The organism is Micromonospora halotolerans (assembly GCF_032108445.1).
GTDB lineage: Bacteria > Actinomycetota > Actinomycetes > Mycobacteriales > Micromonosporaceae > Micromonospora > Micromonospora halotolerans.
Map to the genome: position 1 here is coordinate 4,126,599 of NZ_CP134876.1, position 55,467 is coordinate 4,182,065.

Here is a 55,467-nt window from a genome sequence, read left to right on the forward strand (position 1 = left end):
CAGACACCTCGCCCTGGTGGAGCGGAACTGGCTGCCCTGCCTGTTCGCCCCCGAGCCGGGCGACGTCTACCTCACCAGCGAAGCCGACGCGGAGGCCAGCTTCACGCTCGACCCGGGCGAGACGGTGGACGGGGTGGCCGACGTCTACCGGGCCGCCTGCGCCCGGTCCCGGGCCGTCGCCGCCCGGTTCGACCTCGACCACGTGGTGCCGCACCCGCAGCTCGGTGAGGTGTCGCTGCGCTGGGTGCTCGTGCACCTCATCGAGGAGACGGCCCGGCACGCCGGGCACGCCGACATCCTGCGCGAGCTGACCGACGGCGAGACCGGGGCGATCTGACCGGGCTCAGTCCCGGGGCAGCAGGCCGGCCGGATACTCCATGCCGTCGTGGGTGCAGGCGGCCGCCGCCACCCGGGCGGCGTAGCGGGCCGCGTCGAGCGGGGTGGCGCCGCGCAGCCGGGCCGCGATGAGGCCGGCGGCGAACGCGTCGCCCGCGCCGTTGGTGTCGACCACGGCCGCCGGCGGGGTGGTCGCCGGCACGTGCGCCGGCGGCGCGTCCGGACCGTGCAGGGTGGCGCCGGCCGCGCCGCCGGTCACCAGCACCGTCCGCGGCGCCAGCCCGGCCGCCGCCTTCCGGGCCCGCTCGCCCAGCCGGACGTCGCTGACGAAGACCAGGTCGGCCGCGTCGGCGAAGGGCCGGTGGTAGTCGTTCTCGCCGTCCCAGTCGTGCAGGTCGGTGGAGAGGGACACCCCGGCGCCGAGGGCGGCCCGCAGGGCCGGCAGCGCGTCCCGGGCCCAGTCCATGATCGACACGTGCACGTGCGCCGCTTCGCGCACCAGCCCGGCCAGCTCCGCCTCGGCGAACGGCGCCGGGCCGGACCACGGGCGCGGGTCGTAGAGCGACATCCGCCGGCCGGCCGGGTCGACCATGTTCACCGAGCGGCGGGTGCCGGCCGGGGCGTCGGCCAGCACGGCGCGTACCGAGGTGCGGGCCAGCGCGGCCCGGACCACGTCGCCGGCCGGGTCGGCGCCGAGCACGTCGACCAGGGCCACCCGCAGGCCGAGCGCGTGCGCGGCCAGCGCCACCCCGGCCCCGGTGTTCCCGACCCGCAACTCGATCGGGGGCACCGCCAGCGAGTCGGCGGCCGGCAGCGGCAGGGCGGGCACCTGGGCGCGGATGTCCACGCCCAACCCGCCGATCACGAGCAGATCGACCATGGCGGCGACAGTAGTCCGCGCCGGCCGCCTATCCTGGCCCCGGGCGTCGTCGAGGGGGAGTGCGTGCTGGTCATCCACGGGTTGTGGCTGTCCGGGAGCGGGCTCGCCGTCTGGGCCGAGGACAGCGGCCGCCCGGCCCGCGCGCCCCGCCGGCCGGGCCGCGCCCCGCGCGAGCGGCCGCACCCGTTCGCCGCCGACCACGCCACCCTGGCCGCCGCGCTCGGCGACCCGCCGGGCGCGCCGGCCTCCGTGCTGCTCGACCTGCCCACCCGGGCCGGCTCGCCGCTGGACTCGCCCGAGCTGGTCCGGACCGCCGCCGGGGAACCGGTCCGCGGCCCGGTCACCCGCGCCGGCTGGCGGGTCCCCGCCCTGGTGTACGCGCCGGACGCCGCGTTCGCCCGGCTCCGGGCGCTGGATCCGGGGGAGGCGGTGGCCGGGGCGAGCCTGCGCCACCTGGCCGAGCTGGCCGACTTCGCCGCGGACCTGGTCACCCGCGGCCGCGTCCTGCCGGGACTCACCGACACCGACCTGGCCCCGGTCGCCAGCCGAACCGGACCGGCCGCGGAAGCTGACCCGGTGGCACCCGCCAACCCGGCCGGTCTGACCACCCCTCTCGACGGACGCCGACGGGGCCTGCGCGTGGTCGACGATTCGGACGTGGTGACCGTGTCGGCCGTCTGGCGGCCGCTGCTCACCGGCACGGACGCGGCGTGGGCCCGCTCGCTGGCCCTCGCCCTGCCCCCGGCGGCCCGCGCCGCCCGCGAATGGCACCTCGTCGCCCCGGATTCGGGTGCACCTGTGGTCGTCGGGGCGACAACAGACGCACCCACAGCGGCGGGCAGCGCCGAATCCGGGGAGCTGGTGGCCGAGGCGCTGGACGCGCTGGTCGACGCGGCCGCCCGGGCCGCTCTCGACGGCACCCGCCTGCCCCGGGGTATGCGCCCGGGCGGTCCGGTGCCGGCCTGGCTGGCCGCGCTCACCGGCCCGGAGCGTGCCTTCGCCGCCGAGCCAGCCGCCCTGGACACCCTCCGCGCCGAGCTGGACGCCTGGCAGCGCGACGCCGCCGGCGGCCCGGTGCGCGCCGCGTTCCGCCTGGTCGAGCCGGCTGCGGACCCGGTGGCCGAGCTGGTCGAGGGCGGCGCCTGGCGGGTCGAGTTCGGCCTGCACCCGACCGACGAGCCGGGGCTGGTGGTCGACGCCGCGCACATCTGGCAGCGGCCGGCGCCCGCGCTCGCCGCCCGTGGCGTCGACCCGCAGGAGACCCTGCTGGCCGAGCTGGGCCGGGCCAGCCGGCTCTGGCCGGAGCTGGACACCGCGCTGCGCACCGCCACCCCGGAGGGGATGGAGCTGGACGCCGACGGCGCGCACCGGTTCCTCCGGGAGGGGGCGCCCGTGCTGCACGCGGCGGGCTTCGGGGTGCTGCTGCCGTCCTGGTGGCGGCGCTCCTCCTCCCGCCTCGGGGCGCGGCTGCGGGCGCGCAGCCGGACCGCGCCCGGCACGGTCGCCGTCGCGGCCGGCGGGCTCGGCATGGATGCCCTGGTCGACTACCGCTGGGAGGTGGCCCTCGGTGACCAGCCGCTGACCGCCGAGGAGTTGGCCTCGCTGGCGGAGCTGAAGTCGCCGCTGGTGCGGCTGCGCGGCCGCTGGGTCGAGCTGGACCCGCAGCGGCTCGAAGCCGGGCTGCGGCTGCTCCGCTCCTCGGGCGAGCTGACCGTGGCCGACCTGCTGCGGATGGGGCTGGCCGGGGCCGACCGGCCCGGCGAGCTGCCGGTGCTGGAGGTGGCCGCGGACGGCGCGCTGGGCGAGCTGCTGGCCGGGGAGGCGGAGCGTCGGCTCACCCCGGCCGACCCGCCGCCCGGGTTCGTCGGGACGCTGCGCCCGTACCAGCGGCGGGGACTCGCCTGGCTGGCCTTCCTCCAGTCCCTCGGTCTGGGCGGGATCCTGGCCGACGACATGGGGCTGGGCAAGACCGTCCAGCTGCTCGCGCTGCTCGCCGGTGACCCGCCGGCGGCCGGGCCCACGCTGCTGGTCTGTCCGATGTCGCTGGTCGGCAACTGGCAGCGGGAGGCGGCGAAGTTCGCCCCGGACCTGCGGGTCCACGTGCACCACGGCGCCGAACGGGTGCGGGGCGAGGCGTTCGCCGCCACCGTGCACGCCGCCGACCTGGTGCTGACCACCTACTCGGTGGCCGCGCGGGATGCGTACGAGCTGACCGGGATCGACTGGCACCGGGTGGTGGTGGACGAGGCGCAGGCGATCAAGAACGCCTCCACCCGGCAGGCCGAGGCGGTGCGGTCGCTGCCCGCGCGGCACCGGGTCGCGGTCACCGGCACGCCGGTGGAGAACCGGCTCGCCGACCTCTGGTCGATCATGCAGTTCGCCAACCCGGGCCTGCTCGGGCCGGCCGCCACCTTCAAGAAGAAGTTCGCCGAGCCGATCGAGCGGCACGGCGACGCCGAGGTGGCCGAGCGGCTGCGCCGGATCACCGGCCCGTTCGTGCTGCGCCGGCTCAAGACCGACCAGTCGATCATCACGGACCTGCCGGAGAAGCTGGAGATGGAGGTGCTCTGCAACCTCACTGCCGAGCAGGCCGCGCTCTACCGGGCCGTCGTCGACGACATGATGGCGAAGATCGAGTCCAGCGACGGCATCGAACGGCGCGGGCTGGTGCTGGCCACCATGACCCGGCTCAAGCAGGTCTGCAACCACCCGGCCCAGATGCTTCACGACGGCTCCGCCCTGCCCGGCCGCTCCGGCAAGCTGGAACGGCTGGAGGAGATCGTCGACGAGGTCCTCGCGGCGGGGGAGAGGGCCCTGCTCTTCACCCAGTACGCCGAGTTCGGCGGGATGCTGCGCGGCCACCTGTCGGCGCGTACCGGGCGGGAGGTGCTGCTCCTGCACGGCGGAGTGGGCAAGGCCGAACGGGACGCCATGGTGACCCGCTTCCAGTCCCCGGCCGGCCCGCCGCTCTTCGTGCTCTCCCTCAAGGCCGGCGGCACCGGGCTCACCCTGACCGCGGCGAACCACGTGGTGCATGTGGACCGCTGGTGGAACCCGGCCGTCGAGGACCAGGCGACCGACCGGGCGTTCCGCATCGGCCAGCGCCGCCGGGTGCAGGTCCGCAAGTTCGTCTGCGCCGGCACGGTCGAGGAGAAGGTGGCCGCGATGATCGCCGACAAGCGGAGCCTGGCCCGGCGGGTGGTGGGCAGCGGTGAACAGTGGGTCACCGAGCTGTCCACCGACACCCTGCGGGAGCTGTTCGCGCTGGAGTCCGGGGCGGTGGTCGAGTGACCACACCGGACGGAGGATCGCGTTTCGCCGAGTTCGGCCCGCCCCGGCGGGTGGAGGGCGGGCTGAAGGCGCGCAGCACCAAGGGCGCGATCGGGCGTTCCTGGTGGTCCCGCCGCTTCCTGGAGGTGCTGGAGTCCTTCGCGCTCGGCACCCGGCTCACCCGGGGCCGGGCGTACGCGCGCCGGGGGCAGGTGCTCCGGCTCGACGTCGCGCCGGGGCTGGTCACCGCCGCCGTGCAGGGGTCCCGGCCGGATCCCTACCCGGTGCGGATCGGGCTGGCCGCGTACCCGGACGGGGTGTGGGAGCGGATCGAGGCGGAGCTGGCCGGGCAGGCGTTCTTCAGCGCCCGGCTGCTCGCCGGTGATCTGCCGGCCGAACTGGAGGAGTTGTTCACCGCGACGGGCGCGCCGCTCTTCCCGGCCACGGTCGGCGAGCTGGACCAGCACTGCGGTTGCCCCGACTTCGCGGTGCCGTGCAAGCACCTCGCGGCGACCTTCTACCTGCTCGCGGAGGCGTTCGACGCCGACCCGTTCCAGCTCCTGCACTGGCGCGGGCGGTCCCGGGGCGCGCTGCTCGACCGGCTGCGTACGCTGCGCGGCGCCGCCGACCCCGGCGGCGCGCCGGCCGCCCCGGCGGTGGCCCCGGACGGGCCGGTCGTGCCGGCGGACGCGGACTCCGGGCCGGCGCGCCCCGTGGCCGGTGCGGGACGGGTGCTGGCGGGGCTGCCAACCGTCCCGCCGGACGACGAGGTCGACCGGTTCTGGGTGTCCCCGGTGGCGCTGCCGGACCGGCCGCCCACCCTGGCCACCGGACCGGAGCTGCTGCTGCGTCAGCTCGGCCCGCCGGGGGCCGCGATCGGCGGCCCGGGCCTCGTGGAGCGGCTCCGCCGGGCGTACCGGGAGTTCGGCCGTGGTGAGGCCGGGTCGGACGACCCGGGCTGACCGTCACCGGCGGCGCCGCCGTCATAGCCAGCGTCGGCGGAACCGCCACATGAGGCACGCGTTGGCGAGCAGCACCACGGCGCAGATCGCGCCGGCCATTCGCCCGGCCAGTACGGTCATCGCCGGCAGCGAGGCCCACAGCACGATCGTCAACAGCATCAGGTACCGGCCTCGGCGGCCCCGGGCCCGGTGGTCGAGCCGGGCGAAGAACTGCGGGTCACTCTCCCGCAGTTGGCGGGTGATCTGTTCGAACCTGCGCTGATCCTCTTTGCTGAGCATGGCGGTGCCTTCCCCTCACGGCTTCAGCGGTTCGGCGGCATACCCGGAACGGAGGCGGGTCACGCGCTGCTCCCACCGCTACTTTCGGCCGGGCCGGACAGGTCTGCACGCACCGGTCGGACACCTCAGCGCGGGCTTATCCGTACCTTAAGTTTCCCTCAGCGGTTGAACGCCACCAGCAGCGTCGCGAGGGGCGAAAACGTCACGTCCGGGCGGGGACCGCCCGGGTCGGCCCTGCTCCGGGGGCCGCCGGGCATCGACGGTCGCCCCGGCCGCCCGCCGGCCGGCCTGAGCACCGTCTTAAGTGCCCTCGCGGCCGCCGTCGGCGCGCCTTGAGCGCCCGGAGACGCGTGGTTACTTTCCCGTAGCAACTCCTCCGGCAACCGTCGCCGCCCCTCCGCCCACCCCCGGGTGGCAGGCGTGCCGGCGCTCGAAGAAAACGGGAAGCTACATGGCCGACCTGAACGTGCCACCGCGTCGACCTCGGGACGATCGCGGTTGGGACGGATACCAGCACCCCCATCCGGACGGGTACCGCGACAACGCCATGCCGTACGCCGGTCCCGGCGGTTACACCACTCCCGCGGCGCCCGCGTCCGGCCCGCAGTGGGTCGGGCCCGACGGCTTCGCCGGCGGCCACCCCCAGCCGTCCGGCGGGTACGCCCCGCCGCCCGCACCGGGACTGCCCAACCTGGACGACGACGACGAGCCGCGCCCCGGCCGACGGCGAGCCCTCGCCGTGCTCGGTGGCGCCGCGGTGGTCGCCGGTGGCGCGGCCCTCCTGTCGCCGCAGGTCCGGGGCCTGTTCTCGGACGACCCGGTGGCCGGCGACGCGACCGGAACCGTGGTCACCGACGGCACCGCCGCCCGCCCGAGCGGCCAGCAGCCCAGCACGGTGCGCACCTACACCGAGCAGAACGAGAGCTACATGGGCTCCCGGGCCGGCGCGGCGCTCAAGCGCAACGCGCCCGCCGGCGGCCGGGTCTTCGCCAGCCCGGCGGCCGCCGCGGCGGCGACCGAGGTGACCGTCAAGACGGTGCTCGCCAAGGACCCGATCCGCCACCTGGCCAGCCGGACCACGTTCGGCCCGACGCCGAAGGTGCTCGCGGACATCAAGCGGCTCGGCATCGACGACTGGCTGCGCCAGCAACTCCAGCCGGAGAAGATCGCGCCCACGAAGGCCGAGCTGAAGCTGGCCGAGCTGCCCACCCTCAAGCTGACCCCGACCCAGCTGCGGGACCAGCGGGACCAGCTCAACGAGCGGGGCGCCCAGCCGGAGCGGGAGACGGTCGACGCCACCATCGCCCGGCAGATCTGGTCGGACCGCCAGCTCTTCGAGGTGATGGTCGACTTCTGGAACGACTTCCTGCACGTGGCGGCCGACTTCGACGGCGGCGAGATCTACCGCAACTCCTTCGACCAGGACGTCATCCGCAAGCACGCGCTGGGCAGCTACCCGGAGATGCTGGTGGCCGCCAACAAGCACCCGGCGCTGCTCATCTACCTGAACCAGACCGACTCGCGCAAGGACGCGGTCAACGAGAACCTGGCCCGGGAGAACCTGGAGCTCTACTCGGTCGGCGTCGACGGCGGCTACACCGAGAAGGACGTCCGCCAGGCCGCCATGCTGCAGACCGGACGGGGTGTCGCCGACGGCAGGTACCGGTTCTTCCCGGAGCGGCACTACGTCGGCAAGGTGAAGATCCTCGGGTTCAGCCACGCGAACAACTCGACCGACCCGAAGGTCGCCGACAAGGTGATCGACCAGTACATCACCTACATCGCGATGCACCAGTCGACCGCCCGGTACGTGGCGAGCAGCCTCGCCACCCGGTTCGTCTCGGACACCCCGCCGAAGTCCCTCGTGGACCGGCTGGCCAAGGCGTACACGACGAACAAGGGGCAGATCCGGCCGGTGCTTGCCACGCTGTTCAGCTCGTCGGAGTTCTGGGCCTCGGTCGGGCAGAAGGTCCGCCGCCCGATGGAGTACCTGGTCGCCACCTACCGGTCGCTGGGCGTGGGCCCGGAGGCGTCGGCGGGCTTCGAGGGCGACAAGCGGCGTACCCCGTTCGCCCAGGGGCTGCGGCAGATCCAGGACAAGCTGCGCGAGCTCGGCCAGTACCCGATGGGCAAGCCCACCCCGGACGGCTACGCCGACGTCTACGTGGCCTGGACCTCCGCGGGCACCATGGTCGACGGCTGGAACGAGGCCGGCGACCTGATCGGCGCCTACCGCAAGCAGTTCACCTACGTCCGGCCCGAGAAGCTGGTGGCGAAGCCGCCGTCGACCGCCGGGGCGTACGTGGACGCGCTGGCCCAGCGGCTGGTGCACCAGAAGCTGAGCGCCAAGGAGAAGGCCCTCGTGCTCGCTGTCGCCGGGGTGTCGGCGGGCACCAAGGTCGACGCCACCTTCAACGGGGCCATCGCCGCGGTCGCGCGGACGATCCTCGCGTCCCCCCAGCACCACCTCCGGTGAGGCATTCGATGGAGATGACCGTGAACCCGTACCCCCTGCACCCCGAATGCCCCGACCTGCGGCGGCTGGCCGACAACCCGGCCGAGGCGCTGCTGCGCGCGGAGGCCGACATCGTCGCGGCCGAGAACGCCGCCGAGGCGGACCGGTACCGCCGGCTGGAGGAGCTGGAGGAGGCCCAGCAGGACGGCCGGGGCGTCACCCGGCGTACCTTCGTCGCGGGCGCCGCGGCGACCGCGACCGCCCTGGCCACCGCCCAGTTCGTCACGACCTCGGCGTCCTTCGCGGCGACGAAGACCGGCACCCTGATCCACGTCTTCCTCTACGGCGGGCTGGACGGGCTGAGCCTGGTCGCCCCGGCCGACGACCCGGTGCTCGGCAAGGTCCGCCCCGACCTGCTGCTCGGCAACGACTCGCTGGCCCTCGGCCGCGGCTTCAAGCTGACCAGCGCGTTCGCCCCGTTGGAGAAGTGGCTGAAGGCCGGTCAGCTCGGCTTCGTGCCGGCGGTCTCCGACCCGCGGCTGTCCCGCAGCCACTTCCAGGCCGCCGACGCCTGCAACCTGGGCGGCCTGCCCGGTGAGACCGGCGGCCGGGGCTGGCTGGACAGCCTGGTCGACACCCTCGGCAAGGGCACCGCGTTCCGCAGCGTCGGCATCGGCAGCACCCTGCCCCGCTCGCTGGTCGGCGTGAACGGCGCGATCTCCCTCAACAATGTCGGGGAGCTGCGGCTCAACGGCGACGACAAGTACCGCGCGGCGACCGAGAAGGCGATCCGCGGTTTGTTCACCGGGATCAACCACCCGGTGGAGGAGGCGGTCATCGAGGGCATGGGCGCGCTGGCCACCGCGCAGAAGCTGGCCGCGAAGCCGTACGCGGCCGCCGCCGGGGTGAAGTACGAGGGCGTCGGGTACGCGTTCCAGCAGCTCGCCCAGCTCATCAAGGGCGGGGCGAACGTCCGGGTGGCGACGGTCGGCATGGGCGGCTACGACACCCACGAGAACCAGGGGACCCGCGAGGGCGGCCAGCTCTGGCGCCGGCTCAACGAGCTGGCCAACGCGATGGCGGCGTTCTTCACCGACCTCGGTGACCGGGCCGCCGACGTGACGGTCATGGTGTCCAGCGAGTTCGGCCGGCGGGTCGCCTCGAACAGTGGCGGCACCGACCACGGGCACGGCGGGGTGGTCACCATCCTGTCCGGGCGCAAGCTCGCCGGCTCGCTCCTGGGCACTTGGAACGGGTTGAACGATCTCGACAGCGGAGACGTACCCGAGTACAACAACATGTTCAACGTCTACGGTTCGGTCGCGCAGGGACGGTTCGGACTGACGACCGCGCAGGTGGACAAGGTCTTCCCCCGGCAGAAGTACACCCCCGTGAAGCTGTACGCGTGACGTATCAGGACACCTTCGCCGCCGGCCGCCGCAGCGGGGCATCCGCCCCGTACGGCGGCCGTCCGGCTGCTCCCGTACCCCCGGGTCGGCCGCGTCGCGGGCCCGGTGGACGGCGGGCGCTGGCCGCCGCCTTCTGGCTCGGCCTGGTGGCCGCGGTCCTGCCCTGGTGGCTCGCCACCCCGCCCGGCTCGCTGGCCGACACCACGCACGTGCTCACCGCGGCCGGCCGGATCACCGGCCTGGTCGCCGGCTACCTGCTGCTGGTCCAAGTGCTGATGATGAGCCGGCTCGGGATCCTGGAGCGCTGGCTGGGCGGCGAGCGGCTGTCCCGGGTGCACCGGGACCTCGGCGCCACCCTGCTGGTGGCGGTCCTCGCCCACCTGGCGCTGCTGGTGGTCGGGTACGCCCGGCTGGAACGCAACTCGATCCTCGGCCAGGTCGGCGCCCTGCTGACCCACTACGAGGACATGGTCTCCGCCTTCGTGGCGACCGGCATCATGGTGGCGGTCGGGCTCACCGCGGTCCGCGGCGTCCGCCGGCGGATGCCCTACGAGCTCTGGTACCACCTGCACCTGACCAGCTACCTCGCCCTGCTGCTCGGCTACGGCCACCAGTTCAGCAACGGCGCCCAGCTCTACGAGCCGGGCCCGGTGCGCACGGGCTGGATCGCCGCGTACCTGCTGGTGGTGGCCGCGCTGGTGTGGGGGCGGCTGGTCGCCCCGCTGCGCTTCAACCTGCGGCACCGGCTGCGGGTCGCCGACGTGGTGGCGGAGAGCCCGGACACCGTCTCGATCTACCTGACCGGGCACCGGCTCAACCAGATCGACCTGCTCGGCGGCCAGTACTTCCGCTGGCGCTTCCTGAACCCCGGCGGCTGGTGGCAGTCGCACCCGTTCTCGCTCTCCGCGGCGGGCAACGGCCGCTGGCTGCGGCTCACCGTGAAGGTCGTCGGCCGGCACACCGCCGACCTGCGGGATCTCACCCCGGGCACCCGGGTCTGGGCGGAGGGCCCGTCCGGCACCTTCACGGCGGCGCACCGCACCCGCGAACGCGCCCTGCTGATCGCCGGCGGCAGCGGCATCGGTCCGCTGCGGGCCATGCTGGAGGAGCTGCCGCCCGGGGCGGCGCTCATCTACCGCGCCCGCACCCCGGCCGACGTGCTGCTGCACAACGAGCTGGACTGGCTCGCCCAGGCGCGGCACACCTCGGTCTGGTACGTGGTCGGCTCCCGCGACGACCCCGGCCCCCGTCAGGTGATGAGTCCCGAGGGGCTGCGCCGGCTGGTGCCCGACCTGACCCGGCGCGACGTCTACCTGTGCGGCCCGGGTGGCCTGGTCGAGGAGGCGGTCCGGGCGCTGCGCCGGGCCGGCGTGCCGCGCCGGCAGATCCACCTCGCCACCTTCGAGCTGTAGAGAGGCCCCGCCCATGCGTCGCGCGCTCCTCGCGATCACCGGCCTGGCCGCCGGCACCACCGCGCTGGTGGTGCTCAAGGGCGCCCCGGGCACCGGCCAGGCCGCCCAGGACCGGCCGGTCGCCGCCGCCCCCGTCGCCCCCGGCGGCGCGGCGGCCCCCGAGCCGACCCCGGGTGCCACCACCCCCTCCGCCCGGCCGAGCGCGTCGGCGAAGCCCACCGCGAAGCCCGGCGCCAGCCGCACCCCGGCCGCCCGGGGCGGCACGACGGCCCGGGCCACCACCGCCGCGCCGCGGACCACCACCAAGGCGCCGACGGTCACCACCCGCACGGTGACCGGCCCGACGGTCGCCTACCGCTACGGCTCCCTGCGGGTGCAGATCACCCTGAGCGGCAGCCGGATCGTCGACGCCACCGGCCTCGACATGCCGGTCGGCGGTCAGGAGGGCCTGCGCGCCGACGACGTGCAGGCCCGCTACAGCGGCAGCTCGGGCGAGGTGGTCGCCAAGCAGAGCGCCAACCTGAACACCGTCTCGGGGGCCACCTACACGAGCACCGCCTACAAACAGTCGCTCCAGGCCGCGCTGGACAAGGCCTGAGCGTGGGGGCCGCCGCGGTCCGGCCGGGCCTGCGCCGGGTCGAACAGATCATGGGTACGGCGATCAGCCTCGACCTGGCCGACGACCTGCCCGCCGCGACTCTGCACGAGCTGGCCGAGGGCGCCTTCGCCTGGCTGCGCGAGGTGGACGCGCGGTTCAGCACCTACCGGGCGGACAGCGAGGTGTGCCGCCTGGACCGGGGCGAGCTGCCGCCGGCCGAGGCGTCGGCCGACCTGCGGGCGGTGCTGGAGCGCTGCGCCGACCTGTGGACCGGCACCGACGGCTTCTTCGACGCGTACGCCACCGGGCGGCTGGACCCGTCGGGCTACGTCAAGGGCTGGGCGGCGCAGGTGGCCTCGGACCGGCTGGTCGAGGCCGGTGCCCCGAACCACTGCGTGAACGCCGGCGGCGACGTCCGGGTCCGCGGCAACCCGGTCACCGGCGGCCCGTGGCACATCGGCGTCCGGCATCCCTGGGACCCGGCCGCCACCTGCCTCGTGCTGACCGGCACCGACCTGGCGGTCGCCACCTCCGGCGTCTACGAGCGCGGCCACCACGTCGTCGACCCGCGCCGGGGCGCCCCGGCCGTGGGCCTGCGCTCGGTCACCGTGGTGGGCCCCGACCTCGGCGTCGCCGACGCCTACGCCACCGCCGCCGTGGCCATGGGCGAGTCCGGCATCGGCTGGCTGGACCGCCTGCCCGCGCCCTGGCGGCACGCGGTGGTGACGGACGACGGCCGCCTCCGGCATTCGCGCGGCCTCCCGTCGAGCGCCTGACGCCGCGGGACGCGGGTCAGCGGAGCGGGCGGTGCGTGGTGGCGGGGCGGGAGCCGCGCGGGCGTGAGCCCCGGGGCCGGGTGCCCCACGGACGGGTGAAGGCCCAGCGGTACGGGCGACGCCGGTGCGGCGGTGGCTCGGTGCCGCCGCTGTGGCGGGCCGCGTCGTCCTCGGACATCTTCCACCCCCGCTCCGGCGCTTCTGCGCCTCTGCAGGCACAACGAGTGCGACGCCGGTGAGGTCGCTGCCCGGGAGGCGCCGGTCAGCAGCCGCGCCGGGGGAGGGGGAGCTGGCCGGGGAGCAGCTCGGGGGTCAGCGTGATCCCGGCCGCCCGTAACGCCGCGATCAACGCGTTCTGCACCAGGTACGAGTCGGGCAGCCGCCAGCGTGCCTGCTCGGGGGCGACCGCCCAGCGGACCGTCCCCTCGGGCAGCCGGGTCGGCGGGGCCGGGATCCACGACCCGGGACCGTGCCGGACCACGTGGAAACAGTGGTCCAGTTCCGGGCGCAGCGGGTCGCCGGGGCGCACCAGGAACATCCAGCGGCCGGTGGGGGTGACCAGCACCGGCCCGCGTACGCCGAAGCCGGCCGGATGGGTGGCGACCGTGTCGAGCACCCGCCGGCCCAGGTGGGCCGCCACCTCCAGCACGTCGAACGCGCGCCCGGTGGGCAGCAGCACCCCGTGCGGGCGGCTGCGCCACCAGGTGGCCACCCGGGCCGGGTCGGCGCTCGCGGCGTGCTCCCAGTTCTCCAGGGCAGGGTGGCAGCCGACCGTGGGGCAGCCGGCCCGGCCGCAGACGAAGCGGCTGTTCGCCAGGCAGGCGCCGGGGGTCACCGGCCAGCCGTGCGCGGCGTACCGGACGGCGACCCGGCGCAGCCGGACCCGTTCCAGCGGCGACAGGTGAGCCACGCGCGGTCCGACATTCCCCCACATGTGTCCCATCCCCTCTCGCCCGCCCGGAACTGTCCACACACCACACGTTGAACGCCGTCACTGCCGTAACCCACGCTCGTTGATCTGACGAACGGCTGATGCAACTTGCACGAAAACTACGAGAACTGGCTGTACGGCCGACGTACAGACTGTGCGACCAGCGAAAACCTGAGTACCGACGGACCGTTGCGAGGGTCGACCGGGGGAGATCAGCCGGACGCGGGCAGGGGGAGGGATGGGGAGATGGACGAGCTACCCATAGGCCGGCGGGTCGCGTACTGGCGGAGCCGGCGCAAGATGTCCCAACAGGTCTTCGCCGACCGGCTCGGCAAGTCCAAGAGCTGGGTGGACAAGGTGGAGCGCGGCGTCCGGCGGCTGGACAAGTTCTCCGTGCTCTACGAGATCGCCGACATCCTCCAGGTCGACGTGCAACTGCTCCTCGGCAAGGACCCGGAGCGGCGAATCGACGCCCTCAACTGCATCGACCAGGTCGAGGTCGAGGAGATCCGCGCCGCGCTGGAGCGCTACGACTCGATGAGCGCGTACTTCGACGCGGCGCCCTACCCGCCGCCGCTGACCGACATGCGCAAGGCGGTCAACCACGCCTGGCTCACCTACCAGTACGGCCGCTACGGCATGCTCACCCGGGCCCTGCCCAAGCTGCTCCGCGACGCCCAGGCCGCCGACGCCGGTTACGGCGGCGACCAGGCCCGGGAGGCCGCCCACCTGCTCGGGCAGGTCTACCAGATCGCCTCCTCGGTGCTGCGCAAGCTCGGCGAGTGCGACCTGTCCTGGCTGGCCGCCGACCGCTCGATGGCGGTCGCCCAGCGGGCCGACGACCCCCTGCTCGCCGGCATCGCCACCACCCGGGTCTGCAACGCCCTCGTCGCGATGGGCCGCCCTCGCCCCGCGCTCGAACTCAACGTGCGGATCGCCAACCGGCTGGCCCCCGGCGGCGAGAACGACGTCCGGCCGGAACGCCTCTCGGTCTACGGGATGCTGCTGCTCCAGGGCGCCATGGCCGCCGCCCGCATCGGCGACTCGGCGACCGTCGACGACCTGCTGACCGGGGCGGCCGAGGCGGCCACCCTGCTCGGCGGGGACCACAACCACTACTGGACCTCGTTCGGCCCCACCAACCTGGAGCTGCACCGGGCCGCCGCCGCCGTCGAGCTGGGCGACGGCGGCCGGGCGGTGGAGACCCACCACCGGCTGGCCGAGCCCGCGTTCAACGCGCTGCTGCCCGAGCGGCGCGCGCACCACCTGCTGGACATCGCCCGCGGCTTCGCCCAGATCGGCGACGTCGCCAACGCCGGGGACATGCTGCTCCGCGGCGACCGGCTCGCGCCCTCCGAGATCCGCTGCCGGCCCATCGCCCACGAGGTGATGTCGGACGTGCTCCGTCGCACACGGGGTACGCCGCCTTCGCCGATCGCGGAGTTGGCTGTGCATATGGGAGTCGGAGTATGAGCGCGGGTCGGGCCGGATGAGCGGTCCGCACACCAGCAACGGGCACCGTCGGGTGCTCTATGTCATCGCCTGCGGTTCGCCGTTGGCCCGTCACGTCGGCCGGCTGGTCGACCTCGCCCAGCACGACGGCTGGCAGGTCTGCGTGGTGACCACGCCGGACGGCGCGAAGTTCGTCGACCGGACGGCGTTGGCCCGGCAGACCGGTCACCCCGTCCGCACCCACTACAAGAATCCGGGCGACCCGGACGTGCTGCCCCCGGCGGACGCCATGCTGGTCTGCCCGGCGACGGTCAACACCGTCAACAAGTGGGCGGTCGGCATCGCCGACACCCTCGCCCTCGGCCTGCTGGTGGAGGGGCAGGGGATGGGGGTGCCGATCGCGGCCGTGCCCTACACCAACGTGGCGATGGCCGCGCACCCCGCTTTCCGGGCCAGCCTGGCCCGGCTGCGCGAGTGGGGGATCCGGGTGGTCTTCGGCGACCACGTGGTGCCGTTGCACCCGCCGGGCACCGGTGAGCGGCACCTGGACGCCTTCCCGTGGGCAGTCGGCCTGGCCGCCCTGCGCGCCGCGCCACGCCCGGCCGCCCCGGTCGGCTGAGGTGCAAGCAGGGGCCCCTTGTTAACGCATTCCGTTGTACAGGGGGCCCCTCCTAACCGCCATCGGGCATGTCGGCCTCCCGACGCCGGTAAGCTGGCCGGCCGTGAGCACAACCGGATCGCCGCCCACGGTCGCCGACGTGGTGGCCGCGCTCGACCGGCGTTACCCGCCCACCTGGGCCGAGGAGTGGGACCGGGTCGGGCTGGTGCTCGGTGAGCCCGAAACCCGGGTCCGGCGGGTCGCCTGCGTGGTCGACGTGGTCCCGGAGACGGTGGCCGAGGCGCTCGCGGCCGGGGCCGACATGATCGTCGCGCACCACCCGCTGCTGCTGCGCGGCGTCTCGTCGGTGGCCGCCACCACGTACAAGGGGCGGATCGTGCACCGGCTGATCAAGGCCGACGTGGCGCTGTACGTCGCCCACACCAACGCCGACGTGGCCGACCCCGGGGTGTCCGACGCCCTGGCCGCCCGGTTCGGGCTGACCGGGCTGCGCCCGCTGCACCCGCCCCGCCCGGGCTCGCCCGCCGCCGGCCCCGGCCGGGGCATCGGCCGGATCGGCGAGCTGCCCACCCCGCTCACCCTGGCCGAGCTGACCCGGCACGCCGCCGCCGTGCTCCCCGTCACCGCCTGGGGAGTTCGCGCCGCCGGGGATCCCGGGCGTATGGTTCGTACCCTCGCCGTCAGCGGCGGCTCGGGGGACAGCTTCCTCGCCGAGGCGACCGCGGCCGGGGTGGACGCGTTCCTCACCGCCGACCTGCGCCACCATCCCGCCGGTGAGCACCTCGCCGCCGGCGGCCCGGCCCTGCTGGACGCCGCCCACTGGGCGACCGAGCGACCCTGGCTGGACGACCTGGCCGCCCACCTGCGGGACGAGCTGGGCGTCGAGACCACGGTGTCCGACCTGGACACCGACCCGTGGACCGTGCACGCCGCCGCACCCCGACCGGACGACAAGGAGCCCCGACCGTGAAGGCTGACCCGAAGGTGCAGCGCCGCCTGCTCGACCTGCAGGCGATCGACACCACGCTCGCCCAGCTCGCCCACCGCCGCCGGACGCTGCCGGAGTTGGCCGAGCTGGAGGCCCTGGCGCGCGAACTCTCCGCGCTGGAGGACGAGCGGGTCCGCGCCCAGGTGGCCGTGAACGACCTGGACCGGGACATCGCCCGGCTGGAGAAGGACGTCGACCAGGTCCGGGCCCGCAAGACCAAGGACGAGAACCGCCTCGCCGCGGGCACCGGCCCAGCCCGCGAGCTGGAGGCGCTCCAGCACGAGCTGGCCTCGCTCAACCGCCGGCAGAGCGACCTGGAGGACGCCGAGCTGGAGCTGATGGAGCAGCGCGAGACCGCGCAGGGCGTGCTGGACGGCGTCGAGCGGCGGATCGCCGAGGCCCGGGACCGGCGTGTCGCCGCCGAGCAGCGCCGCGACGACAGCCTCGCCGAGATCGCCAAGGAGGAGGAGTTCAAGCGCGGCGCCCGCCAGCCGCTGGCCGGCGACCTGCCCGCCGACCTGGTCGCCCTCTACGACAAGATCCGCACGGACACCGGCCTCGGCGCGGCGCTGCTCACCGGCGCCCGCTGCGGGGGCTGCCGGCTGGAGCTCTCCGGCGCCGACCTGGCCCGGATCCGCAAGGCCGACCCGGACGACGTGGTCCGCTGCGAGGAGTGCCGGCGGATCATGGTCCGGACCAACGAGTCCGGGCTGTAGCCGTCGTGGCGGTGCGCGCGGTCGTGATCGAGGCCGACGGCGGGTCCCGGGGCAATCCGGGGCCGGCCGGCTACGGCGCGGTGGTCCGGGACCCGGCGACCGGCGAGGTGCTGGCCGAGCGGGCCGAGGCGATCGGCACGGCCACCAACAACGTGGCCGAGTACCGAGGCCTGATCGCCGGGCTGGAGGCCGCCGCCGAGCTGGGCGCGGCCGAGGTGGAGGCCCGGATGGACTCCAAGCTGGTGGTCGAGCAGATGTGCGGCCGCTGGCAGATCAAGAACCCCGGGCTGCGGCCGCTCGCCGCGCAGGCCGCCGGGCTGGTCGGCCGCTTCGCCAGCGTGCGGTTCAGCTGGGTGCCCCGGGAGCGCAACAAGCACGCCGACGCCCTGGCGAATGCGGCGATGGACGCGGCGGCCGGCCTGGCCCCGAGCCGGCCCGTGGAGGCGCCGCGCGAGGCCGCCGCCCCCGACCCGGCGGTCCGCGAGGTGGCCGCCCGGGCGGCGACCGCCCGGGCCACCGGCACCGACCCGGCCACCACGCCGGCCTCCTGGGAGCCGCGCCCGACCGAGGAGGCCACCCGGCTGATCCTGGTCCGGCACGGCGAGACCGAGCGGACCGTGCAGAAGCGCTACTCGGGGCGCGGCGACGTGCCGCTGACCGACCGGGGCCGGGCCCAGGCCCGGGCCACGGCCGCCCGGGTGGCCGCCCTCGCGCCGTCGGTCGCGGCCGTGGTCAGCTCGCCGCTCGCGCGGTGCGTGGCCACCGCCGAGGCGGTCGCCGCGCTGGTCGGCAACCCGCCGGTACGCCCCGACGACGACCTCATCGAGTGCGACTTCGGGGTCTGGGAGGGCTGCACCTTCGCCGAGGTGCGCGAGGGCTGGGCCGGGGAACTGGACGCCTGGCTGGCCTCCACCAGCATCGCCCCGCCGGAGGGTGAGTCGTTCGTGGCGGTCGCCGAGCGGACCGGCCGGGCCGTCGACCGGCTCCGGAGGGCGTACCCGGGGGAGACCGTCGTGGTGGTCTCCCACGTCTCGCCGATCAAGCTGGTGCTGCGCGACGCCCTCGCGGCCGGCGACGCCTTCCTGCACCGGCTCTACCTGGACACCGCGGGGATCTCGGTGCTCGACCTCTACCCGGACGGCGGCGTCGCGGTCCGCTCGGTCAACGACACCTCCCACCTCGCCGACGTCTGATTTCTCCCGGCGCCGCCCGGCCGCCCGCGCCTACGGCGACTCCGGCTCGGCGCGTCCGGCGGCGCGCCGCGACCTGGAGCCGCCGGCCGTTCGGCGCACGCGGGCGGCCGCTCGGCGCATCGCCGTCCTCCGGGAGAACGTGACCGCGTTCACAGGGTCGTAGCCTCCGGCCGTCACATGGCTAGTTACGAGTTCCCGGAGGTGTGTCACATGGCAGCACCAGAACCGGAGGCGCCGACAACGGCGCGATCCAGGGCGAAGGACCACAGCCCCTGGAACTGGTTGCTCTTCATACCGATCGTGGTGCCGCTCATCCCGGCCTTCTTCAACGCCGACTCGCCCCGGCTGTTCGGCTTCCCGCGTTTCTACTGGCTGCAACTGGCCTGGATCATCCTCGGCGTGGCCACCACGACGCTGGTCTACCAGATGACGAAGAAGCGGGGTGACCGCTGATGTGGCGCGATCACCTCACCGAGATCATCGTCTTCAGCTTCCTCTTCCTGCTGGTCAGCGCCATGGGTTTCGTGGCGGCCCGGTGGCGGGCGCCGCGCGACATGGCCCACCTGGACGAGTGGGGCCTGGGCGGGCGCAGCTTCGGCGGCTGGATCACCTGGTTCCTGGTCGGCGGTGACCTCTACACCGCCTACACCTTCGTGGCGGTGCCGGCGCTGATCTTCGGGGCCGGGGCGGCGGGCTTCTTCGCCGTGCCGTACACGATCGTCATCTACCCGATGGTGTTCCTGGTGCTCTGCCGGCTCTGGTCGGTCTCGCACCGACACGGCTTCGTCACCCCGGCGGACTTCGTCCGCAACCGGTTCGACTCGCCGATCCTCGCGCTGCTGATCGCGATCACCGGCATCGTGGCGACCATGCCGTACATCGCCCTGCAGCTGGTCGGCATCGAGGCGGTGCTCAAGACGATGGGCGTGACCGGGGACAGCGCGCTGGCCCGGCACCTGCCGATCATCATCGCCTTCGCCATCCTGGCGGCCTACACCTACCAGTCCGGGCTACGCGCGCCGGCGCTGATCGCCTTCGTCAAGGACTCGCTGATCTACATCGTGATCCTGGTGGCGGTCGTCTACCTGCCGTACAAGCTGGGCGGCTGGGGCGACATCTTCGACGCGGCCGACGCGAAGTTCAAGGCGTCACCCGCGCCGGGGGACGGCATCCTGCTCAACGCCAACAACCAGCTCCAGTACGTCACGCTGGCGTTCGGCTCGGCGCTGGCGCTGTTCCTCTACCCGCACAGCATCACCGGCGTGCTGGCCAGCCGGAACCGCGACGTGATCAAGCGGAACATGTCCGCGCTGCCGGCGTACAGCCTGCTGCTCGGGTTGATCGCGCTGCTCGGCTACATGGCCATCGCGGCGGGCGTGAAGCCGCTGCCCGGCGCCAAGGCCGGCAGCGTCGACGGCAACACGGTGGTGCCGCTGCTCTTCGACAGCCAGTTCCCGGACTGGTTCGCGGGCGTGGCGTACGCGGCCATCGGCATCGGCGCGCTGGTGCCGGCGGCGATCATGTCGATCGCGGCGGCGAACCTGTTCACCCGCAACATCTACAAGGAGTACCTGAAGCGGGACGCCAGCCCAGCGCAGGAGGCCAACGTCTCGAAGATCACCTCGCTGGTGGTGAAGGTCGGCGCGGTGGCCTGCATCGTCTTCCTCGACCCGCAGTTCTCCATCGACCTTCAGCTCATCGGCGGCGTGATCATCCTCCAGACGCTGCCGGCGGTGGCGCTGGGCCTCTACACCCGCTGGTTCCACCGGGGCGCGCTGATCGCCGGCTGGGTGGCCGGCATGGGGCTCGGCATGTGGATGCTCTACCAGATCGGGAACCCGACGACCGGGAAGAAGCACTTCGCCGGCTCGGCCTTCCCGCTCTCCGAGTTCGGCTTCGACACCACGAAGACGATCTACGTGGGCATCGTGGCGGTGCTGGTCAACCTGGCGGTGGCCGCGCTGCTCACGCTGGTGCTGCGGGCCGCGAAGGTGGCCGACGGGGTGGACGCCACCACTCCGGACGACTACTTCGCCGACGAGGGCGACCCGCGGGTCACCCCCGGTCCGGACCGCGACGCGGACGCCGCCCGGGAGCCCGTGGCCTGAGTGAAAGGAGGGGCCCCCTGTTAACGCCTCGCGTTGTACAGGGGGCCCCTCCTAACAGCCCGGACGGCGGTGTCAGCGGCGGCGTGTGCGCGATTCGAGGGCCTCGTTGAGCCGGTGCAGCAGGTCCGCGAGGTTCTCCCGGTCGTCGGGGGACCAGGCGGCCAGGATGTCGCCGTAGAGCCGGGTGCGGGCGGCCCGCACCGCGGCCATCCGCTGGAGGCCGGCCGGGGTGGGTGAGATCACCGTGCCGCGCCCGTCGGCTGGATCCGGGGCACGCGCGATCAGCCCGTCCCGCTGCATGGCCGAGACCTGGCGGGTGACCGTGGAGCCGTCCAGGTTCAGCTTGGCGGCCAGCGCGGAGACGTTCTGCGGGCCGGCGCCGGCCAGGTGCCGCAGGATCACGTACGCCGCCCGGTCCAGCACCCGGTGCTCGGCCGTGCCGGTGGCCCGCCGGGTCGCCTCACCGAGCCGCATGAGCAGTGCGACCTCGGTCTCGATCCGCCCGAGTGTGGCATCTTCCGCGTTGGCGTCGTCCCTCATAGCTGTATGATACAACTGATTTACCTGTAAGATACAGCTATCTGTCTGGAGGCGCGGAGTGGATCGGCGATCCGAACCCAACCGCAGTGCCATCTACGCCACCACCCTGGTGGCGTTCCTCGCCATCGCCGGCATCGCCGTGGTGGACCCGATCCTGCCCGCCATCGGCGAGGCGATCGGGGTCACCGCCTGGCAGGTCGAACTGCTCTTCACCGCGTACATCGCGGTGATGGCGGTGGGCATGATCCCGGCGACCCTCGCCAGCGGGAAGTTCGGCTTCAAGCCGGTGCTGATCACCGGCGTCTCGGTGGTCGGTGTGGCCGCCATCCTCGCGTCGTTCAGCAACGACATCGTGCAGCTCTCCGTGCTGCGCGGCGTGTGGGGCCTGGGCAACGCCATGTTCTTCGCCACCGCCATGGTGGTGCTGGTCAACCTGGCCAACGACCGGGAGTGGGTCGTCGGCCTCTTCGAGACCGCGCTCGGCCTCGGCTTCGCCGTCGGCCCGCTGATCGGCGGCCTGCTCGGCGAGGTGAGCTGGCGGCTGCCGTTCTTCGTCTGCGGCGTGTTCATGGTGCTGGCCCTGGCCGTGGCCTCGCGCAAGCTCCGCGAACCGGCCAACAAGCAGGCCCCCGTACGCCTCGGCGCGATCTTCTCGACCTACCGCAAGCCGGCGTTCGTCACCCTCTGCGTGGTCACCGCCGCCTACAACTTCGTCTTCTTCGTGGTGCTCGGCTACACGCCGCTCTACCTGCACCTCGACGTCATCCCGCTGGGCCTGGCCTTCACTGGCTGGGGTCTCGGCCTGGCCGCCGGCATCCTGCTGATCGGCCACCGGCTGGCGCACCGGATCGGCGCGGTGCAGACCGTCGGCGTCGCCGTCGCCGGCCTGCTGGTCTGCATGGTCCTCTTCGCCACCTCCACCGGCACCGCGATGTCGCTGGTGGTCCTGGTCCTCGCCGGCCTGTTCATGGGCCTGGCCAACGCCAACCTCACCGACCTCGCCCTGGGCCTCGGCTCCAGCGACCGACGGGTCGCCACCGGCGCCTTCAACCTGGTCCGTTGGGGCGCCGCCGCGCCGGCCCCGATCATCTCCGGCAAGCTCGCCGAGCACTCGCTCGCCCTGCCGTTCTGGGTCGGGTTCGGTGTCCTCTCGGTCGGCGTGCTGGTCTACCTAGCCTTCGCGCACGTGATGGCCGCCGGCTACGGCGAGCGAGTGCTCTGGTCCCGGTGGAACTCCGCCGCCCGCCGCAACGAGCACGCCCCCGAGGAGCCGGTCGGCGAGGCGTACTGAGGTGCGGAGGGGCCCCGCCTGCCGGGGCCCCTCCCCGCCCGGTCAGCCGAGGGCGCGGTAGAGCAGGTAGAGGCCGATCACCGTGCCGAAGACCACGATGAGGGTCCGCAGCACCACCGGCGGGAGCCGGCGGACCAGCCGGGCGCCCACGTACCCGCCGACCAGTGTGGCCGGCGCGACCACCGCGACCGCGGCCCAGTCGACCGGGCCGAAGAGCGCGAACACCACCAGCGTGGTCAGCCCCACCACGGCCGAGAGCAGGTTCTTGATGGCCGACACCCGGGCCAGCGTGGCATCCAGCACGAGGGCCAGACCGGCCACCAGCATCACCCCGAGCGCCGCGCCGAAATAGCCGCCGTACACCGTGCCCAGCGCGACCATGGCCTGCACCGTGACGGTGCGGCGGCGCGGGCTGAGGTCGGCCGGATGGCCGACCAGCCGGCGCAGCGGGTCCTGGAAGGCCAGCACGGCGGTCGCGCCCAGCACCAGGAACGGCACCACCAGTTCGAACGCGCGCGCCGGGGTGGCCAGCAGCAGCACGCAACCGACGATCGTGCCGGCCACCGCCGTCGGCAGCAGCGGCCAGAGCGCCCGCCCCCGGGGCAGGTCCGCCCGGCTGCCCGCCACGCTCGCCACGTAGCCCGGGAAGACCGACACCGAATTGCTGACGTTCGCGGGGACCGGGGGCAGGCCGATCGCGATGAGGGCCGGGAAGGTGATCAGGGAGCCGCCCCCGGCCACCGCGTTGACCGTGCCCGCGGCGAGGCCGGCGGCGACCAGCAGCGCGACGTCGGAGAGGTTCATGATCCCGCAGGCTAGCCCGCCCAGGCCCCGCACGCAGAGCCACCTCCACCGGCCCCGTCGGCTGCCTCCGCGTTGATCAAGAGGTTTGCGTCAGGACCGGACCCCGTCGCGACGCAAACCTCTTGGTCAACACCGGTGGCGGGGTGGAAATGGGAGCCGGGGTCCCGTCGTTAGGATGAGGGCGCGACGGACGAGTCGACCGGGCGGTCGCGTCGGCGGGCTGCGGCCCGCCGCCGAGGAACGTCCGGACTCCACAGGGCAGGGTGGTTGCTAACGGCAACCCGGGGTGACCCGCGGGACAGTGCCACAGAAAACAGACCGCCGGCCCGATAAGGGACGGTAAGGGTGAAACGGTGGGGTAAGAGCCCACCAGCATCCCGGGTGACCGGGATGGCTCGGTAAACCCCACCCGGAGCAAGGCCAAGAAAGGGCCGTCACCGCAAGATGACGACCCGCGCAGACGCTTGAGGGCTGCCCGCCCGATGTCTGCGGGTAGGCCGCTGGAGCCTGCCGGCGACGGTAGGCCGAGATGGATGGCCGCCGCCGGCCGCCCCTCGGGGCGTGCCGGTCACAGAATCCGGCGTACAGGTCGACTCGTCCGTCGCCCACCAGGTCAGCCGCTCACACATCGCGGCTGGCCTGGCGTTTCTTCGGGTGCTGGTGGTCGTCGTCGGTCGTCATTGGTCGCCGTCCGACGGCCCACTGACGGCCCCGACGGCCCAGCGGCGGCCCAGCGGCGGCCCAGACCCGCCGAGCAAGCGGCTTGCCCCTGAGGCCGCCGGCAACATTGCCGCCAGCCCGTAGAGTGCCGCTGTGGATACGAGATCAAGTCGGGGCGTAGGCATCGTCGGGACGATCGCAGCGGTTGTTGGTGCCTGCTGGCTCGTGTTGCTCGCCGACCGCGGCTTCCCTGAGTGGCGGTTCGTGGCCGCCGTCACGCTGGTTAGCGGCCTGCTGCTGCGAATCGAGGCAGCAGTGCGAGAACGCGGACGCCCTTGAGACTTGCGGCCAGGTCGGGGAGTTGAAGCTGAACTTCGGGCCTCGCTCAGCCCACCAGTGCCGGATAGCTGCTCACACGGCGTCTGAGGCTTGCCATGGTTGCTCACTGGTCGACAACCTTTGACGGTGTCTTGTGCCCCCTGTGTTCCCACGCGCCTGGATCTCTACATTCCTCCGAAGGCCTGACAGACTCCGCGATATGCGAACTTGGGCCATCGCGGTTACGGCCGTCGCCGCCACGCTTGTTGCGATACCAGTGACGACCGCGCTCGCCATGGGGTACTACCCCCGCCCGGATTGCTTCGACCGTGCCCCCTTCGACGAGGTGGCGACGAAGCTACCGCCGCCTCCGACCCTAGACGCGTTCGATTCGGTCGATGCACCTGACAAGATCGGCTCGTGTGACATTGGGTCGTCATACGGGGTGAAGGGCGGCTACATCTTCTACGCTGTCGACAGCCCTGGCCTCGACGATTCTGGATGGGGTTACTTCCCGAACGGGCCGGACGGTGACCTTGGAAACGGTGAGTGGGAGGGGCCACAGTTCGAACAGATCGAGGGACCCTGGTACCACTGGACGGCAAGCTGGTAGACGGCATTGTCGAGCTGCCGGAACAGTCCACCATCGTCCGGGGCGTCAGCTCGAACTCAACCACGAACGACTGAAGGTCTTCCTGCCATCCCGTCTGCCGCCGACCCGCCCTGCTGGGGGAGCGGGCCGCCGCACGGCATCCGGCCCGGTATTTCGTTCCTGAAGGTGCCGGAGGGGAAGCGTGACGAACCAAGAATCGGTTTCCACCTAGGGACTGCCGGTATCCAGCGGCCCCGGTCGGGTGACCAAGGCCGGCCCGGAGGGCAACTCGACCTGTTCTGCGTCGAGCGCAGTCAGGAGCATCATGGCCGATGTCAATCGTCCCGCTGATCTAGGGTGACCTGGTGCCTTCGAAACCCGTGACAACCGTCCTGTTCGATTTCGCTTGGACCCTGTTCGCCAGGGACCCCAACCGCTGGGTCGGCAGCGCGGCGGCCTTGATCGGCCGGGAGGTGGCCGCCGGTGAGGCGGAGCGGATCGCCTCGGATTTCGCTGAGTTGCTGCGGACGACGGCTACGGACCCTGCTCACATCGCCCGGGACTTGGACCCACAGGTGTGGGACCGGGCGATTCTGGCTGTCCTGCAGCAAATCCGTGGGGTGGACTTGCCGTTTGCGCGAGCCCTGCACGAAACGCGCGCCGAAGCGCTGGCGCCGTACGCGGACACGGCGTCCACTCTCGCCGCGCTGAGTGCCCGCGGTATTCGCCTTGGCGTGGTCAGCAACGTGGGCTGGGACATTCGCATCTGCTTTGCGAGGCACGGGCTTGACCGCTACATCGATGCATTCGTTCTTTCCTACGAGGTCGGCTTCGTCAAACCTGATGTACGGATCTGGCGCACCGCAGTCGAAGCCCTGGCGGCACAGCCAGATCGAACGTTGATGGTTGGCGATCATCCCGGATGCGACGGCGGTTCCGTGGCCGTCGGCATACCGGCCCTGGTGCTGCCGATGGTGAGTTCGCCAGCGCAGCTTCGCGGGTTCGATCAGGTGCTGGCGTTGGCCGGAATCTGAAGCCGGTTCGGTTCCTGGTTTGTCGAGGTTGCCCGATGCGCTTCGGGAAAGATCTCCGATTCTTCCAGCATGAAGTCGAGCCGAAGGCAGTCAAGAACCGGATGCACTTCGATATCCACGTCGGCGGCGGCCGGCACGAGCCGTTGGAGGTGCGCTGGCCGCGGGTCCAGGCGATCGTCGACAAACTGGTGGCAGCAGGCGGGACCGCTCCGGGTCGACGCACCGGACGGTGCCCCTGACCATGTGACGATGGCCGACCCAGAGGGCAACGAGTTCGACGTCCTTTAGGCCCGTTCGGCCGGGCTGCTGGCCAAGCCGTAGCCGTCGACAGCGTCACGCAGGTCCTGATACCGATGTGTCACGCAGGTCCCGAGACCGGACACCGCCGGCAGCCGGCTGTCCTACTCCGCTTGATGGGTTACGCGGTGGCGGGTTCGCTGGCTACCGACTGTGCGGCGGGTCGGAGGCCCTCGATCGACGGCCCGACGCTAACCCACGAGGCTCTTGGTCATGACGTGCTCGCGGCGTACTCCGTCGGGCATGAGGTCGCCGAGTTCACCCGTGTCACGGAAGCCGTTCCGTTGGTAGAGGGTCCAGGCGTTCTTGTTGCCCTCTACAACGGCCAGCCGCAGCGTCCGCGCGCCCACCAGCCGAGCCCACTGCTCGACCGCCCGCACGAGGTGGTCGCCCACGCCTTGGCCACGTCCCACAGGTGCCACGTACATCGAGATCAGCTCCACGACTCCGTCGTGGTCGGTCGGCACCCCGCTGGCCATCCCGACGGGTTGCCCGTCGAGCATCGCCAGGATGTTGTACGAGCCGGGGATGGCCAGTCGCCCGCGCCAGCGTTCCTCGCGGTCGCCGTCGCCCTGCCAGTCCGCCAGCTGGGAACCGAAGGCGTACCCGGCCTCCGCCAGCGCAGCGAGCCGCAGTTCCCGCCACATCTTCCAGTCGCCCTCGCCGAGAGCACGTGTATCGATCATGCGGAGAGGGTTTCGCAGGCGTGGCGAGCAGGCAACCCGGTATCTGGTGACGCGGTGTGACGACCAGGTGGCCCTGTTGGACGGCGGACTGTCACCTGTCATCCGACACCGATCCGTAGCGCATCAGCTGGAGCCCGACACCGCCGGCAGCCGGCCGGATAGGCGGTATTGGTGAGTCGTAGCCGGCGCTTCGTCTGTACATGTCGCTCGTCTCGTGGGCCTACGAGGTCTCTCGCCAGAACCTTTCGGGCACGCTGCCTCGCCGGTGAGCTCATGTTCAGGGTGTCGCCCTGAAGGCCCGGACGCTTACCGCAGCTGCCGGTGACGACGGGCCCCTGTTGGAGGCAGCCGCGATTCTTCACGATGTCGGCTACGCACCTCACCTAGCTAAGACAGGCTTTCATCCGCTGGACGGCGCAATCTATCTTCGAGGCTTGGACGCGCCCGATCGCGTGGTCCACCTGGTAGCGCATCACTCCTGTGCTGTTAGGGAGGCTCGTCTACGTGGGCTCGACGGACACCTGGCCGCCTTTCATGACGAAGAAGGTCCGGTGAGAGACGCGCTTTGGATGTGCGACCTCACCACGACGCCCGACGGAGAGCCTACGGACTTTGCGGACCACCACCTGGCGCAAGTCGATCAACCGCTGCTGGTTCGACCCCAAGATCTGGCGATCGGCCGTCACGGCGGCCGGCATCGTGCCGTCGAGATCGACCGGCATGCACGCGCTGCGGCACTTCTACGCCTCGGCGCTGCTCGACGCGGGGGAGAGCATCAAGGCCCTCGCCTCCTACCTCGGCCACTCCGACCCCGGATTCACCCTTTGGGTGTACACGCACCTCATGCCGGCCAGCGAGGAACGCACCCGCAACGCCATCGACCGACTGTTCCGGCCCCGGGTGCTTGACGGCCCAGAGACGGCCTGAGGTGGGAGAGTGGCCGTCTTCCCCCAGCTCGCGCCCATGCTCTCACCAGAATCCGGCGTACAGGTCGACTCGTCCGTCGCCCACCAGGTCAGCCGCCGTCATAAGCACCGACAGGTGGCCTGCCCGAGCACGCACGCCGACCTCGACCATCTGGCGCGTGCCGCCGGTCGCGATCACGCCTGTGGGTACGCCCGAGAATCCGAGCCCCTCTGGTGGGGGAGAGGAATCCCCCCAGGAGGGGAGGCGTGATGCCACCCGCGTCAATGATCTTGGTGGTATGAGAGTTCACGCCAGCCCTCGTTGGGCGTACGGCACGTTCGCGTGGTTGCTGCTCTTCGTCGTCTCCCACGTGGTCGTGGTGTTCCTGCCCGGCGACGATCCGACCGGCGACGGACCCTGGAGTTTCAGGGCGTACGTGATCTTCAACATCGTTCTCATCCTCATGTCGGCCGTCGGGGCGGCTGTCGTTGTCGCCACCGTCCGGCCCTGGGGTCGACGCGTCCCGCGATGGATGCTCCTCACGCCGCTGTGGTTCGGCAGCGCGCTGCTCGTCGTCCGGGGGGTTCCCGGGATGGTCGAGAACCTGCTCATGGCTACCGGCAACCGCGGCGGCTTCGTGGGGAGGGACGACATCTCCACGGCTGAGTTCTGGGCCGGGATCGGCATCAACACCTATTTCTTCGTGGGCGCGGTGCTGCTCGTCGTGACAACGGTCTCCTACGTCCGCCGATCACGGGGAGCCGGTGTCCGCACAGGACGGTCGGGTCCGGATCCGGTATGAGACGGCCGCGACACACAGGGCCCACCCGTAGCCCCCGGTCCGCCCCACCGCCAGGCGCGCCCGCTCGGGCAGCCGACGAGCTGCCTTCCCCCTAGCGAGGGAGCGTGATCCCGCAGCCGGGTGAGGCGCCGCGTCGAGGCGCGGTGACATCGTCGGCCCATGGGACGATCGGGACAACGGGGATACACCGAAGTGCGACGAGGCGGCACGGCTCAGGGCGCCGCCCGGACACCCTCCGGCGCAACGGCGCTGCGCACACCACCGCCGCCACCCTGGGCGCGCCGCGCGGGGCACGTCGCCTGGGTCGCCCCCATCCTCGGCTTCATCCCGCTGCACATCCCATGGATTCTCGGCATCCCGCTGTTCGCCCATCCCGATCCGTTCCGCGAGTGGTACCACGGTCGCGGACCGGGCGTGGGGGACCACCCGGTCGACGGGTTGCTCGGCCTGCCTGCCGGCGCGCTCTATCTCACCGTCCTGTGCGTCCTGGCCGGACTCGGCGGAGTGCTGGCCCTCGGACTCATCAGCGACTGGGGTCTGATCTTCCCGCGCTGGATACCGGTGCTGCGTGGACATCGGGTGCCACGATGGCTGCCGTTGACGCCGACCGTCCTGGGATCCGCGTTGATGATCGGTTACGTGGCGACGCTGCCCTGGCAGCTCGCGGCCGAACTCGCCGACACCAACCCGGAGGACGACATCTTCACCGCCACCGGTGTCCTCCTCGGCCTGCCGCTGCTGCTGGCGTGGGCGATCGCCCTGCCCGTCGCCGGCTGGTCCTACTACCGCCGCACCCGGGCCCCACGCCGATTGCCCGCCGGGAAAACCCGTTGCGCGTGACCCGGCGCCGGATGTCTGGTTGATCGGCCGCCGGTACCGGAGGGAACGTGCCATGTCGCTACCCGCCCCCACGCTGCACACCACTCGCCTGAGACTGCGTCCGTTCGACGACGCGGATGCGGACGACCTCTTCGCGCTGCACAGCAGCCCCTACGTGTTGCGCTACTGGGACTCGCCCCCGTGGAGCGAACGTGTGCGCGCCGAGCGGTTCATCGCGGCCTGCCGGCAGATGGCCGAGGGGGGCACCGGGGCGCGGCTGGCCGTGGATCGTGACTCCGACGGGGCGTTTCTCGGCTGGTGCGGCCTGAGCCGGTGGAATCCGGACTACCGCAGCGCATCGCTGGGCTACTGCTTCGACGACGCGGCGTGGGGCCACGGCTACGCGACGGAGGCCGCGCGCGCTCTGCTCGGATGGGCGTTCGACACGCTGGACCTGAATCGCGTCCAGGCCGAGACCGATACCCGCAACGCGGCATCCGCCCGGGTGCTGGAGAAGCTCGGGTTCGTGCGGGAGGGGACGTTGCGGGAGGACTGCGTCGTGAACGGCGAGGTCTCCGACTCGTGGGTCTACGGGCTGATCAGGCGGGAGTGGCGGCCGCCGTCCTGAGCGGGGGCCGGTAGCCCCTGCGGTGCCCGGGCCGGGGGCCGGGCGGGCGAGCGGCGGGACAGCAGGTATCCGGTCAGCGCGGCGGCAACCCCGGCCAGCCCGGCCGCCGCGAAACCGCCCGCCGGCACGGAGGCGCTGATCGCCACCCCGGCCACGGGGGATCCGAGCGCGAACCCGGCGCTCAGCGCCGAGGACTGCAGGCCGGTCGCCTCGCCGCGCACGCCGGCCGGCGCCAGCCGGCTCACCGCGTGGGCCACCGCGGAGAGGGTCGGCGCGGCGAGCAGCCCCGCTGCGGCGCCGGCCACACACAGCCAGGGCCAGGTGTGGGCCAGGCCGGCGGGAACGGTCGCCAGCCCGAGCAGGCCGAGCAGCAGCCAGGTGGGCAGTGGCCGGGGGAACACGCCGTACGCCAGCCCGCCGGCGATGGAGGCCACGCCGTAGGTGGCCACGACCACGGCGGCCCAGGGCACCTGGCCGGCGTGTTCGAGGGTGGCGACGATGGCCAGGTCGGTGCCGCTGAGCACCATCGTGGCGCCGAAGGCCATCACCAGCACGGCGATCAGGCGGGGGTCCAGCCACTCCCGGCGACGGGGGCGGTCGAGCGTTCCGGCGTCCGCCTCGTCGTCGGCACGCAGCGGCGGGTCGAGCAGGGCGAGCCCCGCGCCACCCGCCGCGATGGCGGCACCGACGCCCCAGGCCACCACGCCCGGGGAGACCTGCGCCGCCAAGAAGATCACGATCGGCGGGCCCACCACGTACGAGAGTTCGCCCTGCACCGATTCCAGCGCGAACGCCGCCCGCCGCAGTCCCGCCGTCGTCATGGCGGCGATCGACTGCCTGGTCACGAGCTGAGCCGGCACCATCAGCAGACCGGCGGCGAAGGCGGCGCCCACCAGGATCCCGTACGGCAGGAGCGGCACGCTCAGCCAGAACACGACCTGCAGGACGACGGTGGTCAACAGCACGACACGCGCGCCGCGCCGGTCGATCATGCGGCCGAGCAGCGGCCCGCCCAGCGCCACCCCGGCGGTCAGGGCCGCCGCGACGCCACCCGCGGCCGCGTAGCTGAGGTCCAGCCCCAGCACGACGTACAGGGTCAGCGCCATCACGTCGGCGGTGATCGCGACGCGGGCGAGCAGCGAGACGCCCAGCAGCGCTGCCATCCCCGGCACGGTGAGCACCTGTCGGTATCCGGTCACCCTGCGACGCTAGATCCGCCGCCGAGCCATAGGAAGTGGCGAGTTTGCTGGCACCACCATAATGATTGGTTATGGCCAGGGACCTGGAGACCGCGTTGCTGCGGTCGTTCGTGACCGCCGTCCGGGCGGGCAGCATCAGTCGGGCCGCCACCGCGCTCGGCCACACCCAGCCCGCGCTCAGCCAGCAGTTGCGCAAGCTCGAGAGGGTCGTCGGCCGCCCGTTGCTCAACCGGTCGCCGGCCGGCGTCTCGCCCACCCGGGCGGGTGAGGAGCTGCTGCCGTACGCCGAGCGCATCCTGTCGCTCTCCGCGCAGGCACTCACCGAAACCGGGCGCGCGCTCACCGGGCACTGCGTCGTCGGGTTGCTCGAAGACCTGGCCGCGTCACAACTTCCGCAGGCACTCGCCGACCTCGCCCGGCTGCACCCCGGCGCCACGCTGGAGGTGCTCAGCATCTCCAGCGCCGCGATGCGGGAGGCCTACGACGCGGGCCGCGTCCAACTCGTGCTCGACGCGCTGCCGGACCTTCCCGGGCCGCCCCGCTGGACCGTGCGCCGCCCGCTGGTCTGGGCGATCGGCCAGGGCGTGGACGTGGCCGCCGATCCGCTGCCGGTGGTGCTGTTCTCGAACCCGTGCTCCTGGCGTACCTCGGTGCTGGAGACGTTGCAACGTACCGATCGGCGCTGGCGGGTGACGTTCGAGAGCAACAGCCTGCTCGGTGTGCTCGCCGCGGTACGGGCCGGGCTCGGCGTCGCGGCGCTCATGCCCGCGAACCTCGAACCGGTCATGGCCTGCCACGACGCGGCCGCCCTGCCCGCCCTGCCGGACGTCGAGTTCGGCCTCGCCCGGCACCCCCGGAACGAGGGTGACCCGCTGGTCGATGCCGTGGAGACCGCGCTGCGACGCACGATCTGAGTGTCGCCGGCGTGACGCGGGTCTCCCTCGGCAATCCCGCGGGGCGGATCACCACGGGAATCCGGCGTACCGTCTACTCGTCCGTCGCCCCGCGCGCCGGATGTCCGATTCGACCAACCGGCGGGACGGCCGTCCCAGGGGCCGCCGGAAGCGGAACTTGTCGGGACGCAACTAGGATCGTGGGGTGGTTCGGGCGGAGGTCCTGGGGGACGAGCAGTGGTTACGCCGTATCGAGGCGGTAACCGACGCGACGCTGTCCCGACTCGATGTCGCCGACCTCTTCGACGAGCTGCTCGACCGGGTGCGTGACCTGTTGCGGGTCGACACGGCCGCGATCCTCCTGCTCGACGTCCGCGCCCAGCAGCTGGTGGCCACCGCCGCCCGGGGGCTGGAGGAGGAGGTCCGGCAGGGTTTCCGGGTGTCCGTCGGCCGCGGGTTCGCCGGCCAGGTCGCGTTCACCCGCCAGCCGGTCATCCTCCAGACCGTGACCAACGACAACGTCGTCAACCCGGTGCTCATCCAGACCGGGGTGCGGTCCCTCCTGGGCGTGCCGATCATGGCCCGGGGCGAGCTCGTCGGCGTGCTGCACGTGGGCACCCTGTCCCCGCGACAGTTCACCTTCGACGACGTCCGCCTGCTCGAACTGGTCGCCGACCGGGTCAGCCTGGCCAGCAGCGCCCGGGCCAACACCCTGGACCAGACCGCGGCCCTGGCCCTGCAACGGAGCCTCATCCCCGCCGAACTGCCCCGTCTGCCCGACCTGGAACTGGCCGGCCGGTACATCCCGGGCCACGCCTCCGGCGTGGGCGGCGACTGGTACGACGTCTTCACCCTGCCGTCGGGCTGGCTGGGCGTGGTCGTCGGCGACGTCTCCGGGCACGGGCTTCAGTCCGCCGTCGTGATGGGCCGGGTCCGCAGCGCGCTGCGCGCCTACTCGCTGGTCTCCGAAGACCCGGCGGAGGTGCTCACCCTGCTCGACCGCAAGGTGGTCCACTTCGAGGCCGGCAGCCTGACCACCGCGCTGTACGCGATGATCTCCCCCGACCGGGAGACCCTGCGCGTCTCCGTGGCCGGCCACCCGCGCCCGGTGCTGGCCGCGCCCGGCCGCCCGAACACCGTGCTCGACGCGCACATCGATCCGCCGCTCGGCGCGGGCCGGAACCGGGAGCGGCGCAGCACGACGGCCGACTTCCCGCCCGGCTCGGTCCTGGTCGCCTACACCGACGGGCTGGTCGAGCGCCGTGGTGAGCTGTTCGACGCCGGCGTGGCCCGGTTGACCGCGGCCGTCCCGCTGGCTCCCGTCGACACGGTGGCCGCCACCGTTATGGCCACGCTGGACACCGAGCACCCCACCGACGACATCGCCCTGCTGGCCGTCCGCCGGTTGCCCCGGTAGCCCCGCGTCAGCCCGGCGGCCAGTTCCGCAGCAGGGCGTCGAGCGCGTCGAGGGTGCGCGACCAGGTGGCGTCGGTCGTCCGTGGCGTGTGGCGGAAACCGCCGGCCCGCTCCAGCGACACGTAACCGTGGAAGGTGCTGTGCAGCAGGCGTACGGCGTCGGTCTGGTCGGGTTCGGCCAGCCGGTAACCGCGCAGGATCGCGCGGGTCATGTCGGCGTGCCGCCGTGCCGCGCTCGCCTCGGCGGTTTCCCGGTCGAGTTGCAGCTGCGCTGCGGCGTACCGGCCGGGGTGCTGGAGGGCGTAGTCGCGGTAGGCGTCGGCGAAGGCGACCAGCGCGTCCTTGCCCGCTCGCCCGGCGAGCGCGTCGGCGGCCCGGTCGGCCATCTCCGCCAGGGCCAGCATCGCCACCCGGACCCGCAGCTCCTGGGCGTTCCTGAGGTGGAAGTACAAGCTCGCGTCCTTCACCCCGAATCGGCGGGCGAGCGCCGAGACGGTGACGTTCTCGAAGCCGACCTCGTCGGCCATCTCCGCCGCCGCCAGGGTCAGGCGCTCGACCGTCAGCCCCGTACGGGCCATGTGTCCCACCCCACGTCTAGATTCTCTAGTCTTCTACCTAGGAGGTCTAGACTAGCGCCTATGACACCCCTGTCCGAGCCCGCCATCCGGGCCTCCTTCGTCAATTGCACCAAGGGCGAGGCGAAGCGCCTGGCCCTGCCCCGGGATCTTGCCGAGCGCCCCTGGGCTGACCTCGACTTCCTGGGCTGGCGCGATCCCGCCGCGACGGAGCGGGCCTACCTGGTCGCCGAGTCCGGTGCCGGGCTGCTCGGCGTCGCCCTGCGGGTGGCGTCGCAGGCCGGGCAGGGCCGGCGCAGCATGTGCTCGCTCTGCCTGACCACGCACACCGGGGACGGCGTCTCGCTGATGACCGCCCGCAAGGCCGGCCCGGCCGGCCGGGCCGGAAACTCGGTCGGCAGCTACCTCTGCACCGACCTGGCCTGCTCCCTCTACCTGCGAGGGAAGAAGAACGCCGGCCGGCGCCTCGACGAGTCCCTCACGCTGGCCGAGAAGATCGACCGGACCACGGCCAACCTGGCCGCCTTCCTCCAGCGGGTCGTCGAATAGGTGGGCATTCCTCCCCGGCGCGGCTGCCGGGACCCCTATGTAGAGTTGCGATATAGTCTCGCCCATGCGGTTGACGATCCCGGTGGCCAAGGTGCTCTCCGCGCTTCTCGCCGACCCCGAAGCCCCGCGCTACGGGCTCGACCTGATGAAGCTCACCGGCCTGCCCAGCGGCACCCTCTATCCGGTCCTGCACCGGCTCCAGGCGGCCGGCTGGCTCGCCGCCGACTGGGAGGAGGTGGACCCGGTCGCCGCCGGCCGGCCCGCCCGCCGCTACTACCGGCTCACCGGCGAGGGGGTGGGTGCCGCCCGGCTGGCGCTGGCCGAACTGCGCGCCCTCACCCCCGGAAGCGGGACGGTCCGGGGCGGCGCCGAGCCGACGGGAGCCCCGGCGTGGTGACCCGGCGGCTGGCCGGTCTCCTGCTGCGGGCGGCGGCACGGCGCTGGCCCGCGGAACTGCGCGCCGAGCTGGTCCGCGAGTGGGAGGCGGAGCTGCACGTCCTGGCCGGACGCGGGCAACGGTGGCGGATGCTGCGCTTCGCGGCCAGCCCCGCCGTCAGCCGGGCCGGTGCGCCGGTGGTCGACCGGGGCGTGCTGCACCGGCGGCTGCGGCGTACCGCCAGGGTGCTGCTGCTCGCCCCGCCGGCGTGCGTCGCCGTCGTGGTGCTCGCCGCCGTGGTGATGAACGTCGCGTACACCCTGCTCAGCGCCAACCTCGCCTGGGCGACCGCGGTGCAGCTGCCGCTCTGGTCCGGCCTCACCGCGGTGGCGGGCGCGCTGCTGGCCCTCCTCGTCACCCGGGCGGCACGGCGGACCGTACGCACCGGACCGCTGGCCACCGCGCTCGGCGTCGTGCTGCCGATCGCGCTGACCGTGACGGTGGTGCTCGTCGCGCTCGCGGGCCGGGACGATCGGGGTATGCCGGGCACCGTGCCCGGGCTCCTGCTCTGGCTCGCCGCGCTGGTGCCGGCCCTCTGGGGCGCGGGGATCCTGGCCCGCCGGGGACGGACCCGGCTGGCCTGGGTCGTCGGGGTGCTCGGCGCGCTGGTCGCGGCCGACGCCGCGGTCGTCCTGGCGGTGGTGTCCACCATCCCGGCGGCCCCCGTCGCGCCGGTCGCCGACGGCCTGCCCCCGGACACGGTGGACCGGATCTCCGCCCCGCTGTGGCTGCTCACCTGCTGGACCGACTCGTCGTTCGGGCTGCCGCGCCCCACCGCCTGGGAACGGTTCCTCATCACCGACCTGGTGCTCATCGAGCCCGTCTTCTACCTGGCCTGCACCCCGTACGCGGTGGCCTACACCCTCGCCGCCGCCCGGCCGGCGCCGGCCGCCGAACCCGTGCCGGAGCCCGTGCCGACACCCACCTGACGCCGCCGTCGGCCCGCGACGGGCCGGCTCACCGTCAGCTCTCCCAGGCCACCATCCGGCCGGCTCGCTCGTAGTGCCGGGCCAGCTCCGCGTCGATCCGCTCGGCCCGGGCCTCGGTGAGCACCACGGCGGGGTCCTGCCAGGACCGCGCGGTGAGCATCCGGTGGCGCAGGCCGGCCGGGGGATGGGTGGCGAACAGCGACATGCCCTCCCGGACGGAGAGCTGGCGCACCAGCGGCAGCCGGCCGACCGCCGCGGCCAGCGAGCGCGCCGTCCCGGCCCGCCAGCGCGAACCCACCGCGGTCGCGTACGCGTTGCGGTCGCTGTCGACCCCCAGCACGTGCGGCACCGGCGCGCCGATCCGGTTCGCCGCCTCCTCGACCAGGGCGTGCAGCTCGGGCGCCTCGGCGCGGGTGAGCACGTCCACGTCCGGCGGGACGCGGCCGAAGCGCGGGCGCAACGCCAGCGCCAGCGCGATGAGCGCCAACCCCAGGACGACCGCGAAGTTCGGGAACGGGTACGCGAACAGCAGCCACACCCCGGTCACCGCGAGGGCCAGCACCCCGAGCAGAAGCAGGACGGAGATGCCCACGGTCAGCGCGCCGGCCACACTCCACCCGGTGGACTCCAGCGGCCGGCCCACCAGATCCGCGTACTGCTGGCGGGTCAGCCGGGCGGCCAGCCGGTGGGTCCGCCGGTCGATCCAGGACCAACGCAGCTCGGGCGCCTGGGGGAGGGGCCGGTCAGCGGGGGCAGGGCAGCCGCTCCAGCGGGGCGGGGGCGCCGCCCGGGCGCACCGACTGGGCGAAACAGGCGCTGGACTCGGCCCGCTGCCAGCCGAACACCGACGCGGCGGTCTTCGCCACGCGTACCCGGAAGACCAGCCGGACCTCGGCGACACCCGCCGCCGCCGAGAGGACCTCGACGCCGTCCACGGTGTCGGCGGCGAACCGCAGGTCGGCCTCCCGCGCTGCCGGCTCGGCCAGCAGGAGGGACCGGGTGCGTTGGGCGGTGGCCGTCACCTCCCGGTCGGCCCGGCGTTCCAGCCGGTGCTGGGACCGGTCGCGCAGCAGCGGAACCCCCAGCGTCAGGCCGACCGCCACGAGCACCGCCAGCGCCGTGCCGGCCAGCAGCCCGCGTCGCCGGCGTGCCGACCGTCCTCCCCCGAAGCGCACCCCGGGATTGTGCGCCCTCGACCCGGCAGCCGGCTGCCCCGTCTTTCGCCGTTACGGCCCGGAACCGCGCTGACCAGGTCTACTGTGGAGGACATCGGGGACTATTTCCGGCGTTCCGGTGGCGGCCGGGCGGTTCGCGGTGCACAGTGATCGCATGAGCGACGACGGACGTGGTGGCGGGCACTACTACTGGTGCACCCGCCACCACCGGGTCGAGACCGATGCCGACGTGTGTCCCGCGAAGCACGTTCTCGGACCGTACGCCTCAGCCGCCGACGCGGAGAACGCCCTGCAGCAGGTGCGGGAGCGCAACGACGCGTGGGAGGCCGAGGACGCCCGTTGGGCCGGGGAGGACAGGTAGACGGCGCGGGACGGCCCGCGTCGAGGTGATCCGTGCTCCGCGAGGGCGAGAGCACGTCCCCAGGAAAGGGAACCGAGATGGCCGAAGCACAGCAGGCCACCCGCCCGGCCGCGAAACGGACGACCGCGAAGAGGACCACCGCGGGCAGGACGACGGCCACCAAGGCGTCCCCGAACGCCTCCGGCGCCGGCGCCGGCCGGGTGCCGGCGAAGAAGGCCGCCGCGAAGAAGGCGACCGCCAGGAAGGCCGTGTCGGCGGCCCGGAAGGCGCCCGCGAATAAGGCGCCGGCCACGAAGACCACCGCCAAGAAGGCGCCCGCCAAGAAGACCACCGCGAAGAAGACCACCACCGCGCAGAAGGCGGCCGCCAAGAAGACGACGGCGGCGGAGAAGACCACCGCGGCGAGGAAGACGACGACCGCCGCGAAGCGGACGACCGCGAAGAAGGCCCCCGCCAAGAAGACCACGGCCGCCAAGAAGGCCCCGGCCGCGAAGAAGACCACCGCCGCGAAGAAGACCACCGCCGCGAAGAAGACCACCGCCGCGAAGAAGACCACCGCCGCGAAGAAGGCCCCCGCCAAGAAGACCACCGCCTCGACGCGCCCCGCGGCGAAGCGGACGACGGCGGCGAAGAAGGCGCCCGCCAAGAAGGCCACCGCGAAGAAGACCACCGCGGCGAAGAAGGCCCCGGCCAAGAAGACCACGGCCGCCAAGAAGACCACCGCGCGCAAGGCGCCGGCACGCAAGGCCACCGCCTGACGGCGTTCGCCCGCCGCTGACCGGCGCGTGCCGGTGAGCGGATCACGCGGGGCGCTGTCAGGATTGACCCCGTGGTGATCCGACGCGTACTGGCGCCCCGCATCGACTTCGGCGCGCTGCGCCGCGAGCTGGGACTTCCCGAAGACTTCCCGCCCGCGGCGCAGCGCGAGGCCGACGCGGCCGCCGCCGCGCCGCTGCCGGCCGTCGCCGACCGGACCGACATCCCGTTCGTCACCGTCGACCCGGCGACCTCGCGCGACCTCGACCAGGCCATGCACCTCGCCCGCCGTCCCGGTGGCGGTTTCCGCATCCGGTACGCGATCGCCGACGTGTTCACCCACGTCCGGGCCGGTGGGGCGCTCGAGGCGGAGACCTGGCGCCGGGGGCAGACCGTCTACCTGCCCGACGGGAACGTGCCGCTGCACCCGCACACGCTGAGCGAGGGGGCGGCCAGCCTGCTGCCCGACGCCGACCGGGCGGCGGTGCTGTGGACCATCGACCTCGACGCCGACGGCGGCACGGTGGCCGTCACCCTCGAGCGGGCCCGGGTGCGCAGCCGGGCCAAGCTCGACTACCCCGGGGTGCAGCGCGACGCCGACGCCGGCCGGCTGCCCGAGCCGATCGCCCTGCTGCCCGAGATCGGCGCCCTGCTCACCGCGCGCGGGCTGCGCCGGGGCGCGATCAACCTGCCGCTGCCCGAGCAGGACGTCGAGCCGGACGGCGACGGCTGGCGGCTGGTGCTGCGCGGGCCCGGCCCCATGGAGGAGCACAACGCCCAGATCTCCCTGCTGACCGGGATGGCCGCCGCCGACATCATGCTGGCCGGCCGGATCGGCCTGCTGCGCACGATGCCGCCGCCCCGGCCCGACGCGGTCGACCGGCTGCGGCTGGCCGCCGGGCCGCTCGGTGTGCCCTGGCCGGCCGGCGCCACGGTGGGCGAGGTGCTCGCCGCGCTGGACGCCTCGCAGCCCCGGGCGGCGGCCTTCGTCGACCAGGCCGCCGAGCTGATGCGCGGCGCCGCCTACACGGCGTTCGACGGGGAGCTGCCCGAGCAGCCGGAGCACGGCGGGGTGGCCGCCGCGTACGCCCACGTGACGGCGCCGCTGCGCCGGCTCGCCGACCGGTACGCCACCGAGGTCTGCCTGGCCCTGCACGAGGGCCGGGAGGTCCCCGAGCACGTGCGCACCGCGCTGCCGAAGCTGCCCGAGGTGATGGCCACCACCGACCGGACCGCGTCCGCGGCCACCCGGGGCGCCGTCGAGCTGGCCGAGGCGGTGCTGCTGGCGCACCGCGTGGGCGAGACCTTCGAGGCGGCGGTGGTGGACGTCGACGAGCCACGCCCGGCGGGCAACGGCCGGCCGGGGCGCCCGCCCGGTGGCACGGTCGCGCTGGACGAGCCGCCGGTGCGCGCCCGCTGCACCGGCGACCTGCCGCTCGGCGAGCGGGTCCGGGTCCGCCTGACCGTCGCCGACCCGGCCGAGCGCAAGGTCGCCTTCGAGACGGCGTGAGGCGGCGGAGCGCGGGGATTCTCACAGCGCCCGGCCGCGCCGCCGTGCGGTGACCTTTGCGAGGATGACCCGTATGGCTTACGACGCGACCACCCTGCCCGACGTCTCCGGGCTGACCGTCGGCATCATCGGTGGCACCGGCGACCAGGGGCGGGGTCTCGCCTACCGGTTCGCCCGGGCCGGGCAGACCGTGCTGATCGGCTCCCGCGCCGCCGACCGGGCCGCCCAGGCCGCCGCCGAGATCGCCGCCCTGCCCGGCGTGCCGGCCGGCGCCACCGTCGCGGGCGCGGACAACGACGAGGTCGCCCGCCGCAGCGACGTGGTCATCATCGCGGTGCCGTGGGACGGGCACGCCGCCGTCGTCGGTGCGCTGGCCGGCCCGCTCGCCGGCAAGATCGTCATCGACTGCGTCAACCCGCTCGGCTTCGACAAGCAGGGCCCGTACGCGCTGACCGTCGCCGAGGGCAGCGCCGTGCAGCAGGCCGCCGGGCTGCTGCCCGACTCCCGGGTCTGCGCCGCCTTCAACCACGTCAGCGCGCCGCTGCTGGCCGACCCGGAGGTCGACCGGATCGACCTCGACGTGCTGATCTGCACCGAGGACCGGGAGCTGGTCGGCGTGGTCGCCGCGCTCGCCGCCCGGATCCCCGGGATGCGGGGCATCTACGCCGGCCGGCTGCGGAACGCCCACCAGATCGAGGCGTTCACCGCCAACCTGATCGCGATCAACAAGCGCTACAAGGCGCACGCCGGCATCCGCGTCACCGACCTGTGACGTCGTACCCGTGCGGCACCATCGCCGCATGGAATGGCAACTGGTGATCGACTGTCGGGAGCCGTCACGGCTCGTCGCGTTCTGGGCGCAGGCGCTGCGCTACCGGCCGCAGCCGCCGCCCGACGGGCATCCGACCTGGCGGGACTGGTACCTGTCGGTCGGCATCCCGCCCGAGGAACTCGGTGACGGCGACTGCCTCGACCGGCTGGAGGACCCGACCGGCGCCGGCCCGCTGATCTGGTTCCAGCCGGTCCCCGAGCCGAAGGCGGTCAAGAACCGCCTGCACATCGACCTGAAGGTCGGTGGCGGGCGTGCGGTGCCGCTGGCCGAGCGGCGCTCCCGGGTGGACGCCGAGGTGACCCGGCTGACCGCCCTGGGCGCCCGGGTGCTGGGCTCGATGGACGACCCCGACGACGGCTACTACTCGTTCCAGCTCGCCGACCCCGAGGGCAACGAGTTCTGCGTGGTCTGACCGGCCGGGCGGCGCGGCCCGGGAGCCGCGCCGCTCGGCGTGCGGTCAGAAGGTGTGCTCGGCGGCCGGGAACTGGCCGCCGCGCACCTCGTCGGCGTAGCGGCGGGTGGCGTCGGTCAGCGCGCCGGCCAGGTCGGCGTAGCGCTTCACGAAGCGCGGGGCCTTGCCGGTGCGCAACCCGGCCATGTCCTGCCAGACCAGCACCTGCCCGTCGGTGTCCGGGCCGGCGCCGATCCCCACCGTCGGGATGCGCAGCTCGGCGGTGATCCGCTTCGCCACCTCGCCGGGCACCATCTCCAGCACCACCGCGAAGGCGCCCGCCTCGGCCACCGCGCGGGCGTCGGCGATGACCTCCTCGGCGCTGTCGCCCCGGCCCTGCACCCGGTAGCCGCCCAGGGTGTGCTCACTCTGCGGGGTGAAGCCGATGTGCGCCATCACGGGGATGCCCGCACCGACGATCGCCTCGATCTGGGCGGCGCAGCGCCGGCCGCCCTCCAGCTTCACCGCGTGGCAGCCGCCCTCCTTCATGAACCGCACCGCGGTCCGCAGCGCCTGCGTCGGCCCCTCCTCGTAGGAGCCGAACGGCAGGTCACCGACGATCAGCGACTGCCGGGTCGCCCGCACCACCGCGCGGACCAGGGGGAGCAGCTCCTCGGCGGTCACCGGCAGGGTGGTCTCGTAGCCGAAGACGTTGTTCGCCGCCGAGTCGCCGACCAGCAGCACCGGGATCCCCGCCTGGTCGAAGATCGAGGCGGTGTACTGGTCGTACGAGGTGAGCATCGCCCAGCGCTCGCCGCGCTCCTTGGCGGCGATCAGGTCGCGGGTGCGGACCCGCCGGGTGGCCGGCCCGCCGTAGAGGACGGTCACCTCGGTCGGGGTGGACTCCACCATGACTCTCTCTCCTTCCTCGAGGCCGCGTTCGCGGTCCCCGGGTTCCGCCGCGATCGTCGCACCGGGGCACCGGCCGGGGGCAGGGCGGAGTGGAGGAAGTCACTCCCGGCGGCGGGGTGCCGGGCGCGGGTCAGCCGTCCTCGCGCCAGCGGTTGGTGACCGGCAGCCGCCGGTCCCGGCCGAACGCCTTCATGGAGATCTTGGTGCCGGGGGCCGACTGCCGGCGCTTGTACTCGGCGGTATCCACCATCCGCAGCACCCGGTCGACGACCGCCGGGTCGTGGCCGGACGCGACCAGGCCCTCCCGCCCCAGGTCGCCGTCGACGTAGCCGATCAGGATCGGGTCGAGCACGTCGTACTCCGGCAGGCTGTCGCTGTCGAGCTGGCCCGGGCTCAGCTCGGCCGACGGCGGCTTGCCGATCGAGTTCTCCGGGATCGGCGGCGTCTCGCCGCGCCGCTCCGCGTCGGCGTTGCGCCACTTGGCCAGCCGCCAGATCAGCGTCTTCCAGACGTCCTTGACCGGGTTGTAGCCGCCCACCGAGTCGCCGTACAGGGTGGAGTAGCCCACCGCCAGCTCGCTCTTGTTGCCGGTGGTGAGGACCAGGTGGCCCTCCTGGTTCGACAGCGCCATGAGGATCACGCCGCGGACCCGCGCCTGGAGGTTCTCCACGGCCACGCCGGAGAGCGACAGGTTGGCCAGGAAGGCGTCCACCATGGGCTGGATCGGCTCGATCCGGAAGTCGAGGCCGGTGCGCTTGGCCAGTTCCTCGGCGTCGGCGCGGGAGTGCTCCGAGGAGTGCTGGCTGGGCAGCGACACCCCGACCACCCGCTTCGCGCCGAGCGCGTCGACGGCCAGCGCCGCCACCACCGCCGAGTCGATGCCGCCGGACAGGCCGAGCACCACCGACGGGAACCGGTTCTTGTTGACGTAGTCGCGCAGGCCCAGCACCAGCGCCTGCCAGACCTCCGCCTCGTCGGCGACCGGCGCGATGATCCCGCCGACCGCGACCCCGTCCCCGTGCCCCCGCGGGAGGGTGTCGCTGACCTTGGTGCGGACGATCCGCATGTCGTCGGCGACCTCCTCGTCGCCGACCGGCTCCCTGGCCGCCGGCAGCTCCACGTCGTGCACCAGCAGGTGCTCGACGAACTGGGGCGCCCGGGCGAGCAGCGTGCCGTTCGCGTCGACGATCATCGAGTCGCCGTCGTAGACCAGCTCGTCCTGGCCGCCGACCATGTTCACGTACGCGACGGTGGCGCCCGCCTCGGCCGCCCGCCGGCGGACCAGCGGCAGCCGGATGTCGTCCTTGTTCAGCTCGTAGGGCGAGCCGTTGATGTTGAGCACCAGCCCGACGCCCGCCTGCCGGGCCACCGCGAACGGGCCGCCCGCCTGCCACAGGTCCTCGCAGATGGTGAGCGCGACGTCCACCCCGCCGATCCGGACCACGGTGAGCGCGTCACCCGGGACGAAGTAGCGGTCCTCGTCGAACACGCCGTAGTTGGGCAGGTGGTGCTTGAAGTAGACGGCCGCCACCGCCCCGCGGTGCAGCAGCGCCGCCGCGTTGCGGGCCCCCCTGCCCGGCTCGGCGTCGGCGCTGACCTGCGGCGGGCCGTCCGCGTCCAAGTAGCCGACCAGGACCGGCAGGTCACCGAGGCCGTCGGCGGCCAGGTCGGCGGCGAGCCGGTGCAGCGCGGCCCGGGAGGCGGCGACGAACGACCGGCGGAAGACCAGGTCCTCGACCGGGTAGCCGGTCAGCATCAGCTCGGGGAAGAGGGCGAGCTGAGCGCCGGCGTCGGCGGCCCTGCGGGCCCAGCCGCGGACCATGTCGGCGTTGCCGGCGATGTCGCCGACCGTCGGGTCGACCTGGCACAGGGCGAGACGCAGGGTGGGCATGACCTCATCTTGCCCCAGCCGGAGGGGCCGAATCCGGCCGGACGCCGGAGACGCCGGAGGCGTAACGTCGGCGTAACGAGCCCGGTGGAGACTGGGCGGTCAGGCCGGGCTCGGCCCGACCGGTGCGGACGTACGTGTCACGAGGGGTGGAAGTGGACCGTCAGCAGGAGTTCGTCCTCCGTACGCTGGAAGAGCGGGACATCCGGTTCGTCCGGCTGTGGTTCACCGACGTGCTCGGCACACTCAAGAGCGTGTCGGTGGCCCCCGCGGAGCTGGAGGCGGCCTTCGAGGAGGGCATCGGCTTCGACGGCTCGGCCATCGAGGGCTTCGCCCGGGTCTTCGAGTCGGACATGGTCGCCATGCCCGACCCGACCACCTTCCAGGTCTTCCCCTTCGAGGGCGGGGTCAGCGGCGAGAGCGCCCGGATGTTCTGCGACATCCTGCTCCCCGACGGCAGCCCGTCCTGGGCCGACCCGCGGCACGTGCTGCGCCGGGCGCTCTCCCGGGCCGCCGAGAAGGGCTTCACCTTCTACACCCATCCGGAGATCGAGTTCTTCCTGCTGGAGAACGGCCCGCAGGACGGCTCGCTGCCGGTCCCGGTGGACACCGGCGGCTACTTCGAGCACACCACCCACGCGGTGGCCCGCGACTTCCGCCGCCAGGCGGTGCTGGCGCTGGAGCGGATCGGCATCTCGGTGGAGTTCAGCCACCACGAGGTGGCCCCCGGCCAGCAGGAGATCGACCTGCGCTACGCCGACGCCCTCACCACCGCCGACAACATCATGACCTTCCGGCACGTGGTGAAGGAGGTCGCCCTCTCCACCGGGGTGCAGGCCAGCTTCATGCCGAAGCCCTTCACCGACCAGCCGGGCAGCGGCATGCACACCCACCTGTCGCTGTTCGAGGGGGAGCGCAACGCGTTCCACGACGCCGGTGACCCGATGAAGCTCTCCAAGGTGGCCAAGTCGTTCATCGCCGGGCTGCTCACCCACGCCCGGGAGTACACCGCCGTCACCAACCAGTGGGTCAACTCCTACAAGCGGCTCTTCCCGCAGGCGCTGCCGGACCGGATCACGGAGAGCCCGGCGTACGTCTGCTGGGGTCACCTGAACCGGTCCGCGCTGGTCCGGGTCCCCGCCTACGGCAAGCCGAACTCGGCCCGGGTCGAGGTCCGCTCGCTGGACTCGGCGACCAACCCCTACCTGGCGTTCGCGGTCATGCTCGGCGCCGGCCTCAAGGGCATCGAGGAGGGCTACGAGCTGCCGCCGGGCGCCGAGGACGACGTCTGGTCGCTGAGCACCGCCGAGCGCCGCGCCATGGGCTATCCGGCGCTGCCGGAGAACCTGGCCGAGGCGATCGACGTGATGGCCGGCTCCGAGCTGGTCGCCGAGGTACTCGGCGAGCACGTCTTCGACTTCTTCCTGCGCAACAAGCGGGCCGAGTGGGAGCAGTACCGCCGCGAGGTCACCCCCTACGAGCGGCAGCGTTACCTGTCGCTCTAGATCACGGTGGTGCGGTGCCGCTATCGTCTGCGGCACCGCCCCCGGCACCCCGCCGGTCGGCGCGGAGGCCGGGGAGGCGTTCGGTGCTGGAGGAGCTGCTCAGCGGGGCCTGGCAGAGCATCGTGTTCGGGGTCGTCGGGGTGGCGCTGATGGCCGCCGGCTTCCTGCTGGTCGACCTGCTCACGCCCGGGAAGCTGCGGGAGCTGATCTGGGTGCGCCGCAACGGCAACGCGGCGCTGCTGCTCGCCGCCAACCAGCTCGGCATCGCCGGCATCGTCTTCACCGCGATCCTCACCAGCTACAGCTCCTTCGGCAAGGGGCTGGCCTCCACGGTGGTCTTCGGTCTGGTCGGCCTGCTCGTCATGGCGCTCGCCTTCTTCGTGCTCGACCTGCTCACCCCCGGCCGACTCGGCGAGATCATCTGCGCCGACGAGCCACACCCCGCGGCCCGGGTCAGCGCCGCCACCCACTTCGGCGCCGCGCTGATCGTCTGCGCCTGCATCGCCTGAGGCGTGTCGTACCCGGGGCATAGCCTCCGGGCGTGAACCGCACCGACCGTCTCTACGCCCTGGTGGAGGAGCTGCGGGCGGTGTCGCCCCGGCCGCGCAGCGCCCGGTGGCTGGCCGGGCGCTTCGAGGTCAGCACCCGCACCATCGAGCGGGACATCACCGCGTTGCAGGGCGCCGGGGTGCCGATCTGGGCCGAGCCGGGCCGCACCGGCGGCTACGTGGTCGACCGCGCCCGCACCCTGCCCCCGGTCAACCTGACGCCGGGCGAGGCGGTGGCCATGGCCGTCGCGCTGCACGGCTTGGATGGCACGCCGTTCGCCCCGGCCGCCGGCGCGGCGCTGCGCAAGCTGGTCGCGGTGATGCCGCCCGCTGACGCCGCCGAGGCGCACCGCCTCGCCGGCCGGGTGCACCTGATCGGCGGCCGGCCGGCAGCCCCCGTCCCGGCCGCCGTGGCCGACGCGGTCGCCGCCCGGCGCGTGCTCCGCCTGCGCTACGCCGATCGCGCGGGCGCGACCTCGGCCCGGGACGTGGAGCCGCTGGCCTACCTGGGCAACGCGACGCACTGGTACCTGGTGGGTTGGTGCCGGCTGCGCAACGGGCTGCGCTGCTTCCGGACCGACCGGATCGTGGCGGTGCGCCCGCTGGCCGAGCCGGTGACCCGGGAGCTGCGCCCCGAGGACCTGGACATCCCCGCCGGGCGGCTCCGTCCACTGAGTCTGGTCTGACGTCCGCCTGCTCGGTGGGGAGAAGAGCAGTTCGACAGGCTTACGTCGGCGGTTCCGGTGCCTCCGCTGCTCGGCATCCTCGACGCCCGGGGGATTCGTCCGGCTCGGGCACGAGCTCCGACGTGAACCGGTCTCGGCCGCGGAGGCGGAGAGCTTCCGGCAGCGGTGCGGTCGCCGCCGACCCGACCTGGTCGAACGCCTGCGACCGCTCGCGGACGCCGACTGGGTGGGGTGATTCGGAAACACCGACAGGACGGTGTCGCGGACGGGGGCGAGGCTTGCCTCCTGACGCCGGCCGACCGTGCCGGCGCGGAGCAGGAGGAAACATGTCCAGCACGCCCGTGACCTGGTTCGAGATCGGCTCCGACCGTCCGGATGAGGCCGAGCGCTTCTACGGCGACCTGTTCGGCTGGACCTTCGAGGAGCAGGGCGGCCCGGGCGGGTCCTACCGGCAGACGACCGCCGGCGGGGAGCACGGGATCGGGGGCGCCATCCGGGCCCTCGACGGCGACTCCCCGAACTACGCGATCTTCTACGCCGAGGTCGCCGACGTGGCGGAGACCTGCCGGCGGGCCGAGGCGGCCGGCGGCAAGGTGCTGGTGCCGCCGCGGACCACGCCGGCCGGCCTGAGCCTCGCCCAGCTGCTCGACCCGTCGGGCAACCGCGTCGGCGTCTTCACCCCGCCCGCTCAGGGATGAGCGCTCCGGGTGCGTCTGATGCCGCCGGAGCGACACCAGACGCACCCGAATCCAGGGCGGTCAGCCCGGTGGCCCCGCCGCGGAGCGGGCTCCGGCCGCGGAGGGAGGTGCGGCCGGTGAGGAGACGGCGGGGCCGCCCGGGTCACCTGCCCCAGCGGCCGTCCCCGCCGCGGTGGCCGTGACCGCCCGGGCCCGGGAAGACGCCGGCCTCGGCGGCCTTCAACACCGCGTCGGCCTGCTCCTGGGTGAGCTTGCCGTCCTTGACGGCCTGGTCCAGCCGCTCCTTCAGCGCGGCCTGCCGGTCCTCGGTCGACGGCCGCTCCGGCCGGTCGGCCTGGCGCTGCTCGCGCAGCTTGTCCAGCGCGGCGGTCACCTTGTCGGTCGGGACGCCCAGTTCCTTGGCGAGCGCCTCGGCGAAGTCGGCCTGCCGATCGGTCCGCTGCTGCTGCTGGTCGGTGCTCATGCTGGCGCTCGGGCTGGGGCTCTTGTCGTCGGCGAGCGCCACCGTCGGGGCGGCGATCCCGACGCCGAGCACGCCGGCGGCGGCCAGGCCGGCCAGCAGGTGCTTCCTCGACATCCTGCGGATCATGCGATTCTCCTGTTCGATGGTGATGCGATGACCTCACCGACAGTGACCGGCGGAGCTGGGCGCAACCCGTGGCGAACCTGTCAGCGCGCTGGCAATCGCCCCGGCGAACGGGGACAAAGCAGTTGCGACGGGCTGCGGCGGCCGGGAGGGTGGGCCGGTCACCGACGGAAGGCGAAGCCGCATGACGAACCCCTCCATCCGGGAGATCGCGCTCGGGGAACCAGGCTCGGGACCGTACGGGATCACCGCCGGCCCGGACGGCGCGCTCTGGCTGACGCTGGCCGGGACGGGCGGCGTCGCCCGGGTCGGGCCCGACGGCGAGGTGCGGACGTACCCCGCGGACCCGGCGGAGAGCCGCCCGCTGATCATCACCGCCGGCCCGGACGGCGCGCTCTGGTACACCCGCTCCGGCGACGACCGGCTGGGCCGGATCACCGTCGACGGGGAGACCAGCACCGTCGCGCTCCCGCCGGGGACCGCGCCGTGCGGCCTCGCCGTCGGCCCGGACGACGCCCTCTGGTACGCCGGCATGGGCGACGACACCGTCGGCCGGGTCACCGTCGACGGGGCGGTCACCACCTTCCCGCTGCCCGCCGCCAAGGGCTTCCCCTCGATGCTGGCCGCCGGGCCGGACGGCGCCCTCTGGCTCACCCTCAACCAGGCGAACGCGATCGCCCGGGTCGCGCTGGACGGGCAGGTGACCCTGCACGCCCTGCCGACCGAGGCCGCCGGACCGGTCGGCATCACCCTGGGCGGCGACGGCGCGCTCTGGTTCGTGGAGATCGCCGCCGGCCAGCTCGGCCGGATCACCCCCGACGGCCGGATCGACGAGTTCCCGCTGCCGGACCGCGCGGCCCGCCCGCATGCCATCGTGGCCGACCCGGCCGGCGGCTGCTGGTTCACCGAGTGGGCCGCCAACCGCATCGGCCACATGGACAAGGCCGGCCACATCACGGGCCACGACCTGCCCACCCCGCAGTCCGAACCGCACGGCCTGACGGTGACCCCCGACGGCACGGTCTGGGCCGCCCTGGAGATCGGCAAGGTCGCCCACCTCACCCCCTGACCCGGTGATCATGAGGTTGGCGGCAGTGGTGGACCTTCAAACTGCCGCCAACCTCATGATCGACTGCGGGAGCCCGGCGGGTCAGCGGACGGCGGGGGAGACGCTCAGGGTGCCGGTGGTCGCGTCGAGGACGGCGGGGGTGCCTACCGGGACGGTCAGTTGGTCGGGGCCGTGGCCGATGGGGAGGCCGCCGAGGACAGGCACGCCCAGGTCGCCCAGGCGTTCGGTGAGCACATCCGTGATCGTGGTGTCCCAGCCGTCCGCGCAGTCGGTGAACTGGCCCACCGCCACCCCGGCGATCCCGTCCAGGGCGCCGCAGCGGCGCAGGTGGGTGAGCATCCGGTCGACCTTGTACGGCGGCTCCTCCACCTCCTCGACCAGCAGCACCGCCCCGGTCAGGTCCGGCATGTCCGGCGTGCCGATCGACGCCGTGATCAGGCACAGATTGCCACCGAGCAGCCGACCCTCGGCCCGCCCGGGCACCCGGACCGCGTACGTCTCCTCCTCCTTCAACGCCTCGATCGTCACCGGTTCCGTGGTCATCAGCGCGGCGTGCAGCGACTCCGCCGAGCGCAGCGGGGTGCGCTCGTCCCGCCACGCCGCGCCGGGGCCGTGCACGCCGGTCAGCCGGGCGCCCCGCCAGAGCGCGAACTGCAGCGCGGTGATGTCGGAGAAGCCCGCCACCACCTTCGGGTCGCGGCGGACCGCCGCCATGTCGATGTGGTCCACCACCCGCTGCGCGCCGTAGCCGCCCCGGGTGCAGATCACCCCGCGGATCTCCGGGTCGGCGAAGGCGGCGTTCAGATCTGCGGCCCGCAGCTCGTCGGCGCCGGCCAGGTAGCCCTGGCGGGCGTACGCGTGCGGCGCGGGCACGGGGCGCAGCCCCCAGCCGGTGAGCAGCTCGATGCCGCGGGCCACCCGCTCCGGACGGGTCGGGCCGGAGGGCGAGACCAGCATCACCTGGTCGCCGGGGCGCAGGACCGGTGGGCGCAGGCAGTCGTCGGTGGGCACGACGGGAGCCTAGTGCGGCCGAGCCGGACCGGCCCTCGCCGGGCGTACCGGATAGCCTCGACGTCGTGGCGACCGCGCTGGTGATCGAGAACGACCCGACCGACGACCTCCGCCGCCTGGGGGAGTGGCTCACCGAGGGAGGCCTGGACCTGTGGGTGCTGCGCCCGCACGCCGGTGACGCGCTCCCCGCCGACCTCGACGGCTACGTCGCGCTCGTGGTGCTCGGCGGCGAGCAGCAGGCCTACCCGCTGCCGGACGGCACCCCGGGCGCGCCCTGGTTCCCGGCCCTCGAAGGGCTGCTGCGCAAGGCGGTCCGGCAGCGGATCCCCACCCTCGGGGTCTGCCTCGGCGGGCAGCTGCTGGCCACCGCCCACGCCGGGCAGGTCGAGCGCAGCCCGTCCGGGCCGGAGGTCGGGCCCGCCGTGGTGGGCAAGCGGGACGCCGCCGAGACCGACCCGCTCTTCCGGTACGTGCCGCTGATGCCGGACGTGCTCCAGTGGCACAGCGACGAGATCACCGCGCTGCCGCACGGCGCCACCCTGCTGGCCGCCTCGACCCGCTACCCGAACCAGGCGTTCCGCCTCGGCGACCGGGCCTGGGGGCTCCAGTTCCACATCGAGTGCGACACCGCGATGATCGCCGACTGGGCCCGCGACTCGGAGCTGCTGGCCGAGCTGGGCTACGACCCGGAGCTGGTGGTGGCCGCCTGCGACCGGGTGATGGCCGACGTGGAGGAGGTCTGGCAGCCGTTCGCCGTCCGGTTCGCCGCCCTCGCGCTCGGCGAGCTGGACGCCGCCACGATCCGTCCCACCCTGCCGCTGCTCGGGCACTGAGATGACCCGACCGGCCCGGGGCCGCTTGGCCCGCTACGGGTTCGCCGAGGGCGACGGCTCGGCGCGCGCCGCCGACCTGCTCGGGCCGGACGGGCTCGGGTTGTGGCGCGTCGAGGAGCAGGAACCCGCCGACGAGGCGGCCGGTGAGCTGCTCGCCGCCCTGTCCCGGGCCGCCGACCCGGACCTGGCGCTGCGCCAGCTGCACCGCGTCGTCGAGGCGGAACGGCGTACCGGGGAGAAGCCGGCGGTGCTGGACGCCCTCGCCGCCGACCCGGGGCTGCGCCGCCGCCTGGTCGCGGTCCTCGGCGCCTCCTCGGCGCTCGGCGATCACCTCGTGGCCAACCCCGCCCAGTGGCCCGTGCTGGCCACCGAGGCGGACGGGCTGGCGCCCTCCGCCGACGGCCGGCTCGACCTGGCCACCGCCGCCCGGCTGACCGCCGCCACGGGCCCGGTCCCGGCGCTGCGGCAGGCGTACCGGTTGGCGCTGCTGCGGATCGCGGCGGCCGACCTGACCGGCGGCCGCGGCCTCGAGCAGACCATGGCGGCGCTGTCCCGGCTCGCCGACGCCACCCTGGCCGCCGCCTACGACATCGCCGCCGACGAGCTGCCGGAGGGCACTGCCCGGCCCCGGCTGGCCGTGGTGGCGATGGGCAAGTGCGGGGGCGACGAGCTGAACTACGTCTCCGACGTCGACGTCATCTTCGTGGCCGCCACCGACGACGACCTGGCCGCCGCGACCCAGGTCGCCACCCGGCTGATCCACATCTGCGGGCTGGTCGCCTGGCCGGTCGACGCCGCGCTGCGTCCCGAGGGCAACCGCGGCCCGCTGGTCCGGACCCTCGCCAGCCACCTGGCCTACTACCGCCGCTGGGCCCGCACCTGGGAGTTCCAGGCGCTGCTCAAGGCCCGGCCGGCGGCCGGCGACCTGGCGCTGGCCGGCGAGTGGATCGACGCGCTCGCCCCGCTGGTCTGGACGGCCGCCGAGCGGCCGGAGGCCGTCGAGGACGTCCGGGCGATGCGCCGGAAGATCATCGACCACATCCCGCCGAAGGAGCTGGAACGCGAGATCAAGCGCGGCCCGGGCGGGCTGCGCGACATCGAGTTCGCCGTCCAGCTGCTCCAGCTCGTGCACGGCCGCGTCGACGAGTCGCTGCGGGCGCCGGGCACCATCCCGGCGCTGCGCGCCCTGGTCGCCGGCGGCTACGTGGGCCGCGCCGACGGGGAGGCACTGCTGCGCGGCTACCGCTTCCTGCGCGGCGTCGAGCACCGCCTCCAGCTCCAGGGCCTGCGCCGCACCCACACCGTGCCGACCGAGCCGGCCGCGCTGCGCTGGCTGGCCGCCGCGCTCGACTACGCCGCCACCCCGGGCCGCAGCGCCGTCGAGGAGTTCCGCGCCGAGTGGGTCACCCACGCCACCGAGGTACGCCGGCTGCACGCCAAACTGCTCTACCGGCCGCTGCTGGAGTCGGTCGCCCGGGTGCCCGCCGAGGGGCTGCGGCTCACCCCGGAGGCGGCACGGCGCCGGCTGGAGATCCTCGGCTTCGCCGACCCGGCCGGAGCGCTGCGGCACCTCCAGGCGCTCACCGGCGGGGTGAGCCGCACCGCCGCCATCCAGCGCACCCTGCTGCCGGTGCTGCTCAGCGAGTTCGCCGACGCGCCCGAGCCGGACCGGGGGCTGCTCAACTACCGGCAGGTCTCCGACAAGCTCGGCAGCACCCCCTGGTACCTGCGCCTGCTGCGCGACTCCGGCCCGGTGGCCCGTCGGCTGGCCCGGGTGCTCTCCTCCTCCCGGTACGCCGCCGACCTGCTGGCCCGGGAGCCCGAGGCGCTGCGGCTGCTGGCCGAGGACACCGAGCTGACCCCGCGCCCCCGGGAGGTGCTCGGCGAGGGCTTCACGGCCGCCGCGACCCGGCACGACGACCCGGTCGAGGCCACCCGCGCCGTACGCGCGCTGCGCCGCCGGGAGCTGGTCCGGCTGGCCTGCGCCGACGTGCTCAGCCGGGCCGGTACGCTCGCCCCGCTCACCCCACGGTCGCCGGACGGCGGCGGGCGGGTGCCCACCCTGGCGGACGTCACGGCGGTCGGGGCCGCCCTCTCCGACGTCGCCGACGCCACCCTGGCCGCCGCGCTGCGCACCGCCCGGGCCGCCCAGCCGGGGCCGCCCGGCCTGCGCTTCGCCGTCATCGGCATGGGTCGGCTCGGCGGACGCGAGTCGAACTACCTCTCCGACGCCGACGTGCTCTTCGTCTACGACCCGCCCCAGGGCGCGGACGAGCAGGCCGCGGCCGCCGCCGCCCACGCCGTCGCCGAGGAGCTGCGCCGGCTGCTCTCCGCGCCCGCCCCCGACCCGCCGCTCGGGGTCGACGCCGACCTGCGCCCCGAGGGCCGGCAGGGCCCACTGGTACGCAGCCTCGCCGCGTACGCCCAGTACTACGCCCGCTGGTCGAAGGTGTGGGAGGCGCAGGCGCTGCTGCGGGCCCGGTTCGTCTGCGGCGACGCCGACCTGGGCGCCGACTTCGAGGCGATGGTCGACCCGGTGCGCTACCCGGCCGACGGCCTGACCCGCGAGCAGGTGGTGGAGATCCGCCGGATCAAGGCGCGGGTGGAGACCGAGCGGCTGCCCCGGGGCGCCGACCCGGCCACCCACACCAAGCTGGGGCGGGGCGGGCTCGCCGACGTGGAGTGGGCCGTGCAGCTGCTCCAGCTCCGGCACGCCGGCCGGCTGCCCGCGCTGCGCGGCACGAGCACCCTCGGCGCGCTGGCCGCGGCCCGTGACGCCGGTCTGGTCGACCCCGAGGACGCGGCCGAGATGGCGGCCGGCTGGACGCTCGCCGCCCAGGTCCGCAACGCGCTGATGCTGGTCCGCGGCCGGGCCGGTGACCAACTTCCGCGACACGGGGTGGAGCTGGCCGGCGTCGTGCGGCTGCTCGGCGGGGACGACCCGGGCGAGTTCCTCGACGAGTACCTGCGCACGGGCCGCCGCGCCCGGACCGCCATGGAGCGGGTGCTCGACTCCCCGGCATGACCCGCCGGCGCCTCAGGGCCCGCGCCCGGACCGCCCGCCGGTCCTAAGACTCCGACAGGAACCGGCAGTGGTGAGTCGGCGGCGACATCAGCTGGAAGGCGCTCGCCGCTGCCTGCCCGGGTCGCCGGCTAGGCGTTTGCTGCTGCCTGGCCGGGTTGGCGGCTGGGCGTTTGCTGCTGCCTGGCTGGGTTGGCGGCTAGGCGCTCGCCGCTGCCTGGCCGGGTCGTCGGCTTCCTCGTCGGTGGCTACAAACTTGATGACGTGGGTGAATCGCCGTCCCCGCACCGGCCCACCCGCCGCGGGGGCCGGCCCGATGGCGGCCCTGTGGCGGCCCAACGTTGGCTCGGTGGTGGGCCGGCCCGATGGCGGCCCTGTGGCGGCCCGATGGCGGCCCGCAGATGGCTCTGTGGCGGCCCGGAGATGGTCCGATGGTGGGGTCCAATGGCGGCCCGGAGATGGTCCGTGGTGGCCCAATTGCGGCCGGAGGTGCCCCGGTGGTGGCCCAATGGCGGCCGGAGCTGGCCCGGTGGTGGTCCAGAGGCGGACCGAGGCGGACCGGTTTCGGAGAGGGCCGGCCGGGCGGGGTGAGTCGTTCACGTCATCACGTTCGTAGCGGCTGGCGAGAAGGTCCCGGGTCAGCTGCCGAGGGTGTAGGTGCCCGCGTGCGGGACCGTCACTGTCGTCCACTCGCCGTCGGGGGCGACGGTGGCGCCGCCGGAGGCGGTCAGCCAGCGGTCGTGGCGTATCCGCAGGGGTACCGGGCCGGGGCCGGGTGCGCGGAAGGTCACCGTGGCGGCGTCCTGGCGGACCAGTTCCCCGGGCGTGCCGACCAGCGGGGTCGGGTCGGTCACCGCGTAGAGCCGCCAGTGCGGGTCCGACCAGACCTCGGTGAGGTACGGCAGGCCGGCGCGGACCAGGTCCGCCTCGGGCCGCCCCACCCAGGACAGCTCGACGTCGGGCACGGCGACGTACTGGACCGCGTTCTCCGCCAACCATGCGCGGTAGGTGTCGGCGGTCAGCGGGACCCCGGTGCCGGGCGCGCCGGGAACCGTGGTGAAGAAGAGCGGGTTGCGGGCGATGTCGGCCTGGCGCAGCCAGCCCCGCGCCAGTGGCATCTCGCCGAGGTGGGCGGCCTCCCAGTAGTTGCGGGTCGGCGGCACCTCCACCCGCCCGCTGAGCCCGCGCCGGTCCAGCTCCGCGCGCAGCGGCGCGAAGTACGCCGGGTCGGCCGTGGGATCGTCCGCGCTGGCCAGGTCGGCGGTGACCACGGGCGGTTGCCACACGCAGACCGCCGCCAGCAGCGCGGCCAGCACGGCCGCTCCTACCGTCCGCCGTCGCCCTACCGCCACCCTCGGCTCGTCCGCCGGCCCGGGCTCGTCCGCGGGTCTGGGCTCGACTGCGGGCCCGGCGGGGTGGCGTCCGGGCCACCGGGCGGTCAGCCGGCGGGGGAGCGTCGCGGTGGCGGCCAGCACGGGCAGCGCGAACATCACCACGAGGCGGGTGGCGTTCAACCCGACCGGGGTGTGCAGCAGTGCGGCGGCCAGCACCCCGGCCGCCGACAGCAGCGCGCCGACCCGCACCGGCCGGTGGGCCACCAGCGCGGCCACCAGGAGGCTCGTCACCACGGCGTGCAGGGTGTCCGTGTGGCTGATGTTCATCCAGCCGCCCTCGCCGAAGAGCAGTCCGGTCACGGCGAGCGGCGCGGCGGCCGGCACGGCGAGGAGCAGGCCGTCGGCGTACCGGCGGGTGAGCAGCAGCGCGACCCCGGCCAGGCCGACGAAGAGCCCGGCCACCGGGCTGGTCGCCGAGGCGAGCAGGGCGGCCAGGGCGGCCAGCCCGACGCGCCACCACCGGGCGCGGCCGGCAGCCCCGGCAGCCCCGGCAGCCCCGGCGGCCCCGGCGGCCCCGGCGGGCAGGGTCAGC

54 protein-coding genes, 1 other RNA gene and 4 pseudogenes (2 of these 59 running past the window's edge) are annotated in these 55,467 nt (G+C 73.7%); 43 read left to right on the forward strand and 16 right to left on the reverse strand.

Going from position 1 to position 55,467, the window contains the following annotated elements:
• Positions 1-337: the 3' portion of a DinB family protein gene (locus RMN56_RS19695; RefSeq protein WP_313718947.1), read on the forward strand. It extends 185 nt beyond the left edge of the window; 337 of the gene's 522 nt are visible here — the last part of the coding sequence; its start codon lies beyond the left edge, outside the window; it ends in the stop codon at positions 335-337.
• Positions 338-343: 6 nt separating this feature from the next.
• Here the strand turns inward: RMN56_RS19695 and RMN56_RS19700 are convergent, their stop codons facing one another.
• Complete coding sequence (locus RMN56_RS19700) at positions 344-1,216, reverse strand: carbohydrate kinase family protein (protein WP_313718949.1); 873 nt, start codon at positions 1,214-1,216, stop codon at positions 344-346.
• 63 nt (positions 1,217-1,279) lie between these two features.
• Between RMN56_RS19700 and RMN56_RS32695 the strand changes: the two are divergent.
• The 3 genes and pseudogenes from RMN56_RS32695 to RMN56_RS19710 all read left to right on the forward strand — a co-directional run.
• Positions 1,280-1,732, forward strand: a pseudogene (locus tag RMN56_RS32695) (ATP-dependent helicase); the annotation flags it as partial.
• Between the two features lie 147 nt (positions 1,733-1,879).
• A pseudogene (locus RMN56_RS19705) lies at positions 1,880-4,507 on the forward strand (DEAD/DEAH box helicase); the annotation flags it as partial.
• Complete coding sequence (locus RMN56_RS19710) at positions 4,504-5,448, forward strand: SWIM zinc finger family protein (protein WP_313718951.1); 945 nt, start codon at positions 4,504-4,506, stop codon at positions 5,446-5,448. The pseudogene RMN56_RS19705 and the gene RMN56_RS19710, both read left to right, overlap by 4 nt.
• A gap of 21 nt (positions 5,449-5,469) precedes the next feature.
• Here RMN56_RS19710 and RMN56_RS19715 read toward each other — a convergent pair whose 3' ends face one another.
• On the reverse strand, positions 5,470-5,727 hold the full coding sequence (locus RMN56_RS19715) for a DUF3040 domain-containing protein (RefSeq protein WP_262282270.1): 258 nt from the start codon (positions 5,725-5,727) through the stop codon (positions 5,470-5,472).
• Positions 5,728-6,178: 451 nt separating this feature from the next.
• Between RMN56_RS19715 and RMN56_RS19720 the strand changes: the two genes are divergently transcribed.
• From RMN56_RS19720 to RMN56_RS19740, 5 genes are read left to right on the forward strand one after another with little or no spacing between them, the layout of a single operon-like run.
• Positions 6,179-8,203, forward strand: a complete 2,025-nt coding sequence (locus tag RMN56_RS19720) for a DUF1800 domain-containing protein (protein ID WP_313718952.1) — start codon at positions 6,179-6,181, stop codon at positions 8,201-8,203.
• Between the two features lie 14 nt (positions 8,204-8,217).
• The gene (locus RMN56_RS19725) at positions 8,218-9,591 is read left to right on the forward strand and encodes a DUF1501 domain-containing protein (protein WP_313724798.1); all 1,374 of its coding nucleotides are present in this window, start codon (positions 8,218-8,220) and stop codon (positions 9,589-9,591) included.
• Positions 9,588-11,003, forward strand: coding sequence for a ferredoxin reductase family protein (locus tag RMN56_RS19730; RefSeq protein WP_313718953.1), 1,416 nt, complete (start codon positions 9,588-9,590; stop codon positions 11,001-11,003). Before RMN56_RS19725 ends, RMN56_RS19730 begins: the two co-directional genes overlap by 4 nt.
• A 13-nt stretch (positions 11,004-11,016) precedes the next feature.
• Positions 11,017-11,601 carry an FMN-binding protein gene (locus RMN56_RS19735; RefSeq protein WP_313718954.1) on the forward strand — a complete coding sequence of 195 codons (585 nt, stop codon included), beginning with the start codon at positions 11,017-11,019 and terminating at the stop codon, positions 11,599-11,601.
• A 50-nt stretch (positions 11,602-11,651) separates the two neighbouring features.
• Complete coding sequence (locus RMN56_RS19740) at positions 11,652-12,377, forward strand: FAD:protein FMN transferase (RefSeq protein WP_313724799.1); 726 nt, start codon at positions 11,652-11,654, stop codon at positions 12,375-12,377.
• A 262-nt stretch (positions 12,378-12,639) separates the two neighbouring features.
• On the opposite strand, the gene RMN56_RS19745 is transcribed toward RMN56_RS19740, so the two are convergent.
• Positions 12,640-13,320 (reverse strand): bifunctional DNA primase/polymerase, encoded by a 681-nt coding sequence (locus RMN56_RS19745; protein ID WP_313718955.1) that lies wholly within the window; start codon positions 13,318-13,320, stop codon positions 12,640-12,642.
• 234 nt (positions 13,321-13,554) lie between these two features.
• Between RMN56_RS19745 and RMN56_RS19750 the strand changes: the two genes are divergently transcribed.
• The 7 genes from RMN56_RS19750 to mctP all read left to right on the forward strand — a co-directional run bounded on the left by RMN56_RS19750 (position 13,555) and on the right by mctP (position 20,384).
• Positions 13,555-14,781, forward strand: coding sequence for a helix-turn-helix domain-containing protein (locus tag RMN56_RS19750; RefSeq protein ID WP_313718956.1), 1,227 nt, complete (start codon positions 13,555-13,557; stop codon positions 14,779-14,781).
• 16 nt (positions 14,782-14,797) lie between these two features.
• Positions 14,798-15,379, forward strand: coding sequence for a flavoprotein (locus RMN56_RS19755; RefSeq protein WP_313718958.1), 582 nt, complete (start codon positions 14,798-14,800; stop codon positions 15,377-15,379).
• A gap of 139 nt (positions 15,380-15,518) precedes the next feature.
• Complete coding sequence (locus tag RMN56_RS19760; RefSeq protein ID WP_313724800.1) at positions 15,519-16,349, forward strand: Nif3-like dinuclear metal center hexameric protein; 831 nt, start codon at positions 15,519-15,521, stop codon at positions 16,347-16,349.
• Positions 16,346-17,083 (forward strand): zinc ribbon domain-containing protein, encoded by a 738-nt coding sequence (locus tag RMN56_RS19765; protein ID WP_313718959.1) that lies wholly within the window; start codon positions 16,346-16,348, stop codon positions 17,081-17,083. The genes RMN56_RS19760 and RMN56_RS19765 overlap by 4 nt, the downstream gene beginning before the upstream one ends.
• A 5-nt stretch (positions 17,084-17,088) precedes the next feature.
• A complete protein-coding gene (locus RMN56_RS19770; protein ID WP_313718961.1) occupies positions 17,089-18,276 on the forward strand; it encodes a bifunctional RNase H/acid phosphatase in 1,188 nt (395 codons plus the stop codon).
• Between the two features lie 210 nt (positions 18,277-18,486).
• On the forward strand, positions 18,487-18,729 hold the full coding sequence (locus tag RMN56_RS19775; protein WP_262282281.1) for a DUF3311 domain-containing protein: 243 nt from the start codon (positions 18,487-18,489) through the stop codon (positions 18,727-18,729).
• On the forward strand, positions 18,729-20,384 hold the full coding sequence (gene mctP, locus RMN56_RS19780; protein WP_313718963.1) for a monocarboxylate uptake permease MctP: 1,656 nt from the start codon (positions 18,729-18,731) through the stop codon (positions 20,382-20,384). Before RMN56_RS19775 ends, mctP begins: the two co-directional genes overlap by 1 nt.
• 72 nt (positions 20,385-20,456) lie before the next feature.
• On the opposite strand, the gene RMN56_RS19785 is transcribed toward mctP, so the two are convergent.
• Positions 20,457-20,924, reverse strand: a complete 468-nt coding sequence (locus RMN56_RS19785; RefSeq protein WP_313718965.1) for a MarR family winged helix-turn-helix transcriptional regulator — start codon at positions 20,922-20,924, stop codon at positions 20,457-20,459.
• Positions 20,925-20,982: 58 nt separating this feature from the next.
• Here RMN56_RS19785 and RMN56_RS19790 point away from each other — a divergent pair, with 58 nt between their 5' ends.
• The gene (locus RMN56_RS19790) at positions 20,983-22,215 is read left to right on the forward strand and encodes an MFS transporter (RefSeq protein ID WP_313718967.1); all 1,233 of its coding nucleotides are present in this window, start codon (positions 20,983-20,985) and stop codon (positions 22,213-22,215) included.
• A gap of 42 nt (positions 22,216-22,257) precedes the next feature.
• On the opposite strand, the gene RMN56_RS19795 is transcribed toward RMN56_RS19790, so the two are convergent.
• Positions 22,258-23,019 (reverse strand): sulfite exporter TauE/SafE family protein, encoded by a 762-nt coding sequence (locus RMN56_RS19795; protein ID WP_313718968.1) that lies wholly within the window; start codon positions 23,017-23,019, stop codon positions 22,258-22,260.
• A gap of 191 nt (positions 23,020-23,210) precedes the next feature.
• On the opposite strand from RMN56_RS19795, the gene rnpB reads away from it, so the two are divergent.
• The 4 genes from rnpB to RMN56_RS19815 all read left to right on the forward strand — a co-directional run bounded on the left by rnpB (position 23,211) and on the right by RMN56_RS19815 (position 25,862).
• An RNA gene (rnpB, locus tag RMN56_RS19800) (RNase P RNA component class A) lies at positions 23,211-23,620 on the forward strand.
• Positions 23,621-24,217: 597 nt separating this feature from the next.
• The gene (locus tag RMN56_RS19805; protein WP_313718970.1) at positions 24,218-24,610 is read left to right on the forward strand and encodes a hypothetical protein; all 393 of its coding nucleotides are present in this window, start codon (positions 24,218-24,220) and stop codon (positions 24,608-24,610) included.
• Between the two features lie 344 nt (positions 24,611-24,954).
• A complete protein-coding gene (locus RMN56_RS19810; protein ID WP_313718972.1) occupies positions 24,955-25,623 on the forward strand; it encodes an HAD family hydrolase in 669 nt (222 codons plus the stop codon).
• 35 nt (positions 25,624-25,658) lie between these two features.
• On the forward strand, positions 25,659-25,862 hold the full coding sequence (locus RMN56_RS19815; RefSeq protein WP_313718974.1) for a VOC family protein: 204 nt from the start codon (positions 25,659-25,661) through the stop codon (positions 25,860-25,862).
• Positions 25,863-26,111: 249 nt separating this feature from the next.
• On the opposite strand, the gene RMN56_RS19820 is transcribed toward RMN56_RS19815, so the two are convergent.
• Entirely contained in the window at positions 26,112-26,606 is a 495-nt protein-coding gene (locus RMN56_RS19820) for a GNAT family N-acetyltransferase (RefSeq protein WP_313718975.1), read from the reverse strand.
• A 284-nt stretch (positions 26,607-26,890) separates the two neighbouring features.
• Between RMN56_RS19820 and RMN56_RS32700 the strand changes: the two are divergent.
• Together RMN56_RS32700 and RMN56_RS19825 are read left to right on the forward strand one after the other, a co-directional pair.
• Positions 26,891-27,085 (forward strand): annotated as a pseudogene (locus tag RMN56_RS32700) (HD domain-containing protein); the annotation flags it as partial.
• Positions 27,086-27,218: 133 nt separating this feature from the next.
• Positions 27,219-27,533: pseudogene (locus RMN56_RS19825) on the forward strand (tyrosine-type recombinase/integrase); the annotation flags it as partial.
• A gap of 42 nt (positions 27,534-27,575) precedes the next feature.
• Here RMN56_RS19825 and RMN56_RS19830 read toward each other — a convergent pair.
• Entirely contained in the window at positions 27,576-27,710 is a 135-nt protein-coding gene (locus tag RMN56_RS19830; RefSeq protein WP_313718978.1) for a hypothetical protein, read from the reverse strand.
• 148 nt (positions 27,711-27,858) lie between these two features.
• Here RMN56_RS19830 and RMN56_RS19835 point away from each other — a divergent pair, with 148 nt between their 5' ends.
• The 3 genes from RMN56_RS19835 (at position 27,859) to RMN56_RS19845 (ending at position 29,761) form a co-directional block, all read left to right on the forward strand.
• On the forward strand, positions 27,859-28,314 hold the full coding sequence (locus RMN56_RS19835; RefSeq protein ID WP_313718979.1) for a hypothetical protein: 456 nt from the start codon (positions 27,859-27,861) through the stop codon (positions 28,312-28,314).
• Positions 28,315-28,506: 192 nt separating this feature from the next.
• The gene (locus RMN56_RS19840) at positions 28,507-29,154 is read left to right on the forward strand and encodes a hypothetical protein (RefSeq protein ID WP_313718980.1); all 648 of its coding nucleotides are present in this window, start codon (positions 28,507-28,509) and stop codon (positions 29,152-29,154) included.
• 52 nt (positions 29,155-29,206) lie between these two features.
• Positions 29,207-29,761 carry a GNAT family N-acetyltransferase gene (locus RMN56_RS19845; RefSeq protein ID WP_313718981.1) on the forward strand — a complete coding sequence of 185 codons (555 nt, stop codon included), beginning with the start codon at positions 29,207-29,209 and terminating at the stop codon, positions 29,759-29,761.
• Here RMN56_RS19845 and RMN56_RS19850 read toward each other — a convergent pair.
• Entirely contained in the window at positions 29,722-30,960 is a 1,239-nt protein-coding gene (locus RMN56_RS19850) for an MFS transporter (RefSeq protein WP_313718982.1), read from the reverse strand. The two genes, RMN56_RS19845 and RMN56_RS19850, sit on opposite strands and share 40 nt — an antisense overlap.
• 71 nt (positions 30,961-31,031) lie before the next feature.
• Between RMN56_RS19850 and RMN56_RS19855 the strand changes: the two genes are divergently transcribed.
• Positions 31,032-31,874 (forward strand): LysR family transcriptional regulator, encoded by an 843-nt coding sequence (locus RMN56_RS19855; protein ID WP_313718983.1) that lies wholly within the window; start codon positions 31,032-31,034, stop codon positions 31,872-31,874.
• A gap of 184 nt (positions 31,875-32,058) precedes the next feature.
• Entirely contained in the window at positions 32,059-33,270 is a 1,212-nt protein-coding gene (locus tag RMN56_RS19860) for a PP2C family protein-serine/threonine phosphatase (RefSeq protein WP_313718984.1), read from the forward strand.
• Between the two features lie 7 nt (positions 33,271-33,277).
• On the opposite strand, the gene RMN56_RS19865 is transcribed toward RMN56_RS19860, so the two are convergent.
• Positions 33,278-33,847: a TetR/AcrR family transcriptional regulator gene (locus RMN56_RS19865; protein ID WP_262282292.1), complete on the reverse strand. Its 570-nt coding sequence runs from the start codon at positions 33,845-33,847 to the stop codon at positions 33,278-33,280.
• 60 nt (positions 33,848-33,907) lie between these two features.
• Here RMN56_RS19865 and RMN56_RS19870 point away from each other — a divergent pair, with 60 nt between their 5' ends.
• The 3 genes from RMN56_RS19870 (at position 33,908) to RMN56_RS19880 (ending at position 35,758) form a co-directional block, all read left to right on the forward strand.
• Positions 33,908-34,393, forward strand: coding sequence for an FBP domain-containing protein (locus tag RMN56_RS19870; RefSeq protein ID WP_313718986.1), 486 nt, complete (start codon positions 33,908-33,910; stop codon positions 34,391-34,393).
• A 64-nt stretch (positions 34,394-34,457) separates the two neighbouring features.
• Positions 34,458-34,790: a PadR family transcriptional regulator gene (locus RMN56_RS19875; protein ID WP_313718987.1), complete on the forward strand. Its 333-nt coding sequence runs from the start codon at positions 34,458-34,460 to the stop codon at positions 34,788-34,790.
• The gene (locus RMN56_RS19880; protein ID WP_313718988.1) at positions 34,784-35,758 is read left to right on the forward strand and encodes a hypothetical protein; all 975 of its coding nucleotides are present in this window, start codon (positions 34,784-34,786) and stop codon (positions 35,756-35,758) included. The genes RMN56_RS19875 and RMN56_RS19880 overlap by 7 nt, the downstream gene beginning before the upstream one ends.
• A 34-nt stretch (positions 35,759-35,792) precedes the next feature.
• Here the strand turns inward: RMN56_RS19880 and RMN56_RS19885 are convergent, their stop codons facing one another.
• Entirely contained in the window at positions 35,793-36,401 is a 609-nt protein-coding gene (locus RMN56_RS19885; RefSeq protein WP_313718989.1) for a M48 family metalloprotease, read from the reverse strand.
• Positions 36,402-36,501: 100 nt separating this feature from the next.
• Positions 36,502-36,933 (reverse strand): hypothetical protein, encoded by a 432-nt coding sequence (locus RMN56_RS19890; protein WP_313718990.1) that lies wholly within the window; start codon positions 36,931-36,933, stop codon positions 36,502-36,504.
• 154 nt (positions 36,934-37,087) lie between these two features.
• On the opposite strand from RMN56_RS19890, the gene RMN56_RS19895 reads away from it, so the two are divergent.
• The 5 genes from RMN56_RS19895 to RMN56_RS19915 all read left to right on the forward strand — a co-directional run bounded on the left by RMN56_RS19895 (position 37,088) and on the right by RMN56_RS19915 (position 40,804).
• On the forward strand, positions 37,088-37,294 hold the full coding sequence (locus RMN56_RS19895) for a hypothetical protein (RefSeq protein WP_313718991.1): 207 nt from the start codon (positions 37,088-37,090) through the stop codon (positions 37,292-37,294).
• Between the two features lie 77 nt (positions 37,295-37,371).
• Positions 37,372-38,052 carry a histone gene (locus RMN56_RS19900; protein WP_313718992.1) on the forward strand — a complete coding sequence of 227 codons (681 nt, stop codon included), beginning with the start codon at positions 37,372-37,374 and terminating at the stop codon, positions 38,050-38,052.
• Between the two features lie 71 nt (positions 38,053-38,123).
• Positions 38,124-39,560 carry an RNB domain-containing ribonuclease gene (locus RMN56_RS19905; protein ID WP_313718993.1) on the forward strand — a complete coding sequence of 479 codons (1,437 nt, stop codon included), beginning with the start codon at positions 38,124-38,126 and terminating at the stop codon, positions 39,558-39,560.
• A gap of 73 nt (positions 39,561-39,633) precedes the next feature.
• Positions 39,634-40,332 carry an NADPH-dependent F420 reductase gene (gene npdG / locus RMN56_RS19910; RefSeq protein WP_313718994.1) on the forward strand — a complete coding sequence of 233 codons (699 nt, stop codon included), beginning with the start codon at positions 39,634-39,636 and terminating at the stop codon, positions 40,330-40,332.
• Between the two features lie 28 nt (positions 40,333-40,360).
• Positions 40,361-40,804: a VOC family protein gene (locus tag RMN56_RS19915; protein ID WP_313718995.1), complete on the forward strand. Its 444-nt coding sequence runs from the start codon at positions 40,361-40,363 to the stop codon at positions 40,802-40,804.
• Between the two features lie 45 nt (positions 40,805-40,849).
• Here RMN56_RS19915 and panB read toward each other — a convergent pair whose 3' ends face one another.
• Complete coding sequence (gene panB / locus RMN56_RS19920) at positions 40,850-41,695, reverse strand: 3-methyl-2-oxobutanoate hydroxymethyltransferase (protein WP_313718997.1); 846 nt, start codon at positions 41,693-41,695, stop codon at positions 40,850-40,852.
• Positions 41,696-41,825: 130 nt separating this feature from the next.
• The gene (locus RMN56_RS19925; protein WP_313718998.1) at positions 41,826-43,586 is read right to left on the reverse strand and encodes an NAD+ synthase; all 1,761 of its coding nucleotides are present in this window, start codon (positions 43,584-43,586) and stop codon (positions 41,826-41,828) included.
• Between the two features lie 152 nt (positions 43,587-43,738).
• Between RMN56_RS19925 and glnA the strand changes: the two genes are divergently transcribed.
• The 4 genes from glnA to RMN56_RS19945 all read left to right on the forward strand — a co-directional run bounded on the left by glnA (position 43,739) and on the right by RMN56_RS19945 (position 47,020).
• The gene (gene glnA, locus RMN56_RS19930; protein WP_313719000.1) at positions 43,739-45,088 is read left to right on the forward strand and encodes a type I glutamate--ammonia ligase; all 1,350 of its coding nucleotides are present in this window, start codon (positions 43,739-43,741) and stop codon (positions 45,086-45,088) included.
• Positions 45,089-45,171: 83 nt separating this feature from the next.
• Entirely contained in the window at positions 45,172-45,597 is a 426-nt protein-coding gene (locus RMN56_RS19935; RefSeq protein WP_313719001.1) for a DUF350 domain-containing protein, read from the forward strand.
• 32 nt (positions 45,598-45,629) lie between these two features.
• On the forward strand, positions 45,630-46,322 hold the full coding sequence (locus tag RMN56_RS19940) for a helix-turn-helix transcriptional regulator (protein WP_313719002.1): 693 nt from the start codon (positions 45,630-45,632) through the stop codon (positions 46,320-46,322).
• 326 nt (positions 46,323-46,648) lie between these two features.
• Positions 46,649-47,020: a VOC family protein gene (locus RMN56_RS19945; RefSeq protein ID WP_313719003.1), complete on the forward strand. Its 372-nt coding sequence runs from the start codon at positions 46,649-46,651 to the stop codon at positions 47,018-47,020.
• A gap of 142 nt (positions 47,021-47,162) precedes the next feature.
• Here RMN56_RS19945 and RMN56_RS19950 read toward each other — a convergent pair whose 3' ends face one another.
• Positions 47,163-47,609, reverse strand: a complete 447-nt coding sequence (locus RMN56_RS19950; protein ID WP_313719004.1) for a hypothetical protein — start codon at positions 47,607-47,609, stop codon at positions 47,163-47,165.
• A gap of 181 nt (positions 47,610-47,790) precedes the next feature.
• Here RMN56_RS19950 and RMN56_RS19955 point away from each other — a divergent pair, with 181 nt between their 5' ends.
• On the forward strand, positions 47,791-48,675 hold the full coding sequence (locus tag RMN56_RS19955) for a Vgb family protein (protein WP_313719005.1): 885 nt from the start codon (positions 47,791-47,793) through the stop codon (positions 48,673-48,675).
• An 81-nt stretch (positions 48,676-48,756) separates the two neighbouring features.
• Here RMN56_RS19955 and RMN56_RS19960 read toward each other — a convergent pair whose 3' ends face one another.
• Positions 48,757-49,686, reverse strand: coding sequence for a S66 peptidase family protein (locus tag RMN56_RS19960; protein ID WP_313719006.1), 930 nt, complete (start codon positions 49,684-49,686; stop codon positions 48,757-48,759).
• A gap of 65 nt (positions 49,687-49,751) precedes the next feature.
• On the opposite strand from RMN56_RS19960, the gene RMN56_RS19965 reads away from it, so the two are divergent.
• Entirely contained in the window at positions 49,752-50,519 is a 768-nt protein-coding gene (locus RMN56_RS19965; protein ID WP_313719007.1) for a type 1 glutamine amidotransferase, read from the forward strand.
• 1 nt (position 50,520) lies between these two features.
• Positions 50,521-53,544 (forward strand): bifunctional [glutamine synthetase] adenylyltransferase/[glutamine synthetase]-adenylyl-L-tyrosine phosphorylase, encoded by a 3,024-nt coding sequence (locus RMN56_RS19970; RefSeq protein WP_313719008.1) that lies wholly within the window; start codon positions 50,521-50,523, stop codon positions 53,542-53,544.
• 635 nt (positions 53,545-54,179) lie between these two features.
• Here the strand turns inward: RMN56_RS19970 and RMN56_RS19975 are convergent.
• Positions 54,180-55,467 carry the 3' portion of a hypothetical protein gene (locus tag RMN56_RS19975; protein WP_313719010.1) on the reverse strand. Its footprint extends 410 nt past the window's final position, so 1,288 of the gene's 1,698 nt are visible here — the last part of the coding sequence; the start codon falls outside the window, past its right edge; the stop codon is at positions 54,180-54,182.

Excerpts from the sequence above, each read along its gene's own strand:
- RMN56_RS19785 (WP_313718965.1), bottom strand. The coding sequence starts at position 20,924 with ATGAGGGACGACGCCAACGCGGAAGATGCCACACTCGGGCGGATCGAG.
- RMN56_RS19725 (WP_313724798.1), top strand. The coding sequence starts at position 8,218 with ATGACCGTGAACCCGTACCCCCTGCACCCCGAATGCCCCGACCTGCGG.
- RMN56_RS19735 (WP_313718954.1), top strand. The coding sequence starts at position 11,017 with ATGCGTCGCGCGCTCCTCGCGATCACCGGCCTGGCCGCCGGCACCACC.
- RMN56_RS19945 (WP_313719003.1), top strand. The coding sequence starts at position 46,649 with ATGTCCAGCACGCCCGTGACCTGGTTCGAGATCGGCTCCGACCGTCCG.
- RMN56_RS19925 (WP_313718998.1), bottom strand. The coding sequence starts at position 43,586 with ATGCCCACCCTGCGTCTCGCCCTGTGCCAGGTCGACCCGACGGTCGGC.
- RMN56_RS19895 (WP_313718991.1), top strand. The coding sequence starts at position 37,088 with ATGAGCGACGACGGACGTGGTGGCGGGCACTACTACTGGTGCACCCGC.
- RMN56_RS19750 (WP_313718956.1), top strand. The coding sequence starts at position 13,555 with ATGGACGAGCTACCCATAGGCCGGCGGGTCGCGTACTGGCGGAGCCGG.
- RMN56_RS19870 (WP_313718986.1), top strand. The coding sequence starts at position 33,908 with ATGACACCCCTGTCCGAGCCCGCCATCCGGGCCTCCTTCGTCAATTGC.
- RMN56_RS19865 (WP_262282292.1), bottom strand. The coding sequence starts at position 33,847 with ATGGCCCGTACGGGGCTGACGGTCGAGCGCCTGACCCTGGCGGCGGCG.
- RMN56_RS19805 (WP_313718970.1), top strand. The coding sequence starts at position 24,218 with ATGCGAACTTGGGCCATCGCGGTTACGGCCGTCGCCGCCACGCTTGTT.
- npdG (WP_313718994.1), top strand. The coding sequence starts at position 39,634 with ATGGCTTACGACGCGACCACCCTGCCCGACGTCTCCGGGCTGACCGTC.
- RMN56_RS19900 (WP_313718992.1), top strand. The coding sequence starts at position 37,372 with ATGGCCGAAGCACAGCAGGCCACCCGCCCGGCCGCGAAACGGACGACC.
- RMN56_RS19875 (WP_313718987.1), top strand. The coding sequence starts at position 34,458 with ATGCGGTTGACGATCCCGGTGGCCAAGGTGCTCTCCGCGCTTCTCGCC.
- mctP (WP_313718963.1), top strand. The coding sequence starts at position 18,729 with ATGTGGCGCGATCACCTCACCGAGATCATCGTCTTCAGCTTCCTCTTC.
- RMN56_RS19955 (WP_313719005.1), top strand. The coding sequence starts at position 47,791 with ATGACGAACCCCTCCATCCGGGAGATCGCGCTCGGGGAACCAGGCTCG.
- RMN56_RS19720 (WP_313718952.1), top strand. The coding sequence starts at position 6,179 with ATGGCCGACCTGAACGTGCCACCGCGTCGACCTCGGGACGATCGCGGT.
- RMN56_RS19755 (WP_313718958.1), top strand. The coding sequence starts at position 14,798 with ATGAGCGGTCCGCACACCAGCAACGGGCACCGTCGGGTGCTCTATGTC.
- RMN56_RS19950 (WP_313719004.1), bottom strand. The coding sequence starts at position 47,609 with ATGATCCGCAGGATGTCGAGGAAGCACCTGCTGGCCGGCCTGGCCGCC.
- RMN56_RS19820 (WP_313718975.1), bottom strand. The coding sequence starts at position 26,606 with ATGATCGATACACGTGCTCTCGGCGAGGGCGACTGGAAGATGTGGCGG.
- RMN56_RS19700 (WP_313718949.1), bottom strand. The coding sequence starts at position 1,216 with ATGGTCGATCTGCTCGTGATCGGCGGGTTGGGCGTGGACATCCGCGCC.
- RMN56_RS19970 (WP_313719008.1), top strand. The coding sequence starts at position 50,521 with ATGACCCGACCGGCCCGGGGCCGCTTGGCCCGCTACGGGTTCGCCGAG.
- RMN56_RS19745 (WP_313718955.1), bottom strand. The coding sequence starts at position 13,320 with ATGGGACACATGTGGGGGAATGTCGGACCGCGCGTGGCTCACCTGTCG.
- RMN56_RS19775 (WP_262282281.1), top strand. The coding sequence starts at position 18,487 with ATGGCAGCACCAGAACCGGAGGCGCCGACAACGGCGCGATCCAGGGCG.
- RMN56_RS19740 (WP_313724799.1), top strand. The coding sequence starts at position 11,652 with ATGGGTACGGCGATCAGCCTCGACCTGGCCGACGACCTGCCCGCCGCG.
- RMN56_RS19915 (WP_313718995.1), top strand. The coding sequence starts at position 40,361 with ATGGAATGGCAACTGGTGATCGACTGTCGGGAGCCGTCACGGCTCGTC.
- panB (WP_313718997.1), bottom strand. The coding sequence starts at position 41,695 with ATGGTGGAGTCCACCCCGACCGAGGTGACCGTCCTCTACGGCGGGCCG.
- RMN56_RS19795 (WP_313718968.1), bottom strand. The coding sequence starts at position 23,019 with ATGAACCTCTCCGACGTCGCGCTGCTGGTCGCCGCCGGCCTCGCCGCG.
- RMN56_RS19845 (WP_313718981.1), top strand. The coding sequence starts at position 29,207 with ATGTCGCTACCCGCCCCCACGCTGCACACCACTCGCCTGAGACTGCGT.
- RMN56_RS19715 (WP_262282270.1), bottom strand. The coding sequence starts at position 5,727 with ATGCTCAGCAAAGAGGATCAGCGCAGGTTCGAACAGATCACCCGCCAA.
- RMN56_RS19815 (WP_313718974.1), top strand. The coding sequence starts at position 25,659 with ATGCGCTTCGGGAAAGATCTCCGATTCTTCCAGCATGAAGTCGAGCCG.
- RMN56_RS19855 (WP_313718983.1), top strand. The coding sequence starts at position 31,032 with ATGGCCAGGGACCTGGAGACCGCGTTGCTGCGGTCGTTCGTGACCGCC.